Origin of the sequence: Thermococcus sp. GR5 (genome assembly GCF_012027535.1) — an archaeon.
GTDB classification, from domain to species: domain Archaea; phylum Methanobacteriota_B; class Thermococci; order Thermococcales; family Thermococcaceae; genus Thermococcus; species Thermococcus onnurineus.
The window spans coordinates 1-53,541 of sequence record NZ_SNUN01000005.1; the positions used below are offsets into that span (position 1 = coordinate 1).

Here is a 53,541-nt window from a genome sequence, read left to right on the forward strand (position 1 = left end):
AACCCCGTTTTTCTCCTAAACCTCCGGGGGGCTACCGCCCCCACACCCCTGGTAACTTCGCCTGCGCGACGTCGAGCGAAGCTCAACGCGAGGGACGCCAGTCCCGCAGAGTTTGATCAAGGCTCGTGCGTCTCTTCTTAAAAACTGTCAAACTACAAATGGACTACTATTCAACGGGCGGTTTTGGAGTGTTCAACTCTAAACAGCGCCCTACGGGCGCCAGAAGACTTCTAAAATGCTGATTTTCTGATAGTGCACTATGTAAAGGAGCGTTTTGCGTTGAATTTCTCATACGAACAGCACCCCTCGAGAAATCCCCCATAACCTTGTTGGGAGAATATGCAACTATTTGTCCATGTTCCCCGTGCCTTACTTTTCGTCAGCTTTCTTCTAATGTAATGTGTTAAGATTTAATTAAAGGCATGCTCAATTGTAACACTAGTATTCTAGAGGCCGAAACTTTCTTATAGTTCTTCGTAACAACCACTTGTGGACTTCCTTACGACTGATTGGGAGGTTCTATCATGCCCGAGAAGGATCTCCATTATCTCATTACACGAATTATCAACCCATACTTGAATTGGATCATCGCTTCTTTGCGTTCTAACAATCGCGTCTTATATGGTCGTGATGGTTATACCAGTATCCACTGGGTGGATCATACTTTAAGTGATACGTTTGCATCAGAGCTTGAAGAGTGGAGAAATAATCTCTGGTATAACTATAGAGGGGATTTTCTTGAGCGTGGTGCCGAGATTCTGGATTCCCTTCTTGAAATTATGATCCGGATTGAAGCTAAACTTCCTGACAACGACAGCAAGAGTAGGATAATGTCCAATTTATGGGAAATGGCCATGAAAGTAGAGGCGTATCTTGGACTCAATGGCTATCTGGAGTCGAGGAAAGAGTACTTCATCAACAAGGCAGTTGAAATTAGGAGACGAGATGAGGAGCTCAGACGAAAACTGGAAAAACAGAAGAAAAAAGAGGGTATTGGTAGTAGAGTGAACAGAAGGTTAGCTAGAAAGTCCATCTCGGGGTCGGAAAGAAAAATTGGTCCCACAACTAATAAAAGAACCTTCTCCCCAACACCCTCACAAGAAAAGCCTAAGAAAAAGCGAAAATGGAAGCTCCCTTGGAAAAAGTTCTTTGGGTTCATGTTGGTGTTTTTGGCATTATTTGCCATCTACGATCTGAGTCATACTAATGGACGGCTTGTGCGGCAGTCTATTCCCGACGATATTGAGGCTAAGATTTTGGAGTTTTGGGGCACAGTGGAGAACTCCACTGAAGAAGTGACATCCGTAAAGTCGCTGGCATCCACTGCAGTTGCATGCTCCAAGGCGGATTATTCGTTGGGGGCTGCATTGGAATGTTACCTCAACGATCCGGATGAGTTCCGAGCCTTGGAACCTCTGGCATCCCAACTAAAGGGCTCGACTCTGCAGGAGAGCGCGTGGAATATCTTGGCGTGGGAGGATCAACACATCCAATACGATTGGGCAAAATACCACGGTTTGGGATCGACTAAGATACAGAAGCCATCTGAGACTATTCAGAGTGGCTCGGGGGTTTGCGTGGATTACGCTGTCTTGACTGCAGGTCTGCTCTTGGCAATGAACTATTCTCCAGTATACATATTTGAAATTGACTTCTCAAACGATCCGATGGGACATGCAGCCACTGCGATAAAAATTAATGGGCGGTTCTTTATGATAGACCAGCATCCACCAATAATGGATTTAGGGACGTACTGGAAGTATTGGGCCTATTGGCGCAGCGAGTACTCTGACGGAACCTTAAGGAATTTGATAATATCCTCTGCAAAGGTCTATGAGGCAAGATTGGAGTCAGGAAAAGTTGTTGTTGACTACGTGGGAACTCTGACTGGTGAAGAATTCAAGAAATACGATTACACTTTCTCAGAGGCTGATTTAACAAGGCTTATCTCAGATTTGAGGGCAAAGTTCATCAGAAAGTTCCCAAACTTGCAGCTGGACTCAAAGATTTCTAACCTTGATACTGCTACGTATTTGCCGTATGGTTACTCTGATGGAGTTACGTGGAAAACTACGTTTCCGGATTTCACCGAGCACTACAACCCTCTATTCCACGACGAGTTCGTTGATTACATATATTCTCAGATAACCGACAGCAGGGAGATTGTTTCTGACTTGAGAACCTACAACAGGTTTTGGGTTAAGGGGCGGATAGAGGGGGACAACATGAAGGTAATTCTATGCTTAGCCAAGAAGTAGCGAGAATACGACCGTTTCATTTTGTCCTCTGTTTTATCATGTCGCCCTCTTCTCTTCCTCCGGGAACTTCCAGTTCTTCGTTATCTTCGTCACGTTGCGGACAAGGGCCTTCTCCCCTGGGTTCTTCTCGACGAGCTTTTCGAGGAAGCTTATCAGCTCGTCGTAGGTCTTCCTCTCGATCGGGAACGGCACCCTGTCTTTGCCACCAACGGCATAGGTGAACTTGAATGGGTCCGGCGGGTGTGTTACCGGGTCCTTCCAGCTCGGGTGAACGTCGTAGACGAGCTCAAGGACAAGTGATAGAGCCCTCAGCGTGCTCGGGCCGAGGCCCTTCAGGAGGAGAAGCTCCTCGTAGTTATTCACGCTCAGCTCGCGGGCAAACTCAAGGGCTCTCTTGTTAAGCTCAAGCCGCCCGAGGCTCTCGTATCTCCTGAGAAGGGAGACCTCATCGACGTCGCGCGGCTTGTAGTAGACAAGCGGGCGGTAGCCCTTCGCTATAGCCTTGAGGCTCTCAAGCTCGCGCTCTATCTTCACGGGCTTTTTCTGGATGATATCTAGAAGCGTCTTCTGATATTCCCTGGCCTCCTTCGAGACAGTGTTCAGCGCGAACTCCCTTTTTAAACCTGCAATCCCCTTGTGGGGGTCGAGGGTGAAAACCTCAGCGTCAAACCAGTGGAAGCGCCTAGCCATCCTCTCGGTCTCGTTCATACCCTGCTGTATCACTGCCCAGTTGCCTTCTTCGTCGAGGAAGAAGACGTGGTGGTACAGCTGATAGCCAGTCTGGAGGGCCACGGTGTCGACCTTTGCCACTAGCCTGGACGTTCTGATGTATGGAGTCGGGTCGAGGTCGTAGATCTTTGCTATGGTTTTCAGTTCCTCCGGCGTTGCCCTGCTCTTCTTGCCCTTTCCGCCAGCGGCCTTAACGCCCAGCTCCTCCCGCCAGAGGGCGTCCTTTATCATCCCAGCCGTTACCGTCGTACTCCCAGAGGAGTCCCAGTCCATGCCGATGACGTTGTTGAAGGCCTGAAACCACACCGGGTCTGAGAGCCTCTCCAAAAGACCTTTAGTTCCGTACTCATCGACGGCGAGAATTAGGACTAAGCGCGTCAGCTTCCTCATCCTCTGGGCCAGCCATGGCGGAACGTGGCCGCCGTGGAGGGGTAAATCAGCGACGTTCCTCATCAGGGTCATATCATCACTCAAGGTTTTAACCCTTGTTCCGGAAAATCCTCATGTGAGGGCCAGGTGAGATGCATAATCATCGGTTTAACCTGGCAGTAAAACAAGGAAAGCCTTTTTATCCTCTACTTCGATTTTCGTCTGCAGGTTTAATACTGAAGGAGGTCGCGGTAATGGGAGTTGAAAAGGTTCCGAAGTACGACATCCCCACGATTAAGGTCGATTACGTTTTTATTGAGCTCGACAAGATGAAGCCCCACGAGCAGCTCGTCCAGAAGGAGCTCGAGGCATTCATCGAGAGCGTTACCGGCTCCGGCCTCTTCTGGAAGCCAATGCTCCTCGCGAAGGTCCCGGGCGAGGACATGTACCTTATCGTTGACGGTCACCACCGCTGGGCCGGCCTTCAGAAGCTCGGCGCCAAGCGCGCCCCGTCGGTCATCCTCGACTACTTCAGCGACGATGTGAAGGTCTACACCTGGTACCCTGCCTTCAAGGGCAGTCTTGAGGAGGTTCTCGAGAGGCTCAAGGCCGAGGGTCTTGAAGTCATCGAGGACCCAGAGGCCGAGGAGAAGGCTGAGAAGGACGAGATAGCATTCGCCCTCGTCGGCGAAAAGAGCTTTGCCATCCCCGGCGGCCTTGATGAGCAGAAGAAGGTCAGTAAGGTTCTCGACGAGATGAGCGTTGAGGGCAAGATTGAGCTCATCTACTACGGTCTCAAGGAAGACGCCAGAGAGGACATGGCAAAGGGCGAGATTGACTACGTCTTCATCAGGAAGGCCCCGAGCAAGGAAGAGGTCATGGAGCTCGTCAAGCGCGGCGAGGTCTACTCCCCGAAGACCACCAGGCACGTCCTTCCGTTCAACCCGGACAAGATAGACGTCAAGCTCGAGGAGCTGTTCTGAAACCTTTTAACCTCTTTTTCCTACTCCCTTTGCCGATGAAGAAGGATCAACCGGCTGAGACCGCGCTTCGCGGTAAAGTGATGAACAGTCCAGGAGGCTGAGGCATGCTTAAGGGGATAATCTTCGACGTGGATGAGACCCTCGTCTACTATGAGGGCTACGATCACCGCGAATGGTACGAGAACTGGGTGATGCCCGCTTTAAGAAAGCATAGCATCGAACTGGATTATGAGACTTACAAAAAGACCGTAACAGGCGAGCTGCCGAGGAGCTACATCGAGCGCTTCGGCATCAACCACGTCGAGTTCTGGCGGATTGTTGACAAGGTAAACCTTGAATACCGCAAAAGAATGGCGGAACTCGGGCGAATAAAGCCCTTCCCTGACGTTGATGCTCTGGGAGACCTGAGGAAGATGGGTCTGAAGCTTGCTGCAGTGAGCAACGCCTCCCAAGATTGCACCGAGTTCGTTCTGAACCTCTTCGACCTGAGGAAGTACTTCGACGTCGTCTACGGCAAGGACTACTCCAATCTCGATGGGGTTAAGCCGAATCCCTACCTCGTGGAGAAAGCCCTCAGGGCGCTCAGTCTCAAGCCAGAAGAGGCTCTGATGGTCGGCGATAGTGCTCATGATGTTCTGGCCGGTCATCGTGCGGGAATGAGGGTGGCCAACGTTACCCGTCTCGGAAAGGCTGATGGGGCAGATTACTACGTGAAGGATCTCTGGGAGTTGGTCGAACTTGTAAAGAAGCTTAGGTAATCGTTAATCTGTGTGCTGGATAACCCACTGGGCCTAATAACACTACTTTGCCTGTGAAACACACAGCCCTAGGTTTACTGCTCTGTGCACTTTTAGTTTTTGAAGTCGTAACTGAAAACAGTTTAGAGTCTGGGTGCGGCATGCTTAAATACGGAGAAATCCATTTAATACAGAGAGTGGTGCACTATGAACGGCTTTAAATGTGAGAGGTGCGGTGCGCCTCTCGAGGTCTCTCCTGAAACGATAGTCGCTATCTGCCCCTACTGCGGCCATCCAAATCACATAAGCGGCAACCTGAAGACTGAGCACATCTACATCGTTCCTTCTCTGGACAAAAACGCCATAGCCAAAGCCTTCTGGGAGCGTGTTGGGAAAGACTTCGACTTAAAGCGCATCAAGGACGAGATAGAAATCGTGGGGATAGAAGGCCACTACGCCCCCTACTGGGAGGGTAAGGTTCACGTAGAGGGCACCGTTGAGTACATAAAGAAGGAGACAAAATGTCACACCGATTCTCAGGGGAGGACGCACTGTCGCACGGTAGAACGCCGCTATCGAGAGAGGGTGGACGAAACCCTACGCCTTCTCGGTTCTGCAAGGAGGCAGGTAAGGAGTTTTGGCGTTGATGACCTAATAACCCACTACTCCAAGACCCGACCCTCCGGAAAAAGACTTCTTGACCTTGAAGAGGACGAGTGGGGGCGGATAAAGCTTGAAATCCTGAACACCGAGATGGACGAGCACCATGCAGAACTCATGATGCACGAAGATGCAATAGACATTATTAGAGACAGATTTGCCAAAAAGTCCGACAGAATACTTCGCTTTGATGTTACTGCTGGGGAACCTGAAAACGTTAGGCTTCTCCTCCTGCCCATGTGGACTGTATATTACCGCTACGGCAACTCCATCTTCCAGACAGTCTTTGCCGGCTGGGATGGAAAGGACGTCGCGGCTACGGAGCCCATGAGCACGGTTAGGCGTGCCCAATACCTTGCGGGGGTCGGCATTGGGACCCTCATTGCAGCCTTCGGTGCCGGGGCAATTGCGGAGTCGCTGGTCTTTGCAGTCCTGGCCATAGTCGGCGGCGCCGCCTTGAGCTGGTTCGCTGGAAGCAAAGTCCTTGAGGGCCAGAGAATTGAGAGGGAGAGCTCCAGCCTCCGGGGGGTGTGATGATGGAGGTTACCTGCCCTACGTGTTCCGCCACGTTTAAGGTTCCAGATACGGTCTCAGTGGCTACCTGCCCCTACTGCGGGACAACCTTTAGGGTAAAGACGAGTGAAGAGCTCATCGAGCACTTCTTCTTCCCACCCATGAAGGAGGATCCAGCCGGAAAGCTCCTCAAGTTCCTTTCGAGGCAGTACGGTGCGCCAGCGGACATAACGGGGGCGAAGGTCACGAAAAAAGAGCTACACTGGGTTCCGGTTTACTTTTTCTACCTCCACGGGAAGAGCGGCTCAAAGGAAACCGTTGAAGAAGTCCGCTTCCTCGGAATTCCCGCTGGTTCTCCCCTTAAAGTCCTCCTGCATAACTATCCCTTTCCAGTCAGGGGAAAGAGGTTCTTTGAGGAGAGTGTAGTAAAGAAGGGAAAGTACTACGAGCCGGAAATGACGAAGGAGCAGGCAGAGGCCATAGCACGCTCCAACCTCGAAACTGCCCTTAAGTGGGAGGCCAAGGGGGAAGGGAGCAGGATAGGCGACCTTGAGCTTGAAGTGAAGTTCCTCGGTCTCGTCCACTATCCCGTCTGGGAGGTGCACTACGAGTACGGAGGGCAGACCTTTAGGAACTACGTTGACGGTACTGACGGGCGGGTTGTGAGGGGAGAGTACCCCCTCATGAGCGAGGCGAGGAAAAAAGCCACGATCCTGGGCTTCGGAGTTATCGGGGACAGCATTCTCATCGGTTTAATCGCCGCCACAGCAACCGGCAATGGGATTGGACTTTTGGGTGCTCTTGTCGCCGGTGTTGCCGGTGCCGCGGGGATATTCTCCAAAGGCTCCGTCAGCAAAAGGGTGGTAAGTGAAGTCATGAGGGTGGACAAAGAGAATGCTTATTTCCGCACAGTTTAGGGGGTGTTGGAATGGGGAAAGAGACTTCGATATGGGAAAAGCTTGAGCTGGTCATACCCGGTTTTCATGGGTACAAGAAGAAGGAGCTCCTGAGGGAAGACGACAGGCTTGTTAGGGAAAAGGTGGCCGAAATACTAGCGGGGGCGAGAAGAGAGCTCGAAAGGGCCCTTCAGAGGTGTGCGATGGTGAGCTGCGGCCAGCTAGTGGCGATAGATAACCTGCGCAAGAGACTGGTAATGCTTGAGGGTAAGGTCAGGCACGCTGAGGCGGGGTATGCGGGCTTTTTTGACAGGGTAAAGGTGAAGGAGCCGGAGCTTGAAAAGCTCATCCAGTACGACGCAAGGATGGTGGAGCTCGCTGAGGAGATCGCCAAGATGGCTGGGGTTATAAGGGGTGCAGTTTCTGACCCCGCAAGGCTCGGCGTGGAAGTCCTGAATCTCGATGACAAGATTAGAGAGTTTGAGGACACAGTTGAGGGCAGAAGCATGATTCTGAGAGGTGAGTGAAATGGTGCAGGTCATAGAGTGGGTCAACCCCGGTGAAGACGAGATAATCTGGCGCTACCCCAACGAGGTCATCAAGTGGGGTGCCCAGCTGATAGTCCACGAGTATGAAGTGGCAGTCTTCATGCGCGACGGCAAAATATACGACGTTCTCGGCCCTGGGAGGCACACGCTGACGACCCAGAACCTCCCGCTCCTCTACAAGCTCGTCGGCGGTTCAAACAGCCCGTTTAAGGCGACGGTAATCTTTGTCAGCATGAAGGAGTTCCAGGGACGCTATGGGGGAGAGACTCAGACAAGGGAGCTTGCTCCGATAAAGTACTACGGCGTCTACTGGTTTAAGGTGGCCGATCCCGTGCTTTTCATCACCGAGGTCGTCGGCGGCCAGAGCCTCTACGACGCTAATGATGTCACCAGGTTCATCAGGGCCTACTTCAACGAGGGCATGATGAAGCACCTCTCGGCTTACTCAATCGTCGACCTCTTCCAGAACCTTGATATGGTCAGCACACAGGTCAAGGTCAAGCTCATAGAGGACTTCAGGCGGCTCGGCCTTGAGCTGGTTGACGTCAAGATTGGGGGGGTAAACACGACCGACGAGTGGCGCCAGAGGCTCTTCTGGATTATGCAGACAGGAAACGCTCAATACGTCATGCAGATGGACACCACCAAGCAAGTTGCAGCGGAGCTCGGAAAGAGCTCTGGAGCGGCTATGGGCACAGGAATGGTGCTCATCCCGCAGTTGATGCAGCCTCCCGCACAGCCGACTCAACCCTATGCCGGAGCTGGAGTTCCGCCCGCTCAGCTGCAGCAGCCAGCTGCTCCAGCAGCACAGCAACAGGAGATATGTCCCTACTGCGGCAAGCCCCTCCCCCCAGGAGCACGCTTCTGCCCCTACTGCGGACACCAGATCCACCGCTGTCCAAATGGGCATATAGTTCCTGAGGGAGCGAAGTTCTGCCCTGTTTGTGGGGCTAAGATTGAGTGAGAGCCTATCATTTCTTTTCTAATTTTACATGCTATAGTGAAATTTATCCGTTTTCACTGGATCCAAATAAATTATCAATTTTATCGGCAATATCTGAAGTAATATTTTTCAATGCCACAGTCTCATTTTTAACGAGATTTATAAAAGACTCTGAGAATTTTTCAAGCTGCTCGCGATCACTGGTATTGGATATGAGGGAATAAACCATTGAAGGGTTGTTTCCAAATTCATCAAGGTACTTGTTTATCAAGCCTCTAAACTCCCAGTGGGTAACACTCATTGCAACTTTCAGAGCAGTGACACCTCCATACCTATATATTACGTGGAACAACCGAGTCTTCCAGAAAAGTTTGCCAACAACTTTATAGGATACTTTATACGTTAGATTCTCCTTAATGAAGACTATTTTAAGCACCACAATGAATAAGCGCATGTAAAACTCCGTATATGTATCTCTTTTTCCTAGCTCTACTTTTCTCGCAGACTCTATAAGCCCATTATAATCGTTGATAAGACCACACGCCATAATCATGTTCTCAACACTTGAAGGTTCCACTTTTCCTATGAATTCATCGATCTCCTTATCGTTCAAATAGGGAAGTTGTACTTCGTACTGTTTTAAGATGCCTTCTGCGAGGTTTTTGTACTCATGAAGAAGAACGTTCAAATTGGAAACATTATCGTGGTATCCCATAAGATCCCCGTATTCCGAGATATTGTCACATTCTGGAAGCTTAGATAGATTTCCAATTTGCATTGCCAACACTACAGTTAAATTGTCATAACCATATTTGGAGACACTCTTATTTAGACTCTCAGTGAAATTTTGGACCCATTCCCTAAGGTTTGCTTCTTCTTGAGCAGTTAGGTTCAAATGGATGGAACTATCTTCTTGGAAAACAGTATTCTCTGTATCATCTGACAGTTCCAAAGGAAAAGGATCAGAGGAGCTTTTCTTGGATGTTGTATTACAATGTTCAAATTCTGATGTTATTGGAGAAGTTAATGTTGATCTAGGAATGCTGTCTCTCTGTATACATCCTCCCATGGCAGTTGCTCCAAAAAGCAGAAGTATAATGACCACTGAGGCCCACTTTTTCATTAGATCCGTCACCAGAAGCAAAATTGGGTCGCTCAAGTATAAAAATTTTCTTTTAACATAGTCATATGTAACGAACAAGTTGGTAATACACTCATTAAAGGTTCTAGATAAATTGGGAAGAAATAGAAGTACATTCATTCAAGGCGGTATTTACTCTCAATGTATGCCCTCACCAGATCCTTCGTCGCCTTAAGCCCCTTGACGTGAGTCCTCTCCATGCCGTGGCTGGCATGAACTCCCGGCCCGATGAGTGCAACCCTGACGTCCCAGCCTGCCCTTAAGGCCGCTGAACCGTCGGAGCCGTAGTAGGGGAAGACGTCGATGACGTGGGGGATTTCATGCTTCTCGGCCAGCTCGATGAGCTTCGTCGTCATGCCGTAGTCGTAGGGGCCGCTTGAATCCTTAGCCGCTATTGAAACGGCAGTCTCTTTGCCAGCAACGCCCTCGCCAACGACGCCCATGTCCACGACTAAAAGCTCCTTCATGCTCGGCGGATAACCCGCCGAACCGCCGTGGCCGACCTCCTCGTAGGGCGAGAAGAAGAACGCCACGGGGAGCTTTTCGAGGGTTTCCGCTCCAAGGTCAAGCATGAGGTCTATCATAACCGCAACGCTGGCCTTGTCGTCGAGGAAGTGAGCCTTAACGAAGCCGTTCACGTACTCGAACTTCGGATCGAAGGCTATGAAGTCGCCGGGCCTTATCCCGAGCTTCTCGGTGTCTTCCTTCTTCTCGACGAGTTCATCCAGGCGGATGTACATGTTCTCCTCTTTGCGTTCCTTCTTTCCTGCCTCCTTATTCACGTGAACACTCGGGTTCCTAAGGAGTAGCGTTCCGCGGTAGCGCTTGCCCGAGCGGGTGATTATTGTGCAGTACTCCCCTTCAAACGTCGGAAGGAGAAGGCCGCCGATTCTGGTGAAGCTCAGATGTCCGTCAGGAAGTATTCCCCTTACCATCGCCCCGAGGGTGTCAACATGGGCCGCTATCACAAGCTCCGGCTCCGAGTGATTGCCAGCTATCAGAGCCCCTTTGTTGGTGTAGTACGTCTTTACGCCGTTCTCGTTCAGGAGCTTCTCAATGTGGGCTAAAACCTCCTGAGTGTATCCCGTCGGGGAGGGTATCTCCAAAATCTCCTTGAGTATCCTGACGACTCTCTCCATATTAATCACCGCTGGAGATTCATCGCTGAGATTTAAAACCCCACTGGAAGTCCTCAGACCCCGAGTGCCCTAAGAACCATGAAGAGCCCGATAGCTGTCAATGTCAGTACAAAAGTCACGCTTATTGCCTCCTCCGCTTTGAGCTTATACTGTGCCAGAATAGCGTTGGCCGCTATTGCTGGCGGCATCGAGGCTTCGACAAGAACAGAGTAGAAGATGTCTTTACTAGCAAAGTGCAGAGTAAGGAACACGAACAGGAAGGGCACAACTATTCTGAACGTTCCAACTTCCAAGAGCTTCCTCACCTCAAAGCGGCTGAAGGTAATCCTCGATCCGAAGTAGATGAGAAGCAACGGGATGCTCCACCAGCCAATGGTTTTTATCGGTTCAAGGATGACATCAGGAACTCTCACTCCTGCTATCACAAGCCCCAGGGCGAGCAGGTTTGCCATAGTCGGGGGGAACTTAAGGGCCTTTAGAAAGCTCTTCTTCACCGAGGCTCCGCCGCTGGAGTAGTGGGCGGCTATGAAGGTAACGATTGGAAGCACTATCATAGAGTTGGTGGTGGAGTATAGTATCGCCGGCGTTATGTCGTCAAGGAAAAGGCTCGCTATGGGGAAGCCAAGGGCAGCGGTGTTCGGATAGACGGAAAGCACCATCAGCGCACCTGCCCACAGCTCGTCGCTTTTCAGGAAGAGGCGGCCGTAGAGATAGGAGAGACTCAGACTGAGACCAACGATAATGAACACGTACATAAAAACTGTCTTTATGCTGAGGAGATAGGCTAGATCCTTGCTTGCCACGTTGCCGAAGATAAAGAGGGCCAGGAGAAAGTCGTTTACAAGGATTCTAAGGTAGTTGAAGGGCTTCTCATCCTTGAGGACGAGCTTAAGGACGTAGCCGATGATTATGAGCGCGAGCATCTGGACGATGTTCATGGAAACGATTTAGATTTGAGCGTTAAAACGTTTTTGGCATATTGAACCGATAAATTTTTATATACTAAACGCACTATTTGAGTACAGAAAATTGTACTACAAAAATCTGTACCTGGTGGTAGCATGGAAGACCTGAGAACCCAGCTCGAGGAGCTGAAGAAGAGGTTAGAGGCGCTCGAGGAGAGCATCGACCCCGTGGACGAGGTCATGCTTTCCATCAAGATGCGTCTCAAAAAGAAGCTCGAGAGCCTTCCAGAGCTCGACGAGGAAAAGGCAGCAAGGACGCTGAAGGCTTTGGCAAACCCCGATAGGATTAGAATCCTCAAGATGCTCTCCGAGAAGCCGATGGGCTTCAAGGAGATAAAGGAAGCGCTGGGTGTGGAGAGCCCCACCGTTTCACACCATCTCAAGCTTCTCGTCAAAACGAGGATGGTCAGGAAAGGTGACAAGTACGAGATATCGCCCGACGGTCGTTTGTTTTTGCGTTTGCTCGAGATAATTACTGCCCTTGAGGAGGTGGAAGAATGAGTTTTGAGTGGAAGTACCGTGTGGTGGCACATGAGAGTCCAAGGTTTAAGATCGCTGAGTATCTGAAGGATTTTACAGCCGTTTTGCTGCTTCTCTGGCTGTTCAAGGGGCCATTGAGGCTTGAGGAGTACAACGACTACATGGTCTACGCGATAATAGGCCTGATATTTGCCTTCGAGCTGCTGAGTGTGGGGAAGTGGTTTGGCGTAACGCTGAGCGGGATAATCTTTGCGCTGGCAAAGGGTGCTTTCTGGACGAGCGTCTTCCTGTTCTTCGGGAAGTGGCTCGGCATGTCGAAGACCCTCAGCGGATACGCTGGAACGGCCTTTGCATACGCGGTTGTACTGACCATCGCGGGTCTGCTGATGGCCAAGTTCGACGAGAAAAAGCTCGATATAAAGGTCGAGAAGAAGGCCTACGAGTTCAACGGGGCGGACTTCGGCGACGTGAAGCTCAGGGGGAGCGGTAAAGCGTATCCCATCAGGTTTGGCAGGAAAAAGGTTGGCTGGGTTCTGGATGGGGAATTCACAGTCGAGGCAGAAACCCCGCTTGGAGCCGTACGGAAGAAGCTGATTTCTCCAGTTGCCGTCTGGACGTCTGAGAACATAACTGGAAAGAAGACCTCCCCCGATCCATCCTTCGTGGAAAGGGCAAACGAGCTGATAAACCCGGACAGGCTCTACAAGAGGGGCAAGGGGGATACGGTGGTTGACCTTGGCTTCATCAAGGTCTACGAGGGGGATGGTTTTGAGTACGTTAAACTGCCCTTCATAGAGGTCATAGAAACCCCAAGCGGCCACGATGTCAAGATAGGCCCTATGAGGTTCCGCGAGGGACACCCCGAGAGACCGCCGAGCGAGATGCTCACCATCAGGGAGCTCGCCAACGGCTTCCAGCTCACCAAGGTCGGAGATAGGCTGAGGATTCAGACGGACGAATACTCAATAGAGGTTGACGGCGAGAAGGTTCTCTACAAAAGCGGAAGCGAGAGCCTATCCCTCGGGAGAGACCACGTCTCACTCCGCTCCGGAGAGGTTTCGATAACTGTGGGCAGGGGAAGGGCAAAGATACGCATCGAGGATGTGGTGATCTCGGCCAAGGAAGGAAAGGTTCGCATAAGGGCTGGTGGAAAGAGCTACACGGTAGAGAACAAAGATGCCTACAGGCTCGTTATGGTGAAGGCCAAGGAAATCGTGGAGGAACAGAGCACGGAGCTGATAGAGGGCCTTGGCATAGACAGGGCGAGGCTTAGCAGACGCGTGAAGGAGCTCCTGGATGAGCTGATGGAGTTCTTAGGGTGATGGGTGATGAAGCTCAAGAGAGAGACGCCGGTGTTCGAGGGGAGCGAGGGATCCCTCCTCGATTTTTGTTCCGGCCCACTGGAGGGATGGCTGTGAGGTTTGACGGCGTTAGAAGAATCGAACTCCACCTCGTTGCCGCGGAAACGCGGGTAGAAAGTTGGGACGAAAGCTATGTGGAACTTGCCTACGAGCTTCACGGAGACGATGTGAGGGTTGATTCAGATCTAAACGGCGAAACCCTGATAATCAAGGAGAAACCAAGGAGAAGGTTCTTTAACAGACTCGGGAAGGACAGCTGGGCCGAGATAACACTGAAGGTTCCAAGGGGAGTAACTTTGAGAGTGGACACAGTTATCGGGACGCTTAGAGCCGAGGGAGTCCGCTTTGATGAGGCCAACACCGTAAATGGAATGCTAACCCTTAAAGAGTGCGAGGCGGGGAGACTTAAAACTGTGAACGGCAAGATAAGGGCTCATCTTCCGGTTGCGGGCCCTCTGAAAGCTTCAACGGTGAATGGGAGCATCGAACTGACTATCGAGGAGCTGGAGGACGACGTTGAAGTGAGTTGCGTGAACGGTGATGTCACGCTTCGCCTCACGGACTTCTGCGATGCCAAGATCAGGGTCAAGAAGGTGAACGGCGACGTAAAGCTAGTTGGCATCGACCCCGAGGACCCGGTTGTTGGAGCTGGAACCTTCAATATCAGTGTGAGCACGGTGAACGGGGAAGTAAGGGTGGAGCTAGTCTAGCAATCCAATTTTTTACTTACTCAATTACAGAATGATGTAATGTGGAGGGCAGAGAATGAGCCTCAACAGGAATTTCTGGCTCTTCGCGGTCGGCCGCTTCATCTCGCAGCTCGGCTGGGCGGTGCAGGAAGTCGCTTTGCCGCTCTACGTGCTCGACCAGACCCACAGTGGTGGCATGATGACGCTATTCGTTTTAGCGGACATCATTCCCTCCCTCATTATAATGCCGTTCGCGGGTGTGATAGGTGACCGCTACAATAGAAAGAAGCTCATGGTGGGCTTTGACCTCGCGAGGGGAGTTCTCCTCTTCGCGGTCATAGCGTTCAACTTCCTCGGCATCTACCAGCTACTCACAATTCAGGTCGTCATGGCGGTCATGGGGACGTTCTTTGGGGCCGCCACGAGCGCGATGTTTCCGGATCTCGTTGAGCCTGAAGAGCTGGAGAAGGCAAACTCCACGGTGAGTTCGTTCTCAATAATAGCGAGGCTCGTTGGCCCGGCCTTGGGTGGCTTCATCTACGCCTTCGGCGGAATAAAGCTCGCCCTGCTCATAAACGCGGTGAGCTTCTTTGGCTCCGGACTGTTTGAAGCTCTAATACACTACGAGTGGAAGACAAGGGAGCTTGAGAGCGCCAGACAGGTCATCGAGGACATAAAGGAGGGAATAGCGTTCCTGCGCTCCAGTCACTACCTCATGGTTCTCATGTTTTTCGCCCTCTTCATGAATGCACTCGGTCAGCCCTTCGGCGCGGTTATAATGCCCTACTCCTTCAGGGAGATCCTCAAGTTTTCCAGCCAGCAGTTTGGACTGCTCGAAAGCGCCTTCATGGGCGGCATGCTCCTCGGCAACCTCCTCATAGCCGTGAAGCTGAAGAGGCCGGGTAGGCTGTTCTTCAAGGCGCTTGCATTCAACGGCGCCATGATGTTAGTCTTCATATGGGTGGTCTCGCCTTATGCAGAGCTTGCCACGACCATTGCATTCTTTACCCTCGCCGGAGTGTCCATATTGTGGGGCTTTAGCAACGCGCTGATTAACGTTCCCCTCAACGCCAAGATACAGCGTGCTATTCCCACAGAACTCCGCGGTAGGGTTTTCTCCGCCCTTGCCCTGCTCATAAACCTATCCGCGCCTCTCGGCCTTGTGGTTGTGGGGGCTCTGATGGACCGCCTCCCTGTCTGGCAGATAAGCGCTGTCCTTTGGATTATGATGGGGGCCGTGATACTCTACTACTACATCAAGCACAGGGAGACCCTACTCAGGGAGCAAAAATACGGAGAGAGCTGAAGCGGAGAGAGCTACTTGACCTCTTTTATCTTTCCCTCCCTCTTTTCTATTGCCCGTGCCATTATGAATAACAGGTCGCTGAGCCTATTAAGGTAGATGAGGACGCTGCTTCCAAAGCCGTAGTCAAGAACGAGCCGTGCAACGGCTCTCTCGGCCCTCCTTGTCACTACTCTGCAAACATCGAGCTTGGCGCTGGCAATGGTGGAGCCCGGCAGGACGAAGGCGCGGAGCTGGACTTCTTCTTCATACTTATGAATAAGTTCCTCAAGCCACTTGACTTCCCTTTCCCCGACCTTTTTGTACTTGCCCTTACTGGCTATCTCAGCCATGAGCGAGTAAAGCTCGACCTGGATTTTTTCTAGTACCTCTGCCATCTCTTTGGGCACGTAGTGTTTGGCCTCGCCCAGAAAGCTGCTCAGCTCGTCTATGGTGCCGTTAGCTTCCATTATGGGTGAGTACTTCGCAATTCTGTCGCCTGTAAAGAGGCCTGTTAAACCCTTATCACCGGTTTTGGTCGTTATTGGCATGGGATCACCGAGGTGGGTATTGTGTGACCAAGTTTTATTAATTTCGGAATTTCTGAACACGGTGAGTGATAAATTGTCGGAGTAAGTTATGGAAAAACTTATTTATACATGAACGCCGTTTCTGATTAGGTGGTTCACATGAAAAGGTGGAGCTTGGTCTTAATGGCACTGTTGATTCTAAGTCTAGTACCGGCGTGGGCGATAAAGCCGGTGCAGGCAGCCACGTATGTTCCAATCCAAGAAATCCAGAGCAACACTACGGACGGTGACGCCTCTGCCTATGTCGGCCAGATTGTTACTACGAGGGGAGTCGTCACGGCAGTGACATCAAAAGGCTTTTTCATTCAGAACGGTACTGGCCCATGGAGCGGAATCTACGTTTATCTTGGAACCTCCCCAGGAGTCAATATCGGTGACTACATTGAAGTAACGGGAGAGGTTTTGGAGTGGTATGGTTTAACTCAGATATCAAATAGTCCCACAGTAACCGTTCTGGGAACTGCCCCAATTCCGGATCCAGTGATTCTCCCAACAGGCGATGTTGCCCAAGAGCAGTGGGAAAGTGTTCTCGTCAAGGTTGAAAACGTTGTCGTTACCAATCCGGATCTTGGCTACGGTGAGTGGGAAATTGACGATGGGAGCGGACCGGTTAGGGTTGATGATCTGATTTATGCCTACACCCCACTGGACGGTCAGGAGCTCGATTACGTCATAGGTGTGGTGTACTATTCGTATGGCAACTTCAAGATTGAGCCGAGAAACGCCGACGATATTGGTATTCCCCCTGAAATTCCTGTGGTTTCAGTTCAGGAGATACAGGGAGGGACTTCTACCTCTCCGTATGTTGACCAAGTCGTGAAGACGTACGGAGTTGTTACCTTCGTGACGAGCTATGGATTTGCCATCCAAAACGGTACTGGACCATGGAGCGGAATCTGGGTCTACACTGGCAGCACTCCACCAGTCAATGTTGGTGAGTACGTCAGCGTTCAGGCCTTGGTGAAGGAGTTCTACTATTTCACCGAGATTGATTACAAAGACACTCCGATCGACCAGAGAAGCATAGAGGTCTTGGGAACCGCTGAAGTTCCCGAGCCTGTTGTTCTTCCAACTGGGAACGTCTCTCAGGAGCAGTGGGAAGGTGTCCTCGTAGAGGTCAGGGATGTCAAGGTTGTCGATCCCGACCTTGGCTATGGTGAGTGGTCGGTTGATGACGGCAGCGGGCCAGTTAGAATTGACGATAAGTTCTACGATTATACCCCGAGCCATGTAAGATACGAGTACATAAGAGGAATCGTGTGGTATTCCTACGGCAACTTTAAGATCGAGCCTAGGTCTGCCAGTGATATAAAGCCATACGTCCCCCAGATAGGCGTCGAGACCTTTGAGGTTTCTGGACCAATGATCAAGAGAGTTCCGAGAAACATAAGCGTTAGGGTATACAACCATGGAACCCTAGACGACAACGTTACTGTTGTATTACTTGCTAATGGTGATGAAATCGGACGTGATTCCCAGGTTATTGGAATCAACCAGACCGCAGTTTATGAGTTCACTTATATGCCTGGGTTCACAGGTGATCTCACCATAACTGTCATTGTCATTGACGGAACTGGTGAGATTGCCGATGAAAGGTACTACAGTTATTTCGTCGTCCCCAACCCATATACCATCTCTTACGGTCTCACCCCGTACTACGAGAGACTCTATATCAAGGAGGAGAACAACCTCGCAGAACTCTACGAAAACTTCACCTACACCGTTAACAAACTCAAGCAGTACGGGGTTGACTTTGGAGACCTTGAACCAAAGATTCAGTGGATAAACGAGACCATGAAGGAGATACAGCGGGAGTACAGCATCTATAACAGCCTCAAGGGTCTGCTCGTCCAGCAGAATCCATACAGAGCATCCTACTACTATCCAGTTATGGTGCACATCAGAAAGGCAGCGCTCATGAGCAAAGAAGTCATGCAGGAGATAGAGTTTGTCCTGCCGCACCTCCAGGACGTTCTTGAGGAAGTTGAAGCAACATACCAGCCACCCACTCCAACGCCCGGAAACGAGACCAACATGACCCAGCCAGGTAACATAACCATCACCATCACCAAGGTGCTAATCGACGCCTCTCACGGCCAGTACTACGTTGAGGAAGTCGGCGTTAACGGGCTCGCCGAGAAGATCAAGAGCGATCTAGGCTGGGAGGTAGAGATCAACAAGCTACCGCTCACCTACGACCTGCTTAAGGAGTACGACGTCGTGATAATCCTCAACCCGAAGGAAGACCTAACTCCAAACGAGGTGGCGGCGCTTCAGGAGTACGTTGAAAACGGTGGTGGGCTCTTCATAGCCGGAGACTGGTACAAGTACTCCAACGTCGAGAGCCTCAACGCCGTGGTCGAGAAGTATGGCATCAAGTTCAACGCTGATGAGCTTATGGACGATGATGTGAACAGCGGAAGGCCGTACTATCCGTTCGTTGGAATCTACAACACCGCCCACCCGGCGATGAAGTTCGTTCCAGAGGACTGGAAGACCTACTACAACGGCCAGACCCTTACCATCAGCGGCGAAGTTACCTGGTTGATCAAGGCATACGACACCTCATACTCCGTCGATGCCAACGGAAACGTGGTTAGGGGCAAGGGCACAAACCCGATAGTCGCGGCTGCCGTAGAAGCCGGAAACGGTAGAATAGTTGCCTATGGCTCGAGCAAGGCCATTAGTGACTCCTACTACGGCAAGTACATAGACAGCAACTGGCCGTTCGTCAAGGGCGTCCTTCTCTGGCTGGCCCACGAAATTTGATTTCTTTTCTTTCCTTCTGTTCTTTCTAGATTGTGAAAATGACAAGAAAAGAGGACTTTAAATCTCCTTCGGAGGCACCAGAATTCCGAGTTCAGTTACTATCCCCCTAACGTATTTCCAGGGCGTGATGTCAAAGAGATAGTTCCTGACGCGGTAGCCCTGTCTCGCGTAGGGTCTCTCGACTATTTCAACCTCCTCGGAGTTCAGCCCAGGATGGAGTTTAAAGCTCTCCGCTGCGACGTAGAAAGGAACGCCATTGTCATGACAGGCTAGGGCAAGGAGGTACGTGCCAGCCTTGTTGATAACCACCCCATCACGCGTAACGTTGTCGGCACCGACGAAGGCCAGGGTGGCTTTTTTGACAAAGATTCCTATCTGAGCGTCGGTGATAACCTCGAAGGGAATTTCTAGGGCTTCAAGCTCCCCGGCTAAGGCCAGCCCCTCGTAGTCCGGTGCGCTCTCCGTTAGGATTACCTTGAAGCGCTTGCCCTTCCTCTTCGCGGCCTTAAAAATCTCCAGAACAGCCGAGGAGAAGGAGTGGGTTATTATTACCTCATTCTCGTCTATCAGCTCGCTCCCGATGTTGCCGATCTCCCTTTTGGCTTCCTCGCTCAGGCGGATGAATTCCTCGGCCTTTGATATTACAAGGTCGGGGTTATCCGTGATGGGTATGAATCTGGCCAGGTTGTAGAGTGAGGCCATCGTCCTGTTCACGGCAGGAATCTCTTCTCTCATATCCTTAAGAGCTTCCCGTAGTCCATCGCCGCTTAAAAGCTCAGCGAGCTTTATATATACTTCTGCGCCTCTCTTGGCCAGGTAACTCGCGCCTCTTATGCGCTCGGCTCGCATCTCTTCGAGGATGGAGCGAATTTCCGGAGGAAGCATGGCTCACACCACAACAGCGGTTGGTTCCCCTTCGGCTGGATTTGACCCGATAGAATTGCCCGTTTATCCTTATCACTCTTTCGCTACCAGCCCTCCTCGAAGCGAATGCCTCTCTCCTCCATGAAGGCCTTGGCCTTTTCTATCTCCTCTTCGCTCTCTCCGAAGATGATTATCCCAATGTATTTGCCGAAGCCCTTTGGCGAGGAGTGTATTCTGACCTCAAAGCGCTCCAGCGTCTCGATGAGGATTGGAGCCAGCTTTGACTCGTCGGTTATTTCTGCCAGAAGCTTCCTCTGGATGAACTTTCTCTCCCCAAGCCTTGGGAGGACCTCCTTTTCCAGCATAGCCTTCATCTCACGCGGCATCCCCGGGAGGACGAAGATTTTAACGCCCCCGTGCTCTATGAACGCCCCAGGTGCGGCTCCCTCGGTGTTCTCCAGAGGAACGGCCCCTTCCGGAAGGTAGGCCATCTTTTTCCTCCCCTCGTTCAGCTTGGGGTCATCGATGTAACCTTCCTTATAAAGGCGCTCATAGAATGCTTTAATTCTTTCAATGCAGGGCTCACAAAGGGTTAGATTCTTCCCGAGGGCCTCGGCAACGGCAAGCATAGTTACGTCGTCGTGGGTTGGTCCCAGACCTCCAGAGATGATGAGAACCTCTGGTTTCCTATCTAGGATCTCACGGATAACCTTCTTTATCTCCTCAACGTCATCGCCGACGGTGGTTTTTCTCCTCACCCAGTAGCCCCTCTCGGTAAGCTTCTGGGCGATAAAGGCCGAGTTGCTGTCCACGGTGTTTCCGGTGAGGAGCTCGTCCCCTATGGTCAGGATTTCGGCGAACATGTCATCACCGCGGGATATTTTGAAGCCCCCCTTATAATCCCAGCGGGGGAAGTTTTCTATCTATATGTCAAAAATTTCTTTCTCGACGTTGTTTTTCACCACGAGTGAAAACAAGGCTTAAGTATTTCACAGCTATAAAATTCTTGGTGGTATCATGAAAGTTAAGGTGGGAATTAACGGCTACGGAACCATAGGAAAGCGCGTCGCTTACGCGGTCACTAGGCAGGACGATATGAAGCTGATCGGAGTTACCAAGACGAAGCCAGATTTCGAGGCTTACCGGGCTAAGGAGCTCGGTATTCCTGTCTACGCTGCGAGTGAGGAGTTTCTGCCGAGGTTTGAGAGTGCTGGCTTTGAGGTCGCCGGAACGCTCAGCGACCTGCTGGAAAAGGTCGACGTCATAGTCGACGCCACCCCCGGTGGCATGGGAGCAAAGAACAAGGCAGTTTATGAAAAGGCCGGCGTCAAGGCCATTTTCCAGGGCGGCGAGAAGGCAAGCACCGCGGAGGTTTCCTTCGTAGCCCAGGCCAACTACGAGAAGGCCCTCGGCAAGGACTACGTTAGAGTCGTCTCCTGCAACACCACCGGCCTCACAAGAACCCTCAGCGCAATTCAGGAGTACATCGACTACGTCTACGCCGTGATGATCCGCCGTGCCGCCGACCCGAACGATATCAAGCGCGGGCCGATAAACGCCATAAAGCCGAGCGTTACGGTTCCGTCCCACCACGGGCCGGACGTTCAGACGGTAATTCCGATAAACATCGAGACTTCAGCTTTCGTTGTGCCAACCACAATAATGCACGTTCACAGCATAATGGTCGAGCTGAAGAAGCCGCTCGAAGCAAAGGACGTCATAGACATCTTCGAGAACACCACGCGCGTTCTGCTCTTCGAGAAGGAAAAGGGCTTCGAGAGCACGGCCCAGCTCATAGAGTTTGCAAGAGACCTTCACAGGGAGTGGAACAACCTCTACGAGATAGCCGTCTGGAAGGAGAGCATAAGCGTCCGCGGAAACAGGCTCTTCTACATCCAAGCGGTCCATCAGGAGAGCGATGTAGTACCTGAGAACATCGATGCGATAAGGGCTATGTTCGAGATGGCCGACAAATGGGAGAGCATAAGGAAGACGAACCAGAGCCTTGGGATTTTGAAGTGAATCTCTCCAATTTATCCTTTTCTAGTTCTCCATATATGAATACCTGCCCTAGGAATAAAAAGAAAGGTTCAGACCAGTGACACCACTGAATATATGAAAACTAGGAAGAAAATCGCTCCAACAAAGTAAGCAACGCCGTGTGGAACCCTCACACACTTCGGCGGGCAGACCTTCTTCGTTTTGACGTACATCGCCACCGGCAGGATTCCCGCGTAGAGAAGGCCGCCGAATGTTCCAGCGAGCCAGAGGGCGCTGACGAAGCTCTTCAGACCGGCAAAGTATATCAGCAGGGGCGGAACCACCGTCAGGAGCCATGCACTTCTCTTGTCAAGCTTGAAGGCCTCGCGAAGGTTGTCCATCTGGGCGAAGCCTATGCCGATGTAGCTCGTGCTTATGGCCGCGAGCGGAAGGATAAGACCGAGCACCTTGCCTAAGCCACCATAGTAGTCTTCGAGAGCCGACGTGGCCAGCTGAGGGGTGTTCCCTCCTAGCGCACCAACGAAGGCAAAGACAAAGAGAGCGTAGAATGCCATCGGTACAAGATAACCTATAAGGACGGCCTTTTTGGTCTTCTCCGCGCTTTCGAGCCCTTTATACATCTCGGGAACAACCATGTGGCTAACGTAGGCGAAGATAGCGACACCTATCCCGGAGACCAGGGCGGAGGTATCTACCGTTGCCATGTTCTCAACGTTCACCCTCGGCAGCATCAAAGCCACTGCAACTGCCAGCGCACCAAGCAGGAGGAAGTTGAGCATCAGCTCTGCCTCGCCCGATGCTTTGAGGCCCATGAGCACGATCCCGCTCATAATCATCCAGAAAAATATAGCGCAGATGGATCTGTTAATTCCAAGCAGAGAGGAGAGTATGTCACCGCTTCCAGCGATGTAGGCTATGAGAGCTCCATAGCTGAGAACGGATATGCTCGCGAGCATCAGCCAGCCGCCCGCCTTCCCAAGCGTCTCTCGCGCAAGTGAAGTAAGCGTTCCTCCCCTCTGGACGGCCAGCTCAAGCACGAAAAGGGCTGTGAGGAGTGTGAGAATGCCAACGGCGACGATAATTGCTATTCCGGCAAAGCCCGCATTCTTAAGCGCGTACGGCAAGCCCAGAACACCCGCCCCTATTTGAGTCCCAATGAGTATAGCACTTGCCTCTGCCAGCGTGAGCTTTTTCATGACCATCACCAAGAGATGAAGAAAGGTTCATGAATTTAAGCGTTGCTCTGAAAAAGGTGTTTGCCACTGGTACCTGAAAAAGAGTAGAGAACAGACTTGGACGTTAGAGTCCAAGTTTTTTAAGGACTTCTTTGCTGGAAAAACCCTTAACCAGGAGATCTTTCTCACGAGAAGTTTCACCCCGAATTATTTCGACCTCAGTCCCAAGCATCTTGGAGAAGAACCTGACTACTTCTTTATTCGCCTTTCCTTCCACTGGTGGGGCTTTGATTTTGACTTTAAGCCTACCACGCCACTCATCAACGCCTTCAATCTCGTTCTTCTTCGCCTTTGGCTGGACGTAAAGCAGGATTACAGCGCCGTCCTTGGTTTCCCTGATGAACTTCATTTCCGACCCTCCAGCCTGTACTCCCAGACTATTTTCGGTGGAAACTCACCACGCTTAAGCTTTTCGAGTATCTCCCTCGCGATGCGGTAGGCGAAGTCGAAGGTCTCCCTGTCAATCAGGCCGTAGTTGAGGGCCATCTCAAGCTCGTCCTCGTCGAGAAGAAAGGCCTCGCCACCGGGAAAGACAAAGATGTCGAGAAACAGGTCAAGCATCTCTATCGTGTTCCCTTCGCGCTTCGTGTAGGCCAGAACGTCGATGTAGAGGCCTTTGAACTTACCGTTTTCGTCATAGACCTTCAGGATGTCGTAGTTCTCACCAACGAAGGCGAAGTAGACCATCGTGTAGCCGTTCTTGATGACTTCAACGCCGTTCACCCTGAGAGGAGCGAGCATACCCTCAAAGCGGGATTTGGCCACGATGACGTCCCCTAAGTCAGCCACGACATCATCATACCTCTCAAGAACCCTGTTCGGAAGGCGACGGTAGATGAGGTGGATCTTCATGAGAGACACCAGAAAGGATATTAGAAAAAAGAAGAACTCACTCCCCAAAAATCAGTTCTCTCAGCTTCTCCGGGAGCTCCTCTATCTTCACCCTGACCTGCTCCCTCGTGTCGCGGTCCCTGATCGTTACCGTGCCATCCTCGGGCGTCTGGTTGTCTATCGTGACGCAGTAGGGCGTTCCAATCTCGTCGTACCTAATGTAGCGCCTCCCTATCGTGTCCTTCTCGTCGTACACCGCTATGAAGCCCGCCTTCTGAAGCTTTCTGAACACCTCGTAGGCTATACTCTTGAGCGGTTCCTTCGCAACGAGCGGAAGGACTGCAACCTCAATAGGTGCCATGTCCTTCTTGAGCCTGAGGTAGGTTCTATCCTCCTCTATGACGAGGGAGTTCTCGAGGAGCAGGTAGAAGGGCCTGTCTATTCCAAAGCTCGGCTCAAGGACGTGGGGCACTATCTTCTCGCCCGTTATCTTCTCCTCGACCTCTCTGATGATGAAGTCGTCCTTCTCCAGCTCGTAGCCCTCGATGGTTATCCTGCCGTCCCTCTCCAGCACATCCACCAGGTTCCTGAGCTTCTCCTCGTCCCAGCTCTGGATCAGCTCGTTTATCCTCTTGGCGTCGCCTTTGAGCTTCGGTCCGACACGCTTCATGTTGAGGCTGACAACCAGGCGTTTGACTATCTTCGGTTCGTCGTAGTGGATGAGGACGGTTAAATCTGCCCCGCTCATCTTCATGTGCTTGCTGAGGTCATAATCTCCACGGTATGCTATGCCGACGCACTCCACCCAGCCGAAGCGCTCGCTGTGTATCTCCACATCCCACGTGTCGCTGGAGTAGTGGGCCCTCTCCTCGGGCAGCTGCTGGCGGAAGCGTATGGCACTCTCGGGAATGCCTATGTCGAGGAGAACGCGCTTGACCATAACCATGTAGTATGCGAAGAATGTGTTCATGATGTAGCCCTTCTTGACGGCCTCTTCAGCCGTCATCTCGATTTCCCCGAGGTTCTTGAGCTGGTTCTCTATCGGATAGAGCCTCAGAACCTCGTCCTTGACCTCGTCGAAGTGCGGATGTTCAGTCTCCTTCGGGTTGAAGAATATCTCCGCCTCGGCCTGCGTGAACTCCCTCAGGCGGAGCATCCCCTGTCTCGGTGAGATCTCATTACGGTATGCCTTCCCAATCTGGAACACGCCGAAGGGAAGCTTGTTCCTTGCGAAAGCGTTTAAGCGCCTGAAGTTCACGAAAATGCCCTGCGCCGTTTCTGGCCTCAGATAACCTTTTTGATCGCCGTAGGGGCCGATTTTAGTCTCGAACATGAGGTTGAAGTACCACACATCGGAAAGCTCGCCACCGCACTCGGGGCATTTTATGTCGTGCTCCCTTATGAGCCGGGTCAAATGGTCGGCACTCATACCCTCGGTGTCTATGCCGAGGGCCTCCTCAACGAGGTGGTCGGCCCTGAACCTGGCGCCGCACTTCCTACACTCAACAAGCGGGTCAACGAACTTGTCAACGTGGCCGCTTGCTATGAAGACCTTTTCGGGGGTTATGTCCGGGGTTTCAAGCTCGAAGAAACCCTCCCTCTGGAAGGCTTCCCTTATCTTCTGCTCGATTTTGCGCTTTATTGTAGCCCCCAGAGGACCGTAATCGTAAAAACCTCTCGTACCACCGTAGATTTCAAAGCTACCCCAGGCAAAGCCTCTCCTCCTCATGAGGTCCTGAAGAATCTCGTACTTATCCGCCATACTCACCACCTGAAACTCAAGTAAGGGATTTTCATAAAAACCTTTTGGGCGTTCGTTCGTCTAATCGTCAAGATAGGCAGAGGGAAAGAGTTATAAACCGATTGCCTCGTTATGGCTATGAGCTTTGATTATTTGGGAGGTGCGTGAAAATGGCGGAAAGACCACTCGACGTTATCCACAGGTCCCTCGATAAGGACGTGCTCGTCATCCTGAAGAAGGGGTTCGAGTTCAGAGGCAAGCTCATCGGTTACGACATTCACCTGAACATCGTCCTCGCCGGTGCCGAGATGATCCAGGACGGCGAGGTCGTTAAGAAGTACGGTAAAATTGTTATCAGGGGAGACAACGTCCTGGCAATTTCCCCGGTTGATGTTGGTGTTGAGTGAGCTTGAGTTTAGCGGGGTGATACCATGGGAAGCGGAACCGCGCCGAAGGGCAGGAGAAACCATACTCCCACTCACATCAAGTGCCGCAGATGCGGTAAGAGGTCATACAACATAAAGAAAGGCTACTGCGCCTCGTGCGGCTTCGGCAGGAGCAGGCGCATGAGGAAGTACAGCTGGTCCCACAAGTGGAAGAAGAAGAGGAACCTCCTCTGAACTTTTTTCTCTTTCCTTTAGTTCGGTCTCTTCTCAGTGCGTATAACAAATCATACTATAGACCACAATCCTTTTAAGTTCCTATATTAGTTTTACCGTTTAGAGGGACGTCTTAATGATGTTGAATGAGGATCAGCGAAGGCTATGGAAGCTTGCCTGGCCGGCCATCATGGGCAACATATCCCAGACCCTCCTCAACTTAGTTGACATGATGATGGTCGGCCAGCTCGGGGCGCTTGCCCTGGCCGCAGTTGGCCTCGGTGGACAGGTCAGCTGGTTCATGATGCCGATTATGGCAGCGGTTGCGACAGGAACTCTTGCCCTTGTAGCGCGTTTCGTTGGGGCAAGGGACGCAGAGAACGCGACTTTAGCTCTGGAGCAGAGTATTTACCTGTCTTTTCTCCTTGGAATCCCCGTGATGCTCTTCGGCTGGTTCTTCGGCGATGACATACTCAGGATAATGGGCGCGAGCGATAATGTCGTTGAGCTCGGCTACGAGTACATAAAGGTGCTTTTTGCCTTCTATCCCATAAGGTTCGTGGGATTCACGGCATTTTCGGCTCTGAGGGGCGCCGGCGACACAAAAACGCCTATGAAGCTCGGGATACTCATGAACATTGTCAACGCGGTCCTCGATTACCTGCTCATCTTCGGAAAGTTCGGCTTTCCAAAGCTCGGCCCGGTCGGAGCGGCGTGGGCTTCCGGAATTGGCATCACGACGTCTTTTCTCATCGGACTCTACCTCCTCTGGAGAGGAAAGCTGGTGCTCCGGTTCAGGCCGAGCTGGTCGTTCCATGTAGACATGGCAAGAAGAATCCTCCGCATAGGCATCCCCACGATGGTGGAGCGCGGCCTATTCAGCTTCTACAACTTCCTCTACATGAGCATAGTGACGCGCTTTGGAACCATCGCTTTGGCCGCACACCAGGTCGGCCTTAGGGTGGAGAGCATAGCCTACATGCCAGCCTTTGGCTTCAACGTGGCCACGGCCGCTTTAGTTGGCCAGAGTCTCGGTGAAGGAAAACCAGATAAAGCTGAAAAGACCGTCTACGAGGCAATTAAGATGGTCAGCCTCTTCATGACGACGATGGCGGTAATCCTCATAGTCTTCCCGCGCTATCTGGTTATGCCCTTCATAAGCACGAGCGACCCGAACTACGAGGAAGTCCTCCGCCTTGCGGCAATATATCTAATAATCGTCGGTATAAGCGAGATACCCCTTGGCTGGCTCTTCGTCCTCGGAGGTGCCCTGAGGGGAGCGGGAGACACCAGGAGTCCTATGTACATAACCGCGGTGAGCAAGCTGCTCTTCAGGATAGTCCCAGCCTATCTGCTCGGTTTTGGCTTCACAATAGGTTCGTTCCACTTTGAAGGCCTCGGCGTTATAGCGGCGTGGATAGCCATGAGCCTTGAGACCTTCACAACAGCGGCACTCTTCTGGTTGGTGTTCAAGCGTGGAAAGTGGAAGTACGTGAAAGTGTGATTGCCTGAGAAAATCCAAAGAGAAGGAAGTTTAAAGTGCCGAAACGTGGAACACTGCCTCCATCAGCCTTCCGAAGAGGTAGCTCAGGAACGCTGCACCGAGACCCGTTGCAACCATCTCGGCGACCTTCTTCCTTATCGAGATTCCTGATAGGAGCGATATGATGGTTGCCACTATCGCCAGGGCAGAACCGGCCAAGAGTATTGAGAACGGCAGAGCCGTTAGGGAGCTTGAAGCGAGGAAGTACGGCGTGACCGGGAATGCAACGCCTAACAGATAGGATATTCCAGTGTAGAGCGCCGCCCTTATCTCGTTTTCCTCTGCCTCTGGAATGAGAAGCTTCATGATGGCTTCGCTGTTGTTAGCGAGTTCCTTGGCAACTTCTTTGGCAACTTCCTCGGGCATGCCGCCTTCGGTGAGTTTATCAATGAGCTCTTCCATGGCCTTCTCAGGAGAAACCCGGAAGAGAACCTCCATCCTATCCCGAATTGCCTCCTTAATCTGCCTCTGGGAACGGACCGAGACAAAGGTTCCTATCGCCATCGAGAGCGCCCCAGCAACGCCGACGATGAGACCACTTATTCCGACGAGCTGGGGATTGTTGGGGTAGACCGCGGAGAGACCTGTTACAGCACCAAGGATCTCAACGAGACCATCGTTCATGCCAAGAACTAAGTCGCGCGTGTTTTCGACGTGGAAGCGCTGCTTGCTCTCATAGAAGAACTTCTCGTGCTCCAGCTCGTCGAGAATGACCTCTTTTATTTGCCCCATCTCTTCGGGAGTAAAGCGGTCAGCGTAAGTCGTGAGGTACCTGAAGTACTTCTGAATTGCACTGTTCTCGCCCATCTCAAGGAGGGAAGCGACCGAGCCAGGACCGAGTATCTTCCGGAGCAGCTTGACGCTCCAGATGGTGAGCCTCTTAACGCTTGGCTTCGGGACTTCTTCGCCGTGCTGTGTTATGAAATCATACCAGAACTTAGCGTGCTTTGATTCTATGTTCGAGAGCCTGAGAAACTCCTTCCTTATTTCGTCGTCCTTCTCTATCTTTGCCAGCTGGGCGTAGAGAACCGAGTCTGCATACTCGTCCTTGTAGAACTCCTTCGCGAGTTTAAGCATCTCGTCCATTTGCCCACCTCCGTAAGAAATCCGAAGAAAAGTTAAAATGCCTATCGGAAGGTTGAGGAATTCCGATCGTTCTTCAATATGAAATCACTGAAGTTCCCTCAGCGCCTCAAGCACCTCTTCAAATGGTGCGTCCGTTTTAAGGGCCGTCGGCGAGAAGTGCGTCCTCGTTGCCTTATAGCCCTTCTCGTAGAGTATCTCGATGACTCCAGCGAGCTTCCTGACCTCAAGCCCGTGCCTCCTCGCTACCGCGTGGGTGTCGTAGAAAAACGGGACGTCAAGCTCGTCTTTTAAGAGTTCCAAGAATTTCCGTGTTTTTTTACTTCCGAGTGGATGTTCAGCACTCAGCCTATGAAGCTCCTCGACGAACTCCTGGTTCTTCAGCGGGCCAAGCCACAGCGGCCCATGGGCGGTGGCTTTCGATGGGAGGAAGGCGTTTTCAAACTCGAACTTTCCGCTCTCGTCTTGGTAAAGGTAGCCAAGCTGCTTCATGCTTTTATCTGCCCTCTTTGCTCCGTTCCTCAGCTGGAGGAAGGCCCTGAAGTAGTGGTCACGGTAGTAGGCCAGAAGAACCTCAACGCCGAGGTCGTATTTGGCAGCGTACCTGACGAGGGTCCCAATGAGGATCCTAAGGCCTGCCTCATGGCAGAGCTCGCCCCTTATGGGCTCTGCAAGGTATTTGCGCAGGCAAGCGTTCCTGTAGGCTCCGCAGAGGACTCCAGTGTCGGTCGCAGTGATAGCCAAAACACCGCGCCTTTTTACGGCTCTAAGGGCCGAATCAAGGAACTCCATCGGCGAGCCGAATGGGTCCAAGTCAACAAAGTCGAAGTATCTAAACTGCTCGTTCATCAGCCTGTTAGCGTCGGCGTTGGTTACAACCAACGTTTTTTCTCCCTCGAGAACGGCCATCTTCCCTTCGATTTTGAGCTCTCCGGAGAAGTTCAGCTTCACGTTATCGACTATAAGCCTGAACGCATTGGGATTTATGTCGTTGAGCCATATCTCCCCAGCAGGGGTTTCGAGGGCGTAGCGGACGCCTCTTATCCCTGTCGCAGAGAGCGCATCAAGAACGCGCCTGGAGCCGAGAACCTTCAGAGCAAGAACGCTTATGTCTCTGTTCAGAGCCATAAGGGGATTGTAGAAGACCGGCGCATCGTAAATCCTCTCGGCCTTTGGAACCAAAATCCTCGCGAGACCTTCCCTCACTTCCTTTAGCTCCATCATCTCACCAGAGAAAGAAAAGGTTGGGGGGTTTAAAGGATTTCGACGTAGTCGCCGAGGGCCTGTCCGGGAAGGCCTGGCTTGAAGTAGGCCTTGACCTCACCGCGGTTGCCGTGAGGTTTGAGAATCTTTCCAACCATCTTCTTTCCGGTCGGCGTCCTCCAGACGACCTTCCTGCCGATGAGCCTGGCAGCCTGCTCCCTTCCGTCAACGCCGAGCGGCTTGAGAATCATGTGGTGGTTGTCCTGGTGTTCGTGGGTACCGGCGTAGGCAAGGACGATGGCCTTTCCACGTGGCATCGCCCTCACCTCCACCGAAGGGGGTTCACTGGAGGGAACTTTTAAGCTTTATCCTTCAAACCCGGCGAGCCCATCATCTATATCAAGTATCTCCCTAATGTCCTTGATTTTGACGAAGTTCTGCCTCTCGAAGAGCAGAGCCACGTCGCTCTTGTAGGGAGAGGCCTTCTGGACGAGGAGTGTGTTATCATCGAGGATGTAGGTGAACCTTCCCGGGCTGTCATCAACCCACACGAATGGCTCATCAGGATAGAGCGCCCTGAGGGTCTCGAACTTCTGGAGCATGTCCTTCGTACCCTTAAATGTTATAACCTCATCGAACTCGTCGTACCAGTTCGTCTTCTTCATGAAGATGACCTTTCCGCCTGGATAAGTGTGCTCGCCAGAGAAGCTTATAACGCGCCTTCCGCGCTTTCTCAGCGTTCTGATTACCTCCTTCGCGAAGGGGAAGTCCTTAATGTACTTCGGCATCAGCTTGTAGTACTCGTGTATCGTCCCCTGGGCCACCAGCTCGTGGATGACGCCAAGGTACTGGTAGGTCAGCTTGCCCTTGATGAAAAGGAAAAGTGCCTTGTAGTACTCGTCATAGAGGTCGCTCTCTATCACGGCGGGAATGGTTTTCTCTATAGCTATCGTGAGAGCCTTCTCAACGGCACCCGTGCTGTCAACGAGCGTCCCATCGAAGTCAAAGAGGTAAACTACCATGATTGAGGGTATCACCTACGGAGTTATAACGCTTTCTTCCCGAAAGGATTTTATTAATGAAGCCCATCATCACGTCTGGTGGTTGTGATGAGAATCGAGAGACTCCAGGAGTACATCTCAGAGAAGGGTCTTGACGCCGCTCTAATAACGAGAAGGGAGAACCTCTTCTACTTTACCGGAAGCTCACCCGTCCTTGGTGGCTATCTCGTTGTTACCCCAGACGAGAGCGTGTTTCTCGTTCCAGAGCTCGAGTATGAGGAGGCGAAGGAGACTTCAAAGGTCCCCGTTGAAAAGTTCAAGGCTGGAAAGGAGCTGTACGAGAGGCTGAAAAGCTTCAAACTAAGAAAGCTCGGCATTGAAGGCAGAACGAGCTTTTCAATGGTTCAGGCCCTCGGGGAAAAGGCCGGTGTTGAGGACTTCGACGTTCTCGATGAGGTCATCAAGGAGCTCAGAATCATTAAGACAAAGGAAGAGATAGAGGTCATTGAAGCTGCCTGCAAGATAGCCGATATGGCCATGATGGCGGCGCTGGAAGAGATAAGTGAGGGCAAGCGTGAAAGGGAAATAGCCGCGGAGATGGAGTACGTCATGAAGATGAACGGCGCGGAAAAGCCAGCCTTCGACACTATAATAGCCAGCGGCTGGCGCTCTGCTCTGCCCCACGGCGTTGCCAGCGACAAAAGGATAGAGCGCGGCGAGCTGGTCGTTATCGACGAGGGCGCCCTTTACAGACACTACCATTCCGATATGACCAGAACCATTGTTGTTGGATCCCCCAACGAGAAGCAGAAGGAGATCTACGAAATAGTCCTTGAGGCCCAGAAGAAGGGTGTGGAGGCAGCAAGGCCTGGAATAACGGCCAAAGAGCTTGACACCATTGTCAGGAATATCATAGCCGAGTACGGCTACGGCGACAACTTCATCCACTCCACCGGCCACGGCGTAGGCCTTGAAATCCACGAGTGGCCTCGTGTGAGCCAGCAGGACGACACAGAGCTCAAGCCGGGCATGGTAATAACTATCGAGCCCGGTATATACATTCCCAAGTTCGGCGGAGTTCGCATAGAGGACACCGTTCTCATAACCGAGAACGGCGCAAAGAGGCTTACCAAGACTGAGAGGGAGCTTATCTGACTCCTTCCCTATTTCTCTCACAACTTTTTAAAGCCCGACACCTATTTTTTCAGGGGGTGAGAAGGTGCAGATAATCCACGAGGATCCCAAGGAGGGCAAGGTGAAGGTCAAGGCAGAGACTCTCGATGATCTCTGGCACCTCTACCACATCATCGACGAGGGAGACGTCGTTTACGCTAAAACGCTCAGAAAGCAGAGCCAGAGGAGCGACTCCCTGAGAGCGGAGAAGGTCGAGGTTATCCCAGTCTTCCTTGGAGTTAGGGCGGAGAAGATAAACTTCCACAAGTTCGCCAACCAGGTACGCGTTACCGGGCCGATAGTCTACGCGAGCAGGGAGGACGTTCCCCTCGGGAAGTACCACACCATAGCCATCGAGGAGGGCACGGTAGTCACAATCCAGAAGCCACGCTGGAAGGAGCATCACATCGAGCGCTTGAGGGAAGCGGTCAGCGCCTCCAAGCGCGCCAGGGTCATGATAGTCGTTATCGATGATGGCGAGGCCGACATGGCGCTGGTGAGGGAATATGGCGTGGAAATACTCACGAGCATAAGGCACAACCTCGGCGGAAAGCGTTACAACACGGACAGGGAAGCCGAGGAGAAGAGGTTCTTCCACGATGTGGCAAAGACCATGGAGGAGATAATGAACCGTGAGAAGGTCGAGAAGGCCATAGTTGCCGGCCCTGGTTTCGTCAAGGAAGACTTCTACAAGTTCCTCCGAGAGAACTATCCAGAGCTGGTCAAGAAGGTCGTCATCGAGGACACGAGCGTGACCGGCAGAACGGGCATCTACGAGGTTATCAAACGTGGAACCGTCGATAGGGTCTACCACGAGAACCGCGTTGCGAAAGAAGTCCAGCTCATTGAAAAGGTGCTCGAGAACATAGCGAAGAACAACGGCCTAGTTGCCTATGGCCTCAGGGAAGTCGAGGAAGCAGCGAACTACGGCGCGGTTGAGACGCTCCTGGTTCTCGACGAACTGCTCAAGGGGGAGATGAGAGAGAAGATCGAGGAACTAATGGACGCTGTTAGATACTCTCGCGGTGAGGTCGTCATCGTCAGCTCAGAGCATGAAGGAGGGGAGAAGCTGAAAGCCCTTGGAGGCCTGGCGGCTCTGCTGAGGTTTAGAGTGAAATGAGCTCTACCCCTCTCCATACAGCTCTGTGTAGGGGTCCCTTTCAAAAGTCGGGAAGGTCTTTTCTTTCCCTCCTTTCACAAGAACCCGTTCTTTTTCCTCCGTGAACTCCCCGAGCTCGAATGCCATAATTCCATTTTTATGTAATTCTTCAATTAAAGCATCAGCTTTCTCGGGCGGCGTTATGGCTATCAGCGTTCCCGTTGAGGAAACGCTCCACGGCTCAAGGCCGTAGAACTCAAGCACCTTCCTTACCAGAGGGTCGAGGTAGAGTCTATCCGCATAGACCCTGAACCCAACCCCCGAATTCTCAGCTATCTCGTGGAGCGCTGTTAGGCCGCCTTCGGTGGCATCGTGCATGCCCCTGACGAACGGCCTCGCAATCAGGGCGTCAGGAAGGGCAGTCTCAAATGTGAAAAGCCTCTTAAGCCTCTCGATCTCCTTGAATGTTAGAAACTTCCTTAGCTCCTCCTCCCGAAAATACGCGGCAGAAACGGCAAACTCGAGGCCGATCTTGGCGGTAACGATTATTTTATCGCCCGGCTCCGCCAGCGGGAGCTTTAGTTCGTCTTTTCTCACCAGACCCATCGCGGTGGTCGTTGAAGTGGGCTCTGCTATAGTTGGGTAAGCCCCAGTGTGGCCACCAATTATGGAGCTTCCATACTTGCGGCACTCGGTGTTTAGGCTTCTCATGATGTTCTCCAGGAAACTTCTCTCGGTCCCAGGGGGAAAGAGCAGATCAACTATCAGCCACCTTGGTCTTGCACCAAAAACTGCAACATCACTCGCTGCAAAATGGTAGGTGAAGAATCCGAAGGTTTCTTCGGGCACGCCAAGTGTCGGGTCTGTGGCGACGATTAAGTAGTGCTCGTGGTCGTATTCGAGGACTGCCGAGTCGAACCCTTCCCGCGGGCCGTAAATAACCCGAACATCCTCAATTCCAATGTTTGGAAAGACAACTTCTCTCAGAACATCATTCCTTAACTTTCCGGGTGGGAGTCTCACCCCTCAACCCTCCGGAACTTCGCGATTATTTCCTGTGCATCCCTTAGGGTTTCTTCATCGCAGTCCCAGCACATGATTTCGAAGCTCGGAACGCGGACGCTCATGCGAACCTTTTTTCTCCTCGCGAGCTTACTTATCTCGTAGTTTACTCTATAAGCCAAATCCATGAGCTTGGGAGTTACAATTTCCTCACGGTCTATGTACTGCAACGGACAGCCCTCGCGCCACTGCCTTCTGCGGGCGTGTTCATACATGCGGTATGGCCTTATTCTGGCCTCTTCCGCAAGAGCTTCAACTTCCTCGGCGGTGTACTTAATCAATGGCCTGAAAAATGGGATGCCAATTCTCGGGAGGCCGCAGAGCCGTATATCCGTCCTGCACTGGTCGAGCAGGGCGCCAATTATCTTGTCGTTGGCGTTATCACCTTTAGCCAAAACATCAAAGCCGTTGTTGATGGCAAACCACTTGGCGTTCCAAAGCATCACTTTCTTGCAGTTGATACATATGGGACCCTTTCTGCCAGCTGTCTCACGGAGAAGACCATCAGTTACGTCCACAAGGTAGTGTTCAACGCCGAGCTTTTTCGTAAATTTCATGGCCCAGTTGAGCGTTTCCCTCCAGCTCCAGCGGTGGAAGAATGTGAGGGCTGAAACGTTGAGACCTGCTTCATTGAGCAGGTAGAGGGCCAAGCTGCTGTCCTTTCCCCCGGAGAATAGGACGAGAATCTGTTTCTCATAAAGCCCGCTTCGTTTAGAGAACTCCCGTATTTCATTAACGACACTCTCAATCATGGGGAAAAATACTGAAAGAGGCTTAAAAATCTAAGCCTCAGATGTTAATCTTGCCGACCCACTTCTCGGCGAGATTGCCGAAGATCGGGAACTTGTAGTACTCACCCTGGTAAGCCTTAAGTATTCCAAGTATCAAAAAGACAAGCCACGCCAACCACACCAACATACCCAGTAATGTGAAGAGAAGTCCTAGTGGTCCAGCAATGATACTCAGAATTGCACCTAGTATCCACAGAACTATCCAGATAATGGTGAGACCTATGAACGTAATCGTTGACTGCATAGCATGGAAACGGACAAAATCACTTTCCTTCTCTAGCACCAGAAAGAGTATGCCAGTGAGCCATCCGAGCACATACGCCAGCAAAGCCTCAACGTTCTCCTCCATGCCCAGAGAAGTCTTCTTTTTGGGTTCTTCGGGTGGAATCTCCTCCATAGACAACACACCTCCGAAATTCAATTAATTGTATTCTCTTTAATTCCTTAAATATCTTTCCAAAGTTTTAACATAGGCTCCAAAGAAGAAATCTTACGTAAGCCTACATCTAAACCAACAGTTTTCTGATTTCGAACCATCGGGCTTTGTTAGGCCCACCAAAGCTTTTTAAGGCTATCTACATATCCAAAATAGAATTAGGATAACCTAACGGTGATGCTCATGATTGTACCCTTAAACACCCTAAGACCCGGAGAAGGGGGAATCGTGGTTAACATAGTGGCCGGGTCCTATGCAAGACAGAGACTGGTTTCTATGGGGCTTACACCTGGAACCACGGTTCAAATCATCGAATCGCACTCAATGGGCCCAATGATTATCTCCGTTGGAGGAGTAAAGTTTGCCATTGGTAACGGATTAGCCGCCAAAGTCATGGTCAGAAAGCTCTGAGGTGGTTCTCCATGATGAAGGTCATTGCTCTGACCGGAAATCCTAATGTTGGGAAGACCACTATTTTCAACGCCTTGACCGGCATGCGCCAGCACGTCGGCAACTGGCCGGGAGTTACCGTTGAAAAGAAGGAGGGAATCCTGGAGTACAGGGGGCAGAAGTTTCTCGTGGTAGACCTCCCGGGAACTTATTCTCTTACCGCTCATTCTGTTGACGAGCTCGTGGCGAGAGATTTTCTCCTCAAGGGGAGCGCGGATGTTGTTGTGAACGTCGTGGATGCGACGGCCCTAATGAGAAACCTCTTTCTCACGATGGAGATACTCGAAATGAGCCTTGACAACGTGATCATAGCGCTCAATAAGACAGACCTCGCTGAGAAGAGAGGCATCGAGATAAACGTTAAGAGGATGGAGGAAGTCCTTGGCGTTCCTATCGTCCCACTCAACGCGAAGGAGGGCATCGGTATTGAGGAGCTCAAGGAAAGGATATACCAGATGGCGAACGGCAAGCTGAAGGCTCACCCCGTCATCCCGACCTATGACCCAGAAGTCGAAAGGGAAATCGAACACATAACCGCGGCCCTTAGAAATACTCCCCTGGCAGAAAAGTACAGCCTCCGATGGCTCGCCATAAAGCTCCTCCAGAGGGACGACGGAGTAATAAAGCTCATCCTCAGGCACCTTGGAAAGGAGAAGCTCGACGAGATAATGACTCACATAGAGGAAGTCGAAGAGCGGTATAAGCGCGCGATGGATCTCATAATAGCCAGCCAGAAGTATGAGTTCATAGATGGACTCATGCACAGGTTCGTGAGGTATTCCCATGAGCAAGGAGAGACCTTCAGCGACCAACTCGACCGGATTCTGACGCATCCAGTTTACGGCCTCTTGGCACTCTTTGGAGTGTTCTACCTTGTCTTTAAGTTCGTCTTCACCTTTGGAATGCCCCTTCAGGAACTGCTTGATGGGGCTTTCTCGAACTTTGGAGAGTGGCTAGCCCCCCAAATAGCTAGCGAGATCCTCCGCGGTTTGGTTGTTGATGGAATTATTGCCGGAGTCGGCTCGGTTCTAAGCTTCTTCCCGCTGGTGTTCCTCCTGTTCCTTGCCATGTCCCTGCTCGAGGACGTCGGCTACATGGCCAGGGCCGCCGTCGTGATGGAGAGAATAATGCGCAAGTTCGGCCTCCCCGGGAAGAGCTTCATACCCATGGTCCTCGCCTTCGGCTGCAACGTTCCCGCAGTGATGGCCACCAGAACCCTTGACGATGAGAGGGACAGACTCGTTACGATGCTTGTAAACCCATTAATCCCGTGCAGCGCGAGGCTGAGCGTCATAAGCTTCCTCGCAGGGGCCTTCTTTATCGAGAGGCGGGCCCTCGTGGCAGTCAGCATTTACGCCACTGCCATACTCCTCGCGCTCCTCACGGCATGGGTCATCAGCAGGTTCATAATCAAAGGGGAAGAAAGCCCCTTCATCATCGAGCTACCAGAATACCTTGTGCCCTCATGGAAGACGATACTGCTCCACTCCTGGGAGAGGAGCAAGGAGTTCGTCAAGAAGGCAGGAACGATAATACTCCTGGGATCGATAGCAATATGGTACCTCAGCAGCTACCCCGTCGAGATAGGCACCGGCCAGAGCTACGCTGAGAGGCTCGGCACCTTTTTCGAGCCCTACATGAAGTTCATGGGCCTTGACTGGAAGGCTGCGGTAGGCCTGCTCTTCGGTATAATCGCCAAGGAGAACGTCATCTCGACTTACGGTATAATCTACGGAAATGAGGAGGTAATAGCGAGCGTCATGACACCCCTTCAGGCGTATGTGCTGGCCCTTGTTACGACCCTCTACGTCCCGTGTATCGCCACAATCGGTGCGATAAGGGCTGAGAGCAACTGGAAGTGGGCGGCATTTACGGTTTTTTACATGATAGCGCTGGCTTCCATAGTAGGAATAATAGTCTGGCAAATCGGCACGGCTCTGGGTCTTTGAGGTGAAAAAGATGCTTGAGCAAATCCTTGAGCTGATCAAGGAAGGGAAAAGCCTCGATGAGATAGCCGAGAGGCTCTCGCTCCCGCGGGAAGAAGTTGAGGGGGCGCTGAAGATCCTGGAAACTCTGGGCTACATTGAACGGGTAGAACTCGGAAGCTCGACCTGTGAAACATGCCCTCTCAAGAGTGTCTGCCCCGGCTCCTGTTTCCGCTTTAAGGGGCAGATATACATCGTTCCGGAATTAAATCTCAGTGGACAGAAATGAACTCCTCCTCCTTTTCGTTCATTGTGGGACATATTTAATGGCCGTAAAATATATAAGTTTCCAGCAGGAGTGTTAAATGGTGATACTATGAAAGCCGTTATTCTTGCTGGTGGTTTTGGAACTAGGTTAAGGCCACTTTCATCAACCAGACCAAAGCCGATGGTTCCAGTTCTTGGCAAGCCGAACCTTCAGTACCTTCTGGAGAGCCTTGAGAAGATATCCGAAATCGACGAAGTTGTTCTTTCGGTTCACTATATGAAGGGGGAGATAAGAGAGTTCATCGACGAGAAGATGAGCGATTATCCCAAAGACATCCGCTTCGTTAACGATCCCATGCCGCTTGAAACCGGTGGTGCGCTCAAGAACGTTGAGGACTACGTGAGCGAGGACTTCCTCGTTATCTACGGTGATGTCTTCACGAACTTTGACTTCAAAGAGCTTATAGAGGCTCACAGAAAGAACGGTAGCCTCATCACTGTTGCCGTCACCAAGGTCTATGATCCCGAGAAGTACGGTGTCGTTGAGGTCGATGAAGAAGGCAAGATTGTTCACTTCGAAGAGAAGCCCAAGAGGCCGAAGACTAACCTCGTCGATGCCGGAATATACATGGTGAACAAAAAGGTTCTTGATGCCATTCCAAAGAACAAGGAGGTCTACTTTGAGAAGGAAGTTCTTCCGAAGTTTGTCGCCCAGGGAGAGGTTTATGCCCACCAGATACCACGCGGGCACTACTGGATTGACCTCGGAACGCCAGATGATCTTTTCTACGCCCACCAAATAGCGATGGACGAGATAACTAAGCAGAATGGCTACTACACCATCAAAGAAGGTGCAGAGGTTCCAGAGGACGTTGAGATTCAGGGACCTGTCTACATCGACGAAGGGGTCAAGATAGGCCATGGCGCCAAGATAAAGGCCTACACGTATATCGGTCCGAACAGCATAATCGAGGACAAGGCATATCTCAAAAGGGCCATCCTGATAGGAAGCGACATAGTCAAGGAGAGGGCGGAGATAAAGGACTCCATACTTGGAGAAGGCGTCGTTATTAGCAGGAACGTCCTCCTCAAAGAGAACGCCGTCGTCGGTGACTATGCCAAGATATACGACAACCTCGTCATCTACGGTGCGAAGGTACTCCCGTGGAAAAAGGTCGAGGAGTACGAAGCCTACATCAAGATAAAGCTCGATCCAACCAAGGTCAGACCCGGCGTTACGCCGGAGCGCTGTCCGCTTGGACTGCCCGAGTGCATCTACACCAAATTCAAGGCCATAGCAGGAGAAAAACCATCCTGTGACGAGTGTATCGAGAACCAGTGGCTCTTCTGAGCCTTTCCTCTTTTTGAACCTTTAAGACAAGCTTTAAATGCTCGTGAAAGAAGGAAATCAAAACTGACCTCCTTCCCGCCCTGAAGGGCGATGCCTGAAGAAGAAAAATGTCAAAAACTTTCGATGAAACTTTGCGCCAGCAAAGTTTTCTTCAGTACCTAATTCTCGGGTTGTACTCGAGGAGCATCAGGCCGTTCTTGAATATTCTTATCGTGCCGCTCTCGGAGAGGCTTATGGAGATGGCTTTAGTCAGCTTCGTTATTCCAGCAGCTGCTATGTGCCTGCTGCCGAGTCCCGGCGGGAGCATCAGGTCTATGGCCCTGGGATCAACCTCTATGTACCTTCCCGCCGCTATGATCCTCCCAGTATTGCTTACGACGAACGCCCCGTCAAGCTGGGCAAATTCTTTAATGATCTCCTTGCTGTCCCTGTCAAGAACGTTTATCTTGTGGCCCTTGAAGGGGTTGGGTATCATCTGGTGGGAGTGCTTCAGCACGTTCCTCGTGTCGCCGATTATGAAGAGCGTTCCTACAGGTGTGCCCTCCCTTCCTTCTATGCTCAGCTCGATGGTTATCTCAAGCAACCGCTGAAGGACGTTCTGGTTCTGGGCAAAGAAGCCTCTCATGGCGGAGATGCTTTTCTTGACAGTTTTGATTCCGATCAGCTCGCTGGTAACGTAAACGAAAGAATCCCCCTCTTTAACTATATCATGCTCAAGGAGAAATGCCGAGATTAAGTTGAGAATGTTGTTCAGATCAAGATTCTGGGGAATTGAAACTCTTTTGATCTTCTCGTTCTCAACGTCAAAGGAAGAGCTCACTATTACAACAGTAACTCCTATGTCCGGAATTCTTCCCTGCTCAACGTCTTCGAGTATCACCAGCGATTTCCCTTCGAGTTCTTTTACGATATCGATCGCGCTTTTTATCAGTATCCCGGGGATTCTCTTGCCCATATTAACCAGCCATTAATGAAGTGACTTTGGGTAGTATAAAAATCTACCGTCTTCAGAAAACGTTAAAACTAAGCGTGCTATATGGCATTTGGTGTGAAACATGAGGATCGTGGTTGCAATAACCGGGGCAAGTGGTGTAATCTATGGTGTGAGGTTGATCGAAGTTCTGCGTGAGCTGGGGCATGATGTTGTGACGGTAGCTTCTAAAACAGGTCTGGCAGTGATAAGGCACGAGCTTGGAATAGATTTCAAGCCGGATTACCGAGAGGAAAATCTCTTCGCGCCGATAGCTTCTGGCTCCAACCGCTTCGATGCCGTGGTAATAGCCCCCTGTTCGATGAAGACTCTTTCCGCAATAGCCAATGGCTACGCCGACAACCTGATAACAAGGGTAGCCGATGTTGCTTTAAAGGAACGCAGAAAACTTATCCTACTCGTCAGGGAAACCCCCTTAAACTTGATACATCTGCAAAATATGGTGCTGGCCACCCAAGCTGGTGCAGTCGTTATGCCAGCTTCCCCAGGATTTTACACAAAACCCAAAACTTTGGACGAAATGGTAAACTTTATAATTGGAAAAATCCTAGATCTTCTTGGGATCGAGAACGAGATATACCCTCGGTGGAGGAGTTGATATGGTCCAGCTTGATGACCTTGATAGGGCAATCCTCCGCATTCTGAAGGAGGATGCAAGGTTGACAATATCCGAGATAGCCGAGAGGCTTAATAGGCCGGAATCCACGATCCATTTTAGGATTAAAAAGCTACAAGAGCGAAACATCATTGATAAATACACTATAATCATTGGCAAAGAGCTCCAGCCGAAGAGTCTCGCCATAGTTTACATTCAGGCCGAGACCCCTATTATAGAAGACTTCCTCGAGAGGTATATTAATTACATTATGAAAACTCTTTCCATGCTTCCCAACGTCTTGGCAGTTTCTAGGAGTGGAAAGGATGGAGTTATTGCGTTGGTAGGGGAAGAAAGTCACGAGAAGCTCAACCGCTTTGTGGACGAGACTATAAGAGTCCTTCCGACCCTCAAGCGAGTCGAAGTATTCACGCTGGACGAGTTCAGCAAGGGCGAGGGACTCGTTGGGTTCCTAGTGGGGGTCTAAATGGAGATAGAGGTTAAGTTTCGCGTTGAATTTAATGAGACCAAAGACGCAATAGAATCTCTCGGTGCCATATTCATCAGAGAAGAGCTTCAGGAAGACCTCTACTTTTCTCTTTCCCTTCCAGAGCTCCTTAGGCTTAGGCGGATAACCAACCTTGGAAAGTCTTTCCTCACGTACAAAAGGATAAAGGATCCCGGAAAGAACGAGGAGTTCGACGAAATAGAAGTTGAAGTTTCGGATTTTGAAAAAACCCGGGAGATTCTAAAACGTCTCGGCTTCAAAGAGGACGTATGGGTTAGGAAAAGGCGTCTGGTTTATAAGCTCGATGATGTAACGTTTGAGCTGAGCGAAGTTGAGGGACTGGGGGCTTTTCTTGATATAGAGGTCATGAGCAACGACATTGAAGGCGCGAAAAAGCGGATATGGAAAATTGCAGAAAAGCTCGGATTAACGGAAAAAGACGTTGAGCCAAGGCTGTATCAGGAGCTCCTCCGCGAGGTTGATAGCAGGGGCAAAATGTAAATACTTCAAACCCCATAAAGACTATCTGGGGGTACCATGGGGGTTAATAGGGGCCAAGGTTCTCTCGAGTACCTCTTCATGATAGTGGCCGCTCTGGTGATAATCCTGGTCGTGGTACGCGCGATAAGCGGCATATCTGCACCGTACTCAACCGCACTCACAGTGGATCCTGAAAGCCTGACCAGCCAAGTTGAGGACCAGGAGAGCTTTAAGGTTGAAGCATAGGTTGAGGACAGCGGCGATGGTACATACAAGGTTTACTACCGCATATGGGCTCTTGAAAAACCCCTTACAGGCGCAGAGGTTCAGCTGGTGTGTTTCGGCCCCACCAACAACGTCGCTGGCCTTGACCCCATTAAACACGAAGGTACCCTCGAGCCGGTCAATTACTGGGCGAACTACTGGACACCAGTTCCGAAGGAAGCGTTTCCATGCCAGGTGCAGTTCACACTCTGGAAGAGGGGACTGGGATGAAGTGGGCCAGGTTTTTCGTTTTGCTAGCTTTAATCTGCTTTTCAATCTTTACAACACGCGTCTCAGCAAGCTTCACGGTCTACTACGGCCAGATAGGACCCTCAGAGTACTCTGAGCTCGGTAGCTTTGACATACTAATCCTCTCACCTACCGTAAACTCGACCTACGTTTCGAAGCTATCGTCTAACCACACCGCTGTCGGCTACGTCAGCCTTGCGACAATAGGTGGCTGGGAACCATGGGCAAAGAACCTCCCGAAGGGCCTGCTAATAGGAGAAAACCAGAACTGGGATGAAGGAGTAGTGGACTTTTCGTCGCCTGAATGGGAGCGTATAATTTTGGAAGAGGCGATTCCATATATCCTTTCCCAGGGCTTTGATGGAGTCTTCCTCGACAACCTCGATTACGTTGATCTATATCCTGATAAAAAGGACGCAATGGTCAATCTCGTGAGGGCCATTAGGGAGCGCTATCCCAACATTACAATAATCGCCAACAGAGGCTTCTCGATAGCTAAGGAAATAGCGCCCTACGTTGACTACCTCCTCCTTGAGGACTTCGTGACATACTACAACTTCTCAAGCGACCGCTACGAGGTTTTTGATGAGAGCGAACTTCAATGGGAGTTCGACCAGATTCAAAAGCTTAAGTCCCTAAACGTCTCAATACTCGCCCTAAGCTACGCTGACCTAACCAACGAATCGCAGGTGAGGGAGTTCTCCGCATTAATCTGCATGTACGCAGAAGAATACAATGTCTCCGAGGTCTATCTCGCCGACCTGAGCCTCCAGAGGATAGGTTTTGACCCGTGTGGGCGTCAGAGGGAGGGCGCAAGGACTACCTGGAAAGGCACACCTCAAGAAACGTCCAGTGAAGAAAATGAAGAGGCCGTCTGTGGGCCAGTGATTTTCCTCCCGCTGATTATTCTTGGTCGTTTCATCTTGCGGTAGCGACAATCTTGATGATGTCGTTGAACCCGAGCTCGTAGTCCTCTCCAACACGCCTGTGGGTTCTGGCGTTGACGGCGTAGATGAAGGTCTTTCCGAGGTCTGTGTGGACTTTGTAGGCTAAGTCCCTCGGCGTTGAGCCCTTGGGTAGTAAGTGGACGTGCGGCAGAACGTTGCCGAACTGGTCTGTGAGCTTGTGCTCGTCCTCGACCGGGTAAACCGGAACCAACTGGAGTAACTCGAAGACGGCCCTGTTTATGACTTCCTGCACGCCGGTAGAGCCAAACCTGTCGAGAACTTTCTCCTTGATGAGCTGGAGAGCCTTTTCCTGCTTGGCGCTCATTGGCTTCAGGATCTTGAAGTCGCTTGAGCCAGGGACGTAGTCTATGAAGCCAGCCTTTGCGGCTTTTCTGAGGGTGAGCTCAGCCGCCGCTGAAGTCGGAACAACTATGTATCCCCTCTTCTCGCCCTCCTTGATAAGCCTCTCAATATGTTCATCGGTAGCTGCATCGGCCTTGTTGGCAGCGATGATAATCGGCTTGTTCACCCTCCTTAGTTCCCTTACGAAGGCCAAAAGATCCTTATCGCTCCATTTCGTGGGATCGTTGTCCAGACCGAGCCTGTGGATTGCCTCAAAGGCATCTTCCTCGCTTACGCCTATTCCCGTCAGCTGGTCAGCTATCGCCTGCGCCAATTTGAGGTGCTGGAGCTTTATCCTCTTGGCAAACTTTTCCCAGTTCTTCCTGAGAATGCCGTATATCCAGTAGTCTATCTCCTTCTCCAGGAACTCTATGTCCTCGACCGGGTCGTGGTAGTCAGTCGGCTGCCCCTCGGCGTCGGTCTTGCCCGTAACGTCAACGACGTGGATGAGCGCGGAGGCCATTCTGAGGTCGTCGAGGAACTTGTTGCCCAGACCGCGGCCCTCGTGGGCGCCGGGGACGAGACCGGCGACGTCGATCATCTTTATCGGGATGAGTGCGAGGCCATCCTTGTATTCGTAGTTCTGCGGGTTTGGCTTACAGCCGAGCTCCTTGCAGGGGTGCTCCGCTACCGCGTAAGTGACGCCGACGTTGGCGTCTATCGTCGTGAAAGGGTAATTGGCAATTTGAACGTCAACGAGGGTTGCCGCCGAGAAGAAGGTCGATTTTCCAACGTTTGGCTTGCCAACGACACCTATCTCCATGCTCACCACCGAGGTAAATTAGTCAGGGGGTTTTAAAGGGCTATGGTCTGCTACAACTCCGAAAACTATAACTCTCCAAGCATCCTAATCTTTTTTGGTGAATCCCTATGAAAATCTACACCCTCGTCGAGGACTACTCCGACTATGAGAGCCCATTCCTGGCGCAGCACGGTGTGAGCTTTCTCATCGAAAAAACGGGAAAAGAATCCTCTTCGACGTCGTCGGCGCGCTGTAAGATAGATGGCGATAGAGGGGATAAGAGCAATCATTGGAAACTTTCACCTGATTGATGCAAGTAAAGAGCGGATAGAGAAAACAATAAACGGCTTTCTTGAAGTGGACGTGGAGGAGGTTTACACCGGCCACTGCACGGGGCTGAAGGCGGAGGTAGCTTTCTGGAGATCTATGGCAGAAACGACATTATCAGAATTCTGACCGTTGTCTCAGCGGTTTTCATCCCATTGACGTTCATAACGGGCATCTACGAAATGAACTTCCGCTACATGCCCGAACTGGGGTGGCGCTACGGCTACTTCATGACAATATCCGGCATGCTGCTCACTGCCGTTGGGATGCTCCACTACTTCAAAAGAAAGGGGTGGTTATAAACCGAGGGCCAGCCTCACAGCCATTTCCGCTATCACATCGAGCGGGTCAATAAGAGGGACGCTCAAATCCTCGGGCTTTAGCGCAACACTGACCTCCGTGCAACCGGCTATTATGCCTTCGCTCCTCTTTTCCAGCCTCCTGGCAACCCGGAGGAGAAGTTCCCTGCCCAGCTCGAGGTTTCCAGCTTTAACCCCCTCGTAAATACCCTTCATGACGAGCTCCTGATCCTTTTTGATGGGCACTGCTATCTGAATCCCCCTGTCAAGGAGGGCACGGTGATAAACAAGGCCCTTAATGGTTCCATCGGTGGCCAAAAGACCGACCTTCTTAAGTCCCATCTCCTCTATTCTCTTCGCGGTTTCTTCCACCATACTGACGAGTGGTATGCTTATCTTCCTCTGAATGCTTTCCGCGAAGAAGTGGGCGGTATTGCAGGGCATTATTATAAAGTCCGCCCCCCAGCTCTCGAGCTTTCTGGCGCTCTCTACAAGCTCCGGCCTCGGATCTTCGCCCTTCCCGAGGATGAACGCCGTCCTGTCGGGTATCTTCGGGTTGTTGTAGATGATTATCCTCGGGTGATCCTGATCCCTCTTCGCCGGGGTCTTCTCGATTATCCTTCTGAAGAGTTCTGCGGTGGCTAATGGTCCCATGCCGCCGAGTATTCCGATGACCCTCTCGGGCATCCTCACTCCTCCAGCCAGACGGAGTCGTCGCCGTGGTAATTCAGCTTGACCACGAAGAGCCTGAAGGGCTCGTCGCTCTCATTGATTACCCAGTGAATCGTCTTGGGTTTGACGAGAAAGATATCACCGGGCTCTGCGAGGTACTCAGTCTCCCCGATGCCGAGCCTAGCCTCGCCGCTTATTATGTAGAACAGCTCGTACTGCCTTTCGTGATAGTGCTTTTTAACCGTCTGTCCCGGCTTCACCTCGACGATTTGGGCGTAGCTTCCCTCCGGAAGTTCCTCCTCGAAGAGAGGGAGCTTTCTGTAAGTGCCCCTGTCGATGAGGTTCTTGATTTCGGCCTTCATATGATCACCAGGAGGCAATTAGAAAAGGAACTAAATAAAATCATTGCCTGCATTTCCCTATTAGTTCAAACACATCACAATGGCAACCCGCACTCAGGGATCCTGGTATAGTTCCGTTTCCGTTAATCTCAAGTAGCTCTTTGAATTCAAGGAGCTTAGATCAGAGACAGAAGAAATGAAGACAATTAGAACCTTTCTCCTGCCGAAGTGTAGGTGCATGATTCCCCTCTCGAGTATTAAGACTTCAGAAGTTTTAATCATTTCTTTCGACAACCATCGAAACCCTCAAAAGACTTTTATATCTCTCCCCCGAGACATCAATGGACAAAGGTAAACGGTGATGACCATGGAGGCGCTTGAGAAGGCCCTTAGGTGGGCTGAGGACAACCTGAAAGCGGAATACATAGAGTTAAGGTATGAGAACTTAAGAAAGACGACGCTCGGCCTCAAGGATGGCGTTTTCACCAGCTTTACGGGCAAGTTCCATCAGGGAGTGGCCATAAGGGTTCTTGCCGAAGGCGCCTGGGGCTTTTCTTCAACCAGCGACCTCACCAATATTGAGAAGGCCATTGAAGAGGCGTACAAACTCGCAAAGGCTGCGGCACAGACGAAAAGGGAGAAGATTGAGCTGGCTGAGGTAAAGCCCGTCCAGGACTTCGTGAAGAGCAAGATGAAGATTAAACCCGCTCACGTAGACGTCGAGGAGAAAGTCTCTCACCTTAGGGAGCTTGAGAAGCTCCTCAAGGAGGATAATGCAGTAAAGAGCGTTCAGATACGCTACGAAGACGGCAGCGGGCAGAAGATACTCCTCACCAACGAGGGGACCAGAATAGAGTGGGACTACAACTACCTCTTCCAGGGAACCTACGTTACCGGAAAGAAGGAAGGAAAGCTTGCGATGGCAAGGGACAGCATCGGAGCCGTTGACTACGGCTGGGAGCTCATGACAGACTACGAGCCCAACGAAAAGGTGACTGAGAGGCTCCTCAGGAAGATGCACTCCCAGCTGGACGGCATCGCTCCAAAGCGCGGCGAGTGGCCTATCGTAGCGGGCCCAATAGTCGTCGGCATCATCGCCCACGAAGCTCTTGGCCACCTTGCAGAGGCGGACTTAACGATAAACTCACCGTTTAAGGACCTCATCGGCAAGCAGATTGCCCCAGAGTATGTCACAATGAGCGAGCGCTACGTTGAGGGCGGCTTTGGCAACGACAAGTACGATGACGAGGGTGTTCCGGTTAAGGACATCCACATCATCGAAAACGGAATTCTCAAGGAGATAATGCTCAACCGCGAGTACGCCCACAAGTGGGACATGGAGCCAAATGGCCATGCAAGGGCCGAGAGCTACCGCCACCCGCCGATAATCAGAATGCGCAACACCGTCTTCGAGCCCGGTGATTACTCCTTCGAGGAGCTCATCGAGGACATAAAGTTCGGTTACTACGTAGTTGACTTCCGCGGCGGCCAAGCGCAGCTCAACTCGGCCTTCCAGGTTGGAATTCAGGAAGGCTACGTCATCAGGAACGGTGAGATTGCAGAGCCTATAAGGGACACCTCTATCACTGGCGTGGCGATAGAGGCTCTCAAGAAGATAAGCGCTGTCGGTAAGGACTTCGGCCTTGAAGTCGGCTTCTGCGGAAAGGGACAGACTGCCTTTGTCAGCTCGGGTGGACCTCACATGCGCTTTGACGGGGGAATACTTATCGGGTGAGGTGGTGAAGATGGAGGAGCTTATCCGCTTCGGCGAGAAGTTTTTTGACGAACTCGAAATTGCCGTTTACCGCTCCCGCAATGTTAGCGTCAACATCGAACTGAACGAGATTTCAATGGCGAGCGTCAGAAGCGGCGCCGTAACGATAATCAGGGGAATAAAGGACAAGCGCCTTGGCCTGGCGATAATCGACAGCGACGAGCCGGCAAGAATAAAGGAAGCAATAGAGCAGGCTGCGAAGATGGCGAAGCTCAACAGCCCGGATGAGAAGTGGGTTTCACTTCCGGAGCCGGGCAAATACCGCGAGGCCCCAAAGCCGAACTATGAGCTTAAGGAGACTCCTCCTGACCGACTGGTCGAGATGATAGTTCACGGTATTAAGCTCGCCCGGGAGAAAGACCCCAACGCTATCGTTGCGGGTGGAGAAGGCGGCGTAACCTGGGAGGAGAGGCAGATCATCAACTCACACGGCATTGATGTCGCACAGGAAGGAGGAGCTGCCTACATATTCTTCGAGCTGGTCGGCAGAAAAGAAGGCGTCGTAACCCCTGGCATATTCGACTTCGAAGCGAGGAGAGACCTCAACCTCGATGTTGATGGTGTGGTTGAAAGGGCCGTCCGGAAGGTCGGCTGGGCTTACAACGTGAAAGCCAGCAAGAACGAGGAAGTGCCGATAATCCTCGGCCCATGGGCAATAGCGGGCCTCTTCAGCTACGCGCTCTTCCCGGCCTTCAGCGGCGAGAGGCTCGTCAAGGAGACCACTCCACTTGCAGATAAGGTCGGGGAACAGATAGCGAGCGAGGTTCTTACTCTCTACGACGACCCGTTCCACGAGCTCGCCATTGAGCCGGTTATAGCCGATGGTGAGGGTGTCCCAACGAGGAAGAACGTCCTCATCGATAAAGGAACCTTCAATGGCTTCGTTTGGGACAACTACTGGGCCAGAATCTACGGCACTGAGAGCACAGGAAACGGCAAGCGTGATTTGAGGAGCGGCGGAATAAACATCGGCTTCCACACCATGGCAATCGAGAACGGTAAAAAGAGCTTTGAGGATATGATAAGCGAGATTGACAGGGGCTACTTCGTGGACGGCTTCCAGGGTGCGCACTCGAGCAACCCGGACAACGGAAACTTCGCTGTAACGGCTAATCCGGCCTACCTCATCGAGGACGGTGAAGTCGTCGGCTCCAGCGTCTTCCTCATAGCGGGCAACGTCTATGAACTGCTTAAACAGGCCAGCGAGGTCAGTAAGGAGCAGATCGTTATGCCCTTCATGACGACAATGATAACGCCGTTCATCAGGTTCGAGAACGTGAAAATCGCCGGAAAGTGACGCCTTTCTTTTTTCTCAACTTTTAGAGCCTCTGCTCTCAATAAGCACGCAGCTAAAAAAGAATGTTCTCCCTATAAAACAGTCACTTCAAAACCCTGAAGTCTATCGCGATGTTGAACTGCCTCGGCGCGTAGGGGCGGACCTTTCTCTCATCCAAAAACTCAACGTGGAAGCCGAGCTCCTTCGCTATACCATTTATTTTCGCCTCGTGTTCAGAAAAGAGGTTCTCCTCGGGCCCAAAGCCATAGTAGTGGACAATTCCGCCGTCCTTAACGCTCAGCATAGCCTCCCTCAAAAAGCGGTCGGCGAACTTGGGGAGATTCATTATCACGCGGTCGGCCTCGATTTTTCCAGCGATCTTTCTAACGTCGCCGAGGATGGGAACAACATTCGGCGTCTTGTTCAGCTTTCTGTTTTCTTCGAGGTACCTAACTGCCCAGGGGTTGATGTCGCAGGCGAAGACGAGCTTTGCTTTCTTTGCGAGGAGTATCGAGTATGGCCCGACGCCGGCGAACATGTCGAAGACGATCTCACCCGGCTGGGTTTTCTCGAATATCCTCATCCTCTCGGTGGCGAGTCTCGGTGAGAAGTAGACCTTAGCAACGTCCAACCTGAGCCGTATCCCGTTCTCTCGGTGGAGCGTTTCGGTTCTCCTCTCACCAGCAAGGCGAATCAGCTCCCTAACGCGGTATTCACCTTCAACCTTGCTCCCCTTAGCAAAGACGGCCTTTATGTGCTTGTGGACTTTCAGAATTGCCTCGCCAATATCCTCCCCGTAGGGCATCAGCTCCTTGGGAAGCTCGATTATCGCGACATCGCCGATGATGTCGAAAGAACTCGGGAGAAGAGGCCTCACTTCTTCGGGAACCTCAACGACCTCGCGGTAGCTGTGGGGCCTCCGCTTAGTCTTCTCGAACTCTGCCTCCACGATTTCAAAGCCTTCAACTGGCCCGGTGACAGGGAAGAGTATGAACTCGCCCTCACGCTTCACGGAGTAGCTTTTAGCCAGAACACCGAGCTCGATGAGCTTTCGCCTCGTCTTTTCGGCTTCTCTCTTGGGGACTTTTACGGCGAACATCAGGGGTTAGTTACGCTGGAGGTTCAAAAGGTTTGCCGTTTTGACTTCCGAGGATATTACATCCAAGCTCCAGCGACGAAAGATTTTTAAACGCTCACCCTTCCCTAATATCGGGCCCCGGTGGTGTAGCCCGGTCAAACATGCGGGCCTTTCGAGCCCGCGCCCCGGGTTCAAATCCCGGCCGGGGCACCAAAACCGCGCTCCTCTCAATTCTGCGCCCTTCTACAGTCGAGAGCCGCTCTATAATCGCATCTTCTATGAAACGAGACCTGTTATAAGTCGCTTTGTCTAAAAGTTCGAGGACTTCTGGACTAATCGTGATATGTATAGTTTTGCGGAGCCTTCTCGGCCGTCTTTTAGGCATATAAAGCCCTCCAAAGGCTGTTCCATGTGTGGCCACACGTGGCCACATGTAGCCACACTGAAAAATTTGGCGCCCCAAGGATATAGCCATTGTGGTCATGGGCTTCACCTCAGATCTCGCCGGCCCTCCACAGGTTGTAGAATTTTGTCAGCGTGTTCAGCTTCTCGACGAATTCCCACGAGAGGTTGAGCCTGTTTGAAGTCCTGGACACTATCCCGAGCTGAATTAGCGTCTTCTTGACTATGCTCCAGTCCTTCCTCAGCTTTGCGGCAGGGTAGCCCCTCTCGCGGAGCTCCTTCTCAATGAGCTTGTTGATTTTTGTCTTTGAGATCTCCCCCTCGTCGAACTTGTTCAGGAGCTCGTGGTACTGCTCAAGCAGGTCCTGCTCGCCGAGGTATTCGAGGATGACCTCAAGCCAGTCTTCAGTGTAGGTCTCCCTCTTCTGCCTCAGCCGCTCGAGGAGGGCTTCGGCTATGCCTATGCGGTGCTCGTCGTCATCGAAGATTAGCTCAAGGAAGTTGTAGAGGCCCTTGAGCTTGAACTCGTTCTCGGGCAGGGCTATTTTGGGCTTCACCGGGCATCACGCTCCTCAACAACACTCTTCATAGTTCTCGGCAATCTCTTTGAGAAGGGCTATTGCTTCACTATCAGACTTGATGTCTTTCTCTTCGATGATTATGCGAACATAGTCCTCAGCTTCTTCGTAGCCACGCTCGCCGTACTCAACCATCAAATCAAAGTCAGTCATCCACTTGCCCTCAATCTTGAACAAGTCCAACACCTTCCGCTTAGCCACACTCCATCACCCCACTCACGGTTTTTGTGAGCATGGTTAGGCTTTCTGGAGTGTTTGGTGTGTGGGCTTTATCACTCGTAAATGACGGCCCGTATTCACGGAAAGTGTGAGCTAGGAAAGAGGCCGCACCCGGTGAAACCGAAATCCCGCTCACGGATTTCGTGAATACGTCAACATCCATAAGAAAGTTAACGGTCACGGCCATCACGCTCCCCCAAGTTTTATCAAAATCCAGAAAATCAAGAAAGGAGATAAGAATGCCACTGCAAGCCCTACGATTGTCCATTTCCACCCAACCATATCAATCATGAAACTAAGTGCTCCTTTCTTAGCCACGCCCCGTCACCTCCCCTCAACGAACTGCAAAAGCGAAGGAACTTCATCTGTAGTCCCGAACTTTGAGAACTCCACGACATCAAGGTACGAGCTCTCCTTCCACGCATCCTTCTCCAGAAGGTCCTTGTAGACCTCAAGCTCAAGCCAGCTTTCGATGTCCCACCTGTACAGCCACTTGTTCTCTTCGAGCTCCCACGGGAAGAACAGCCGGGCAAAGCCCTCCCATGCCCAACGTATTGAAACATGGCGCTCTCTGTTCCAATTCTCGGAGTACTTCCACTCCCTGAAGCCGCCGTACGGGTGAACCTCAACCTCCCCATTCCTAACTTCGACCTCGAAGCAGGAAGACCTTACTGTGACCACGATGTCCTCCTCGTGCTCAATCCAGACCCATATTCCCTTCTTCCAGTACTCCTCTTCCATGTCCCATGAGGGTATCTCGTCAATGAGCTCGACCCACCTGTCAACCATCCACTCGTCCCACATGTCTGGATCATAGAGGATTTCCGGCGGGACGCCCTCCATTTCCCTCTTGAACTGCTCCCACTTCTTGTCCACCTCTGCCTTGTAGCGGTTGTAAACCTCCTTTGCGAGCTTTTCCGCCTCCTCAATAGAGAGATGACGATACGGCTCCATAATATCACCTCCTCCACAGCAGGAACCTGAGCGTCTCGGGCAGCTCCTGAGCGGGAACGCGGATCACATCATCGAGGTGGACGAACGCGTAGTAATCATGAGCCGAGCCGTGCCCGTACCAGTCGAAGCTCACCGGCGTGTTTGCCACGTTCCAAACGAGGAACTCCTGCCCAAGGTTAACGAGGTAGTAGAAGTCAATACCCGCCTGCAGCGCGAACATCCTGTGGCCCTCGTACTGCTTGCCGTTCACCTTGACCTTCCCATTGACCAGGGCCGAGCGCGGGTTCATGTTTTTGAGTTCAAAGCCGGTGAAACGGAAGCCCTTGACGCCGCGGCGGTTGAGGTACTGGACGATGAGACTGTCAACATCGGTCACGTACATGTGCACGTCCAGGCCCTTCCGGGCCTTCTGGAGCGCCCGGCTGAAGTGCACGCGGTTCTCAGCGTCCCGCATGAGGCGCTTGAAATAGGTGAAAGCGTCGTCAATGCTGAGGGCATCCTGATAAACGAAAGCCGTGCGGGAGGCCATCAGGCCTTCACCTCCTTGGGCGCGACGACGATCTCCTCAACCTCGAGCTGCTCATCTTCGACCGGCTTCTCGCGCGTGCGCTTCACGAGAATCGCCCTGCTTTTAGAGTCCCATTGAGCCCATGAGAGCCCTCTGAGCCCCTCGAGGATCTTCTTGTACTCCTCGTACGGCACCTTCTCCCTGAGCTTGACCCTGTACACATCCATG

The 53,541-nt window shown here is 51.7% G+C and carries 62 protein-coding genes and 1 tRNA gene (1 of these 63 only partly in view); 33 read left to right on the forward strand and 30 right to left on the reverse strand.

All coding sequences use genetic code 11. From position 1 onward, the window contains the following. The first annotated feature begins 524 nt into the window (after positions 1–524). A complete protein-coding gene (locus tag E3E33_RS05790; RefSeq protein WP_167711747.1) occupies positions 525–2,258 on the forward strand; it encodes a transglutaminase-like domain-containing protein in 1,734 nt (577 codons plus the stop codon). Positions 2,259–2,294: 36 nt separating this feature from the next. Here the strand turns inward: E3E33_RS05790 and E3E33_RS05795 are convergent, their stop codons facing one another. Beyond that, a complete protein-coding gene (locus E3E33_RS05795; protein WP_167711746.1) occupies positions 2,295–3,440 on the reverse strand; it encodes a DUF763 domain-containing protein in 1,146 nt (381 codons plus the stop codon). 170 nt (positions 3,441–3,610) lie between these two features. On the opposite strand from E3E33_RS05795, the gene serK reads away from it, so the two are divergent. The 6 genes from serK (at position 3,611) to E3E33_RS05825 (ending at position 8,657) form a co-directional block, all read left to right on the forward strand. After that, entirely contained in the window at positions 3,611–4,339 is a 729-nt protein-coding gene (gene serK, locus E3E33_RS05800) for an L-serine kinase SerK (RefSeq protein WP_167711745.1), read from the forward strand. Between the two features lie 104 nt (positions 4,340–4,443). Then, positions 4,444–5,097 (forward strand): HAD family hydrolase, encoded by a 654-nt coding sequence (locus E3E33_RS05805; RefSeq protein ID WP_167711744.1) that lies wholly within the window; start codon positions 4,444–4,446, stop codon positions 5,095–5,097. Positions 5,098–5,283: 186 nt separating this feature from the next. After that, a complete protein-coding gene (locus E3E33_RS05810) occupies positions 5,284–6,270 on the forward strand; it encodes a hypothetical protein (RefSeq protein WP_167711743.1) in 987 nt (328 codons plus the stop codon). Positions 6,271–6,272: 2 nt separating this feature from the next. Then, a complete protein-coding gene (locus tag E3E33_RS05815; RefSeq protein ID WP_167711756.1) occupies positions 6,273–7,166 on the forward strand; it encodes a hypothetical protein in 894 nt (297 codons plus the stop codon). An 11-nt stretch (positions 7,167–7,177) separates the two neighbouring features. Continuing rightward, positions 7,178–7,672, forward strand: coding sequence for a hypothetical protein (locus E3E33_RS05820; RefSeq protein ID WP_167711742.1), 495 nt, complete (start codon positions 7,178–7,180; stop codon positions 7,670–7,672). Position 7,673: 1 nt separating this feature from the next. Continuing rightward, on the forward strand, positions 7,674–8,657 hold the full coding sequence (locus E3E33_RS05825; protein ID WP_167711741.1) for an SPFH domain-containing protein: 984 nt from the start codon (positions 7,674–7,676) through the stop codon (positions 8,655–8,657). Positions 8,658–8,700: 43 nt separating this feature from the next. On the opposite strand, the gene E3E33_RS05830 is transcribed toward E3E33_RS05825, so the two are convergent. From E3E33_RS05830 to E3E33_RS05840, 3 genes are all read right to left on the reverse strand, one after another. After that, positions 8,701–9,795: a hypothetical protein gene (locus tag E3E33_RS05830; protein WP_167711740.1), complete on the reverse strand. Its 1,095-nt coding sequence runs from the start codon at positions 9,793–9,795 to the stop codon at positions 8,701–8,703. A 98-nt stretch (positions 9,796–9,893) separates the two neighbouring features. Beyond that, positions 9,894–10,916 carry a M42 family metallopeptidase gene (locus E3E33_RS05835; RefSeq protein ID WP_167711739.1) on the reverse strand — a complete coding sequence of 341 codons (1,023 nt, stop codon included), beginning with the start codon at positions 10,914–10,916 and terminating at the stop codon, positions 9,894–9,896. 53 nt (positions 10,917–10,969) lie between these two features. Beyond that, the gene (locus E3E33_RS05840) at positions 10,970–11,854 is read right to left on the reverse strand and encodes an AEC family transporter (protein WP_167711738.1); all 885 of its coding nucleotides are present in this window, start codon (positions 11,852–11,854) and stop codon (positions 10,970–10,972) included. 123 nt (positions 11,855–11,977) lie between these two features. On the opposite strand from E3E33_RS05840, the gene E3E33_RS05845 reads away from it, so the two are divergent. From E3E33_RS05845 to E3E33_RS05860, 4 genes are all read left to right on the forward strand, one after another. Continuing rightward, positions 11,978–12,382 (forward strand): helix-turn-helix transcriptional regulator, encoded by a 405-nt coding sequence (locus E3E33_RS05845; protein ID WP_167711737.1) that lies wholly within the window; start codon positions 11,978–11,980, stop codon positions 12,380–12,382. Continuing rightward, the gene (locus E3E33_RS05850) at positions 12,379–13,683 is read left to right on the forward strand and encodes a hypothetical protein (protein WP_167711736.1); all 1,305 of its coding nucleotides are present in this window, start codon (positions 12,379–12,381) and stop codon (positions 13,681–13,683) included. Before E3E33_RS05845 ends, E3E33_RS05850 begins: the two co-directional genes overlap by 4 nt. An 86-nt stretch (positions 13,684–13,769) precedes the next feature. Then, on the forward strand, positions 13,770–14,432 hold the full coding sequence (locus tag E3E33_RS05855; RefSeq protein WP_167711735.1) for a DUF4097 family beta strand repeat-containing protein: 663 nt from the start codon (positions 13,770–13,772) through the stop codon (positions 14,430–14,432). A 55-nt stretch (positions 14,433–14,487) separates the two neighbouring features. Then, positions 14,488–15,717: an MFS transporter gene (locus E3E33_RS05860; RefSeq protein ID WP_167711734.1), complete on the forward strand. Its 1,230-nt coding sequence runs from the start codon at positions 14,488–14,490 to the stop codon at positions 15,715–15,717. An 11-nt stretch (positions 15,718–15,728) separates the two neighbouring features. Here the strand turns inward: E3E33_RS05860 and E3E33_RS05865 are convergent, their stop codons facing one another. Continuing rightward, a complete protein-coding gene (locus E3E33_RS05865) occupies positions 15,729–16,244 on the reverse strand; it encodes a cob(I)yrinic acid a,c-diamide adenosyltransferase (protein ID WP_167711733.1) in 516 nt (171 codons plus the stop codon). Positions 16,245–16,382: 138 nt separating this feature from the next. Here E3E33_RS05865 and E3E33_RS05870 point away from each other — a divergent pair, with 138 nt between their 5' ends. Continuing rightward, positions 16,383–19,052, forward strand: a complete 2,670-nt coding sequence (locus E3E33_RS05870; protein WP_167711732.1) for a DUF4350 domain-containing protein — start codon at positions 16,383–16,385, stop codon at positions 19,050–19,052. A gap of 57 nt (positions 19,053–19,109) precedes the next feature. Here the strand turns inward: E3E33_RS05870 and E3E33_RS05875 are convergent, their stop codons facing one another. Both E3E33_RS05875 and E3E33_RS05880 read right to left on the reverse strand, forming a co-directional pair. Further along, positions 19,110–19,937, reverse strand: coding sequence for a translation initiation factor IF-2B subunit alpha (locus E3E33_RS05875; RefSeq protein ID WP_167711731.1), 828 nt, complete (start codon positions 19,935–19,937; stop codon positions 19,110–19,112). A gap of 83 nt (positions 19,938–20,020) precedes the next feature. Beyond that, positions 20,021–20,779, reverse strand: a complete 759-nt coding sequence (locus tag E3E33_RS05880) for a molybdopterin-binding protein (protein WP_167711730.1) — start codon at positions 20,777–20,779, stop codon at positions 20,021–20,023. A gap of 154 nt (positions 20,780–20,933) precedes the next feature. Here E3E33_RS05880 and E3E33_RS05885 point away from each other — a divergent pair, with 154 nt between their 5' ends. Beyond that, a complete protein-coding gene (locus E3E33_RS05885; protein ID WP_167711729.1) occupies positions 20,934–21,938 on the forward strand; it encodes a phosphorylating glyceraldehyde-3-phosphate dehydrogenase in 1,005 nt (334 codons plus the stop codon). A 68-nt stretch (positions 21,939–22,006) separates the two neighbouring features. Here the strand turns inward: E3E33_RS05885 and E3E33_RS05890 are convergent, their stop codons facing one another. From E3E33_RS05890 to glyS, 4 genes are all read right to left on the reverse strand, one after another. After that, the gene (locus E3E33_RS05890; protein WP_240912040.1) at positions 22,007–23,119 is read right to left on the reverse strand and encodes an aromatic amino acid transport family protein; all 1,113 of its coding nucleotides are present in this window, start codon (positions 23,117–23,119) and stop codon (positions 22,007–22,009) included. 97 nt (positions 23,120–23,216) lie between these two features. After that, positions 23,217–23,501 (reverse strand): DUF167 domain-containing protein, encoded by a 285-nt coding sequence (locus E3E33_RS05895; protein WP_167711728.1) that lies wholly within the window; start codon positions 23,499–23,501, stop codon positions 23,217–23,219. Next, positions 23,498–24,004, reverse strand: coding sequence for a DUF402 domain-containing protein (locus E3E33_RS05900; RefSeq protein ID WP_167711727.1), 507 nt, complete (start codon positions 24,002–24,004; stop codon positions 23,498–23,500). Before E3E33_RS05900 ends, E3E33_RS05895 begins: the two co-directional genes overlap by 4 nt. 37 nt (positions 24,005–24,041) lie before the next feature. Beyond that, complete coding sequence (gene glyS / locus E3E33_RS05905; RefSeq protein WP_167711754.1) at positions 24,042–25,745, reverse strand: glycine--tRNA ligase; 1,704 nt, start codon at positions 25,743–25,745, stop codon at positions 24,042–24,044. Between the two features lie 149 nt (positions 25,746–25,894). Between glyS and E3E33_RS05910 the strand changes: the two genes are divergently transcribed. The 3 genes from E3E33_RS05910 to E3E33_RS05920 all read left to right on the forward strand — a co-directional run bounded on the left by E3E33_RS05910 (position 25,895) and on the right by E3E33_RS05920 (position 27,827). Beyond that, on the forward strand, positions 25,895–26,131 hold the full coding sequence (locus E3E33_RS05910) for an LSm family protein (protein ID WP_012571603.1): 237 nt from the start codon (positions 25,895–25,897) through the stop codon (positions 26,129–26,131). A 24-nt stretch (positions 26,132–26,155) separates the two neighbouring features. Further along, entirely contained in the window at positions 26,156–26,344 is a 189-nt protein-coding gene (locus E3E33_RS05915; RefSeq protein ID WP_012571604.1) for a 50S ribosomal protein L37e, read from the forward strand. A gap of 115 nt (positions 26,345–26,459) precedes the next feature. Continuing rightward, positions 26,460–27,827, forward strand: coding sequence for an MATE family efflux transporter (locus E3E33_RS05920; protein ID WP_206203374.1), 1,368 nt, complete (start codon positions 26,460–26,462; stop codon positions 27,825–27,827). A gap of 30 nt (positions 27,828–27,857) precedes the next feature. On the opposite strand, the gene E3E33_RS05925 is transcribed toward E3E33_RS05920, so the two are convergent. From E3E33_RS05925 to E3E33_RS05940, 4 genes are all read right to left on the reverse strand, one after another. Continuing rightward, on the reverse strand, positions 27,858–28,952 hold the full coding sequence (locus tag E3E33_RS05925; protein WP_167711726.1) for a VIT1/CCC1 transporter family protein: 1,095 nt from the start codon (positions 28,950–28,952) through the stop codon (positions 27,858–27,860). A gap of 84 nt (positions 28,953–29,036) precedes the next feature. Continuing rightward, positions 29,037–30,170: a tRNA (guanine(10)-N(2))-dimethyltransferase gene (locus E3E33_RS05930; protein ID WP_167711752.1), complete on the reverse strand. Its 1,134-nt coding sequence runs from the start codon at positions 30,168–30,170 to the stop codon at positions 29,037–29,039. Positions 30,171–30,202: 32 nt separating this feature from the next. Next, on the reverse strand, positions 30,203–30,469 hold the full coding sequence (locus E3E33_RS05935; protein ID WP_012571608.1) for a 50S ribosomal protein L35ae: 267 nt from the start codon (positions 30,467–30,469) through the stop codon (positions 30,203–30,205). A gap of 48 nt (positions 30,470–30,517) precedes the next feature. Then, positions 30,518–31,174: an HAD family hydrolase gene (locus E3E33_RS05940; RefSeq protein ID WP_012571609.1), complete on the reverse strand. Its 657-nt coding sequence runs from the start codon at positions 31,172–31,174 to the stop codon at positions 30,518–30,520. Between the two features lie 87 nt (positions 31,175–31,261). Between E3E33_RS05940 and pepQ the strand changes: the two genes are divergently transcribed. Together pepQ and E3E33_RS05950 are read left to right on the forward strand one after the other, a co-directional pair. Beyond that, positions 31,262–32,308: a Xaa-Pro dipeptidase PepQ gene (pepQ, locus tag E3E33_RS05945; RefSeq protein ID WP_167711751.1), complete on the forward strand. Its 1,047-nt coding sequence runs from the start codon at positions 31,262–31,264 to the stop codon at positions 32,306–32,308. Between the two features lie 64 nt (positions 32,309–32,372). Further along, positions 32,373–33,446, forward strand: a complete 1,074-nt coding sequence (locus E3E33_RS05950) for an mRNA surveillance protein pelota (protein ID WP_012571611.1) — start codon at positions 32,373–32,375, stop codon at positions 33,444–33,446. 3 nt (positions 33,447–33,449) lie between these two features. Here the strand turns inward: E3E33_RS05950 and E3E33_RS05955 are convergent, their stop codons facing one another. The 3 genes from E3E33_RS05955 to E3E33_RS05965 are packed head-to-tail and all read right to left on the reverse strand — an operon-like array spanning position 33,450 to position 35,675. Further along, positions 33,450–34,448 (reverse strand): AIR synthase family protein, encoded by a 999-nt coding sequence (locus E3E33_RS05955; protein WP_167711725.1) that lies wholly within the window; start codon positions 34,446–34,448, stop codon positions 33,450–33,452. Continuing rightward, positions 34,445–35,239, reverse strand: coding sequence for a 7-cyano-7-deazaguanine synthase (locus E3E33_RS05960; protein ID WP_167711724.1), 795 nt, complete (start codon positions 35,237–35,239; stop codon positions 34,445–34,447). Before E3E33_RS05960 ends, E3E33_RS05955 begins: the two co-directional genes overlap by 4 nt. Positions 35,240–35,276: 37 nt before the next feature. After that, on the reverse strand, positions 35,277–35,675 hold the full coding sequence (locus tag E3E33_RS05965) for a DUF4870 domain-containing protein (protein WP_012571614.1): 399 nt from the start codon (positions 35,673–35,675) through the stop codon (positions 35,277–35,279). 216 nt (positions 35,676–35,891) lie between these two features. On the opposite strand from E3E33_RS05965, the gene E3E33_RS05970 reads away from it, so the two are divergent. From E3E33_RS05970 to E3E33_RS05985, 4 genes are all read left to right on the forward strand, one after another. Beyond that, positions 35,892–36,125 carry a FeoA family protein gene (locus E3E33_RS05970; RefSeq protein WP_238516350.1) on the forward strand — a complete coding sequence of 78 codons (234 nt, stop codon included), beginning with the start codon at positions 35,892–35,894 and terminating at the stop codon, positions 36,123–36,125. A gap of 11 nt (positions 36,126–36,136) precedes the next feature. Then, positions 36,137–38,113: a ferrous iron transport protein B gene (feoB, locus tag E3E33_RS05975; protein ID WP_012571616.1), complete on the forward strand. Its 1,977-nt coding sequence runs from the start codon at positions 36,137–36,139 to the stop codon at positions 38,111–38,113. A 10-nt stretch (positions 38,114–38,123) separates the two neighbouring features. Then, positions 38,124–38,378: a DNA-binding protein gene (locus tag E3E33_RS05980; RefSeq protein ID WP_012571617.1), complete on the forward strand. Its 255-nt coding sequence runs from the start codon at positions 38,124–38,126 to the stop codon at positions 38,376–38,378. Between the two features lie 87 nt (positions 38,379–38,465). Next, positions 38,466–39,707: a sugar phosphate nucleotidyltransferase gene (locus tag E3E33_RS05985; protein ID WP_012571618.1), complete on the forward strand. Its 1,242-nt coding sequence runs from the start codon at positions 38,466–38,468 to the stop codon at positions 39,705–39,707. A 151-nt stretch (positions 39,708–39,858) separates the two neighbouring features. Here the strand turns inward: E3E33_RS05985 and E3E33_RS05990 are convergent, their stop codons facing one another. Beyond that, positions 39,859–40,662 (reverse strand): diadenylate cyclase, encoded by an 804-nt coding sequence (locus E3E33_RS05990; RefSeq protein ID WP_167711723.1) that lies wholly within the window; start codon positions 40,660–40,662, stop codon positions 39,859–39,861. A 100-nt stretch (positions 40,663–40,762) separates the two neighbouring features. Here E3E33_RS05990 and E3E33_RS05995 point away from each other — a divergent pair, with 100 nt between their 5' ends. The 6 genes from E3E33_RS05995 to E3E33_RS06020 all read left to right on the forward strand — a co-directional run bounded on the left by E3E33_RS05995 (position 40,763) and on the right by E3E33_RS06020 (position 43,726). Beyond that, complete coding sequence (locus E3E33_RS05995) at positions 40,763–41,296, forward strand: UbiX family flavin prenyltransferase (protein ID WP_167711722.1); 534 nt, start codon at positions 40,763–40,765, stop codon at positions 41,294–41,296. A 1-nt stretch (position 41,297) separates the two neighbouring features. Beyond that, positions 41,298–41,780 (forward strand): Lrp/AsnC family transcriptional regulator, encoded by a 483-nt coding sequence (locus tag E3E33_RS06000; protein ID WP_012571621.1) that lies wholly within the window; start codon positions 41,298–41,300, stop codon positions 41,778–41,780. After that, a complete protein-coding gene (gene cyaB / locus E3E33_RS06005; protein WP_012571622.1) occupies positions 41,781–42,302 on the forward strand; it encodes a class IV adenylate cyclase in 522 nt (173 codons plus the stop codon). It abuts the gene before it with no gap. A 36-nt stretch (positions 42,303–42,338) separates the two neighbouring features. Further along, positions 42,339–42,527, forward strand: coding sequence for a class III signal peptide-containing protein (locus tag E3E33_RS06010; RefSeq protein WP_167711721.1), 189 nt, complete (start codon positions 42,339–42,341; stop codon positions 42,525–42,527). Between the two features lie 87 nt (positions 42,528–42,614). Beyond that, positions 42,615–42,776 carry a hypothetical protein gene (locus E3E33_RS06015; protein WP_167711720.1) on the forward strand — a complete coding sequence of 54 codons (162 nt, stop codon included), beginning with the start codon at positions 42,615–42,617 and terminating at the stop codon, positions 42,774–42,776. After that, a complete protein-coding gene (locus tag E3E33_RS06020) occupies positions 42,773–43,726 on the forward strand; it encodes an endo alpha-1,4 polygalactosaminidase (RefSeq protein ID WP_240912035.1) in 954 nt (317 codons plus the stop codon). The genes E3E33_RS06015 and E3E33_RS06020 overlap by 4 nt, the downstream gene beginning before the upstream one ends. On the opposite strand, the gene E3E33_RS06025 is transcribed toward E3E33_RS06020, so the two are convergent. Next, on the reverse strand, positions 43,713–44,906 hold the full coding sequence (locus E3E33_RS06025; protein WP_167711750.1) for a redox-regulated ATPase YchF: 1,194 nt from the start codon (positions 44,904–44,906) through the stop codon (positions 43,713–43,715). The two genes, E3E33_RS06020 and E3E33_RS06025, sit on opposite strands and share 14 nt — an antisense overlap. Positions 44,907–45,146: 240 nt before the next feature. Between E3E33_RS06025 and E3E33_RS06030 the strand changes: the two genes are divergently transcribed. Together E3E33_RS06030 and E3E33_RS10970 are read left to right on the forward strand one after the other, a co-directional pair. Further along, the gene (locus E3E33_RS06030) at positions 45,147–45,341 is read left to right on the forward strand and encodes a hypothetical protein (protein ID WP_167711718.1); all 195 of its coding nucleotides are present in this window, start codon (positions 45,147–45,149) and stop codon (positions 45,339–45,341) included. A 26-nt stretch (positions 45,342–45,367) separates the two neighbouring features. Beyond that, entirely contained in the window at positions 45,368–45,514 is a 147-nt protein-coding gene (locus E3E33_RS10970; RefSeq protein WP_238516351.1) for a CorA family divalent cation transporter, read from the forward strand. Here the strand turns inward: E3E33_RS10970 and E3E33_RS06040 are convergent. Both E3E33_RS06040 and E3E33_RS06045 read right to left on the reverse strand, forming a co-directional pair. Beyond that, positions 45,509–46,198 carry an amino acid racemase gene (locus E3E33_RS06040; protein ID WP_167711717.1) on the reverse strand — a complete coding sequence of 230 codons (690 nt, stop codon included), beginning with the start codon at positions 46,196–46,198 and terminating at the stop codon, positions 45,509–45,511. The two genes, E3E33_RS10970 and E3E33_RS06040, sit on opposite strands and share 6 nt — an antisense overlap. 2 nt (positions 46,199–46,200) lie before the next feature. Then, positions 46,201–46,545, reverse strand: a complete 345-nt coding sequence (locus E3E33_RS06045; protein ID WP_167711716.1) for a cupin domain-containing protein — start codon at positions 46,543–46,545, stop codon at positions 46,201–46,203. A gap of 346 nt (positions 46,546–46,891) precedes the next feature. Between E3E33_RS06045 and E3E33_RS06050 the strand changes: the two genes are divergently transcribed. Together E3E33_RS06050 and E3E33_RS06055 are read left to right on the forward strand one after the other, a co-directional pair. After that, on the forward strand, positions 46,892–48,259 hold the full coding sequence (locus tag E3E33_RS06050; protein ID WP_167711749.1) for a TldD/PmbA family protein: 1,368 nt from the start codon (positions 46,892–46,894) through the stop codon (positions 48,257–48,259). A 10-nt stretch (positions 48,260–48,269) separates the two neighbouring features. Then, positions 48,270–49,595, forward strand: coding sequence for a TldD/PmbA family protein (locus E3E33_RS06055; RefSeq protein ID WP_167711748.1), 1,326 nt, complete (start codon positions 48,270–48,272; stop codon positions 49,593–49,595). 82 nt (positions 49,596–49,677) lie between these two features. On the opposite strand, the gene E3E33_RS06060 is transcribed toward E3E33_RS06055, so the two are convergent. Then, complete coding sequence (locus tag E3E33_RS06060; protein WP_167711715.1) at positions 49,678–50,673, reverse strand: class I SAM-dependent methyltransferase family protein; 996 nt, start codon at positions 50,671–50,673, stop codon at positions 49,678–49,680. A 114-nt stretch (positions 50,674–50,787) separates the two neighbouring features. On the opposite strand from E3E33_RS06060, the gene E3E33_RS06065 reads away from it, so the two are divergent. Then, a tRNA-Glu gene (locus tag E3E33_RS06065) sits at positions 50,788–50,865 on the forward strand. Positions 50,866–51,146: 281 nt separating this feature from the next. On the opposite strand, the gene E3E33_RS06070 is transcribed toward E3E33_RS06065, so the two are convergent. The 7 genes from E3E33_RS06070 to E3E33_RS06095 all read right to left on the reverse strand — a co-directional run. After that, the gene (locus E3E33_RS06070) at positions 51,147–51,611 is read right to left on the reverse strand and encodes a hypothetical protein (protein ID WP_167711714.1); all 465 of its coding nucleotides are present in this window, start codon (positions 51,609–51,611) and stop codon (positions 51,147–51,149) included. 15 nt (positions 51,612–51,626) lie between these two features. Continuing rightward, the gene (locus E3E33_RS06075) at positions 51,627–51,833 is read right to left on the reverse strand and encodes a hypothetical protein (protein WP_167711713.1); all 207 of its coding nucleotides are present in this window, start codon (positions 51,831–51,833) and stop codon (positions 51,627–51,629) included. Continuing rightward, positions 51,826–52,038 (reverse strand): hypothetical protein, encoded by a 213-nt coding sequence (locus tag E3E33_RS06080; RefSeq protein ID WP_167711712.1) that lies wholly within the window; start codon positions 52,036–52,038, stop codon positions 51,826–51,828. The genes E3E33_RS06075 and E3E33_RS06080 overlap by 8 nt, the downstream gene beginning before the upstream one ends. Beyond that, entirely contained in the window at positions 52,038–52,169 is a 132-nt protein-coding gene (locus tag E3E33_RS11080; RefSeq protein ID WP_255452936.1) for a hypothetical protein, read from the reverse strand. The genes E3E33_RS06080 and E3E33_RS11080 overlap by 1 nt, the downstream gene beginning before the upstream one ends. 6 nt (positions 52,170–52,175) lie before the next feature. Next, entirely contained in the window at positions 52,176–52,805 is a 630-nt protein-coding gene (locus E3E33_RS06085; protein WP_206203373.1) for a hypothetical protein, read from the reverse strand. Between the two features lie 4 nt (positions 52,806–52,809). After that, positions 52,810–53,193: a hypothetical protein gene (locus E3E33_RS06090; RefSeq protein WP_240912036.1), complete on the reverse strand. Its 384-nt coding sequence runs from the start codon at positions 53,191–53,193 to the stop codon at positions 52,810–52,812. A 140-nt stretch (positions 53,194–53,333) separates the two neighbouring features. Next, a protein-coding gene (locus tag E3E33_RS06095) for a hypothetical protein (RefSeq protein ID WP_167711710.1) crosses the window boundary here: on the reverse strand, positions 53,334–53,541 show its 3' portion. 197 nt of this gene lie beyond the right edge of the window; 208 of the gene's 405 nt are visible here — the last part of the coding sequence; its start codon lies off the right edge, out of view; the stop codon is at positions 53,334–53,336.

What these genes read in the sequence shown, in the direction of transcription:
- E3E33_RS05790 (WP_167711747.1), top strand. Translation starts at nt 525, where the DNA reads ATGCCCGAGAAGGATCTCCATTATCTCATTACACGAATTATCAACCCA.
- E3E33_RS05795 (WP_167711746.1), bottom strand. Translation starts at nt 3,440, where the DNA reads ATGAGGAACGTCGCTGATTTACCCCTCCACGGCGGCCACGTTCCGCCA.
- serK (WP_167711745.1), top strand. Translation starts at nt 3,611, where the DNA reads ATGGGAGTTGAAAAGGTTCCGAAGTACGACATCCCCACGATTAAGGTC.
- E3E33_RS05805 (WP_167711744.1), top strand. Translation starts at nt 4,444, where the DNA reads ATGCTTAAGGGGATAATCTTCGACGTGGATGAGACCCTCGTCTACTAT.
- E3E33_RS05810 (WP_167711743.1), top strand. Translation starts at nt 5,284, where the DNA reads ATGAACGGCTTTAAATGTGAGAGGTGCGGTGCGCCTCTCGAGGTCTCT.
- E3E33_RS05815 (WP_167711756.1), top strand. Translation starts at nt 6,273, where the DNA reads ATGGAGGTTACCTGCCCTACGTGTTCCGCCACGTTTAAGGTTCCAGAT.
- E3E33_RS05820 (WP_167711742.1), top strand. Translation starts at nt 7,178, where the DNA reads ATGGGGAAAGAGACTTCGATATGGGAAAAGCTTGAGCTGGTCATACCC.
- E3E33_RS05825 (WP_167711741.1), top strand. Translation starts at nt 7,674, where the DNA reads ATGGTGCAGGTCATAGAGTGGGTCAACCCCGGTGAAGACGAGATAATC.
- E3E33_RS05835 (WP_167711739.1), bottom strand. Translation starts at nt 10,916, where the DNA reads ATGGAGAGAGTCGTCAGGATACTCAAGGAGATTTTGGAGATACCCTCC.
- E3E33_RS05840 (WP_167711738.1), bottom strand. Translation starts at nt 11,854, where the DNA reads ATGAACATCGTCCAGATGCTCGCGCTCATAATCATCGGCTACGTCCTT.
- E3E33_RS05845 (WP_167711737.1), top strand. Translation starts at nt 11,978, where the DNA reads ATGGAAGACCTGAGAACCCAGCTCGAGGAGCTGAAGAAGAGGTTAGAG.
- E3E33_RS05850 (WP_167711736.1), top strand. Translation starts at nt 12,379, where the DNA reads ATGAGTTTTGAGTGGAAGTACCGTGTGGTGGCACATGAGAGTCCAAGG.
- E3E33_RS05855 (WP_167711735.1), top strand. Translation starts at nt 13,770, where the DNA reads ATGGCTGTGAGGTTTGACGGCGTTAGAAGAATCGAACTCCACCTCGTT.
- E3E33_RS05860 (WP_167711734.1), top strand. Translation starts at nt 14,488, where the DNA reads ATGAGCCTCAACAGGAATTTCTGGCTCTTCGCGGTCGGCCGCTTCATC.
- E3E33_RS05865 (WP_167711733.1), bottom strand. Translation starts at nt 16,244, where the DNA reads ATGCCAATAACGACCAAAACCGGTGATAAGGGTTTAACAGGCCTCTTT.
- E3E33_RS05870 (WP_167711732.1), top strand. Translation starts at nt 16,383, where the DNA reads ATGAAAAGGTGGAGCTTGGTCTTAATGGCACTGTTGATTCTAAGTCTA.
- E3E33_RS05875 (WP_167711731.1), bottom strand. Translation starts at nt 19,937, where the DNA reads ATGCTTCCTCCGGAAATTCGCTCCATCCTCGAAGAGATGCGAGCCGAG.
- E3E33_RS05880 (WP_167711730.1), bottom strand. Translation starts at nt 20,779, where the DNA reads ATGTTCGCCGAAATCCTGACCATAGGGGACGAGCTCCTCACCGGAAAC.
- E3E33_RS05885 (WP_167711729.1), top strand. Translation starts at nt 20,934, where the DNA reads ATGAAAGTTAAGGTGGGAATTAACGGCTACGGAACCATAGGAAAGCGC.
- E3E33_RS05890 (WP_240912040.1), bottom strand. Translation starts at nt 23,119, where the DNA reads ATGGTCATGAAAAAGCTCACGCTGGCAGAGGCAAGTGCTATACTCATT.
- E3E33_RS05895 (WP_167711728.1), bottom strand. Translation starts at nt 23,501, where the DNA reads ATGAAGTTCATCAGGGAAACCAAGGACGGCGCTGTAATCCTGCTTTAC.
- E3E33_RS05900 (WP_167711727.1), bottom strand. Translation starts at nt 24,004, where the DNA reads ATGAAGATCCACCTCATCTACCGTCGCCTTCCGAACAGGGTTCTTGAG.
- glyS (WP_167711754.1), bottom strand. Translation starts at nt 25,745, where the DNA reads ATGGCGGATAAGTACGAGATTCTTCAGGACCTCATGAGGAGGAGAGGC.
- E3E33_RS05910 (WP_012571603.1), top strand. Translation starts at nt 25,895, where the DNA reads ATGGCGGAAAGACCACTCGACGTTATCCACAGGTCCCTCGATAAGGAC.
- E3E33_RS05915 (WP_012571604.1), top strand. Translation starts at nt 26,156, where the DNA reads ATGGGAAGCGGAACCGCGCCGAAGGGCAGGAGAAACCATACTCCCACT.
- E3E33_RS05920 (WP_206203374.1), top strand. Translation starts at nt 26,460, where the DNA reads ATGATGTTGAATGAGGATCAGCGAAGGCTATGGAAGCTTGCCTGGCCG.
- E3E33_RS05925 (WP_167711726.1), bottom strand. Translation starts at nt 28,952, where the DNA reads ATGGACGAGATGCTTAAACTCGCGAAGGAGTTCTACAAGGACGAGTAT.
- E3E33_RS05930 (WP_167711752.1), bottom strand. Translation starts at nt 30,170, where the DNA reads ATGGAGCTAAAGGAAGTGAGGGAAGGTCTCGCGAGGATTTTGGTTCCA.
- E3E33_RS05935 (WP_012571608.1), bottom strand. Translation starts at nt 30,469, where the DNA reads ATGCCACGTGGAAAGGCCATCGTCCTTGCCTACGCCGGTACCCACGAA.
- E3E33_RS05940 (WP_012571609.1), bottom strand. Translation starts at nt 31,174, where the DNA reads ATGGTAGTTTACCTCTTTGACTTCGATGGGACGCTCGTTGACAGCACG.
- pepQ (WP_167711751.1), top strand. Translation starts at nt 31,262, where the DNA reads ATGAGAATCGAGAGACTCCAGGAGTACATCTCAGAGAAGGGTCTTGAC.
- E3E33_RS05960 (WP_167711724.1), bottom strand. Translation starts at nt 35,239, where the DNA reads ATGATTGAGAGTGTCGTTAATGAAATACGGGAGTTCTCTAAACGAAGC.
- E3E33_RS05965 (WP_012571614.1), bottom strand. Translation starts at nt 35,675, where the DNA reads ATGGAGGAGATTCCACCCGAAGAACCCAAAAAGAAGACTTCTCTGGGC.
- E3E33_RS05970 (WP_238516350.1), top strand. Translation starts at nt 35,892, where the DNA reads ATGCTCATGATTGTACCCTTAAACACCCTAAGACCCGGAGAAGGGGGA.
- feoB (WP_012571616.1), top strand. Translation starts at nt 36,137, where the DNA reads ATGATGAAGGTCATTGCTCTGACCGGAAATCCTAATGTTGGGAAGACC.
- E3E33_RS05980 (WP_012571617.1), top strand. Translation starts at nt 38,124, where the DNA reads ATGCTTGAGCAAATCCTTGAGCTGATCAAGGAAGGGAAAAGCCTCGAT.
- E3E33_RS05985 (WP_012571618.1), top strand. Translation starts at nt 38,466, where the DNA reads ATGAAAGCCGTTATTCTTGCTGGTGGTTTTGGAACTAGGTTAAGGCCA.
- E3E33_RS05990 (WP_167711723.1), bottom strand. Translation starts at nt 40,662, where the DNA reads ATGGGCAAGAGAATCCCCGGGATACTGATAAAAAGCGCGATCGATATC.
- E3E33_RS05995 (WP_167711722.1), top strand. Translation starts at nt 40,763, where the DNA reads ATGAGGATCGTGGTTGCAATAACCGGGGCAAGTGGTGTAATCTATGGT.
- E3E33_RS06000 (WP_012571621.1), top strand. Translation starts at nt 41,298, where the DNA reads ATGGTCCAGCTTGATGACCTTGATAGGGCAATCCTCCGCATTCTGAAG.
- cyaB (WP_012571622.1), top strand. Translation starts at nt 41,781, where the DNA reads ATGGAGATAGAGGTTAAGTTTCGCGTTGAATTTAATGAGACCAAAGAC.
- E3E33_RS06010 (WP_167711721.1), top strand. Translation starts at nt 42,339, where the DNA reads ATGGGGGTTAATAGGGGCCAAGGTTCTCTCGAGTACCTCTTCATGATA.
- E3E33_RS06020 (WP_240912035.1), top strand. Translation starts at nt 42,773, where the DNA reads ATGAAGTGGGCCAGGTTTTTCGTTTTGCTAGCTTTAATCTGCTTTTCA.
- E3E33_RS06025 (WP_167711750.1), bottom strand. Translation starts at nt 44,906, where the DNA reads ATGGAGATAGGTGTCGTTGGCAAGCCAAACGTTGGAAAATCGACCTTC.
- E3E33_RS06030 (WP_167711718.1), top strand. Translation starts at nt 45,147, where the DNA reads ATGGCGATAGAGGGGATAAGAGCAATCATTGGAAACTTTCACCTGATT.
- E3E33_RS06040 (WP_167711717.1), bottom strand. Translation starts at nt 46,198, where the DNA reads ATGCCCGAGAGGGTCATCGGAATACTCGGCGGCATGGGACCATTAGCC.
- E3E33_RS06045 (WP_167711716.1), bottom strand. Translation starts at nt 46,545, where the DNA reads ATGAAGGCCGAAATCAAGAACCTCATCGACAGGGGCACTTACAGAAAG.
- E3E33_RS06050 (WP_167711749.1), top strand. Translation starts at nt 46,892, where the DNA reads ATGGAGGCGCTTGAGAAGGCCCTTAGGTGGGCTGAGGACAACCTGAAA.
- E3E33_RS06055 (WP_167711748.1), top strand. Translation starts at nt 48,270, where the DNA reads ATGGAGGAGCTTATCCGCTTCGGCGAGAAGTTTTTTGACGAACTCGAA.
- E3E33_RS06060 (WP_167711715.1), bottom strand. Translation starts at nt 50,673, where the DNA reads ATGTTCGCCGTAAAAGTCCCCAAGAGAGAAGCCGAAAAGACGAGGCGA.
- E3E33_RS06080 (WP_167711712.1), bottom strand. Translation starts at nt 52,038, where the DNA reads ATGGCCGTGACCGTTAACTTTCTTATGGATGTTGACGTATTCACGAAA.
- E3E33_RS06085 (WP_206203373.1), bottom strand. Translation starts at nt 52,805, where the DNA reads ATGGAGCCGTATCGTCATCTCTCTATTGAGGAGGCGGAAAAGCTCGCA.